The following is a 40,647-nucleotide window of genomic DNA, read 5'->3' on the forward strand; positions in this document are numbered from 1 at the left end:
ACAAGCTTTAATTTCAAAACGATGCTCTTGTGCCTTATAACTTTCTAAAGCGTCTTGAAAATTTAGGACTGTATCATTAGTATCTGCAGTAAGAAGGTTCTCTTTTTTTATACCATTGCAGGCTGTAAGAACAGATACCATTATTAGAATGCTAATTATTTTGCTCATTAATAAGGCTGTTGATAATTATACCTAACTTCTTTTATGGTGGTTACTTGGTAATCTTTTTCTAAATAGTTTTCATCATTGTAAAGTAAAGTAACATTTGTATAACCAATACTATTATATGCAGGTAGACAATAACTTTTTCCATAGGTTATTCCTTGGGAAATTGCCATACCTAACAATGGTGTATATAAGGGCAATTTATTATTTTTTCTATCTTTATTAAAGTCTTTAATTTTTGTATTGGCATTAATAAGTTGGCCGTCAATAAGCACATATCCTTCTAAGGTGGGTAAATTGATAAATGCAGCTTCTCTTTCTGACACCATAGATTCATAACCATCTGCTATATCCTTTAAAACCTCGGTATCATCAGATAATTTTATGGCGATGCTTGCCACCATTCTAGGCCTATTATCTATACCATTTGTTTCTTCGAGATTATGAATATCACCCAATCTTCTAGCTTTAAAACTTATTGGCTTATCATCGTAGAAATATGTGATTCTCCCTTTGAAACTATCTCCCATTACTTTTTCAAAGAGATGAAGACTATCTAAGACAACATGTTGTTCATTATAATATAATTTACAAGCTTTAATTTCAAAACGATGCTCTTGTGCCTTATAACTTTTTAAAGCGTCTTGAAAATTTAGGACTGTATCATTAGTATCTGCAGCAAGAAGGTTCTCTTTTTTTATACCATTGCAGGCCGTAAGAACAGATACCATTATTAGAATGCTAATTATTTTACTCATTTTAATAAAATTTATTAATCCATAAAAAGTTTAGCCTTTTTTAATTTTAAAATAGCTTCTGTATTTTGGTGTAACATACGGTTACTTTGTAAATACCTATTTAAATTAAATTCATCAAAATTTATTGCTTCCTTGTCCATACTACTAATATGCACACGACCAGAAGAATGTATAAACTGGTTATTACCAATCCACATACCAACATGTACAACTCTTTGCTTGGTAGAATCTGTTGCTTGTCTGCCAAAAAATAGTAAATCGCCAACAGCAAGCTTACTAAAATCTTTATCCTTGTCTATTATTGCACCTGCATGTACTTGTTGAGATGCATCTCTTGGTAACACCATACCATTTAAAAAATAAATGGTTTTTGTAAATCCACTACAATCTACCCCTTTACTAGAGGTACCACCCCATAAATAAGGCAAACCCATTAATTGTTTAGATGTTGCTACCAAAGATTCTTCTGTTGGGTTTAAGGCTGCTAACCAACTATTATAGGTTTGTGCTTCTTCCTTTTTTACAAAAGCAAGCCTACCATCTGGGTATTTTACTTGGTAAAATGACCCTTCATCTGCTACTAATTCTAAAATGCTACCAGCTACCAAATCGGATACAGTTTCTTGACGTGTTGTTGACGTGTAAGAAAAACCTGTAATATCAGTATATATAATTTTTTTAGCTGTTTTCCACGTTTTAAGATCATCATTCTTCAAAATTTCTATACCTCCTTTATCTACCCACGCTAAATAATTATCTGGTGTTTGTATTAAATACCAATCACCATCACTCTTAAAAACTTTTACAGGCGTGCCTAAGGTTGCTTGTGTAGCAAGTTCTTGTGAGTGTCCTGCTTTGCTTCTTAAATTAGCAACAGATATTTTTACAATAGCCCAATTGCTATTTTTAAATTCTGCTGTTGGTAGCAACTGTATACTGTCTATATATTCAATTTTAGCATCATTTAGCTTTGTTTTAAGCTCGTTTACAGCTTTTGGTAAGTTAGACTCACCTGTTAGGACATACTGTTTGTCTGTAGCTTTAGATTCAATATTAAAAAGAGCTACACGCTTATCTGGTGCATACTCTTGTTTTACCTTAGCTACATATTCTAAAACAGGATTATCCTTAATTACTACTTCATTTTTACAACTACCTAAAATTAGTACCGCTACAAGCGCAATAAAAGGGATTTTAGAATTGATATACTTCATCATTTTGTACATATTGAATTGGATGAGTGAAAATATGAAAATTTTGTTTTTAATGTAGATAAAATCAACATTGATATGTTAATAACTACGTTAAAGTACTGTTAATCAGTATATAAATTAGGAAATTAAAGTTTATTTTGTTATGTTGATAACTATGATTAAGACAGATAAACTAGAAAATACAGAGATTATATTAAAGTCTATTTCCTATTTAGAATCTAGAGGCTTTACTAACATTAAGGCAGATGCAACAGATTGCGAAATACCAAAGTCTTATATTAGAAAAAGTACTGGTGTTAAAATAACACCAGATATTGTTGCTATGAAAAATGGTAGAAAATACTTTTTTGAGATAAGTTTAAAATCGGACACACCAAAATTACTAAAATCTAAATGGCTGTTTTTAGACACTTTAAGTAGAATGAACTCTAATAGGTTTAGAATTATAACAACCAAAGGGCACTTTAAATTTACAGCAGATATGCTTGAAGATATAAACCTAAGTAATAAAACACCAATTAAAATTTAGTGCTTGTACATTATCATATGTGGTATACCATCTTCTAAATACACGTCTCCTTCTTCTTTAAAACCTAAATTAGTATAGAACTTTAGAAGGTATTTCTGAGCCGAGATTTTAATTGTTGTTTCTTGTAAATGTTCTTTTACTGCAGCTATAGATTCTTGCATAATTACGTAACCATACTTGTGTTTTCTTTCAGACTTTTTAACTACTACCCTACCAATACTGGCATCTTTAAAGTAATCTCCAGATTTAAAAAAACGAGTATAAGCAACTAAATTATTGTCCTTATATCCCAAAACATGAAATGCTTCAAAATCTTTACCATCTACATCCTGGTAAACGCAATCTTGTTCTACAACAAAGACCTCTGATCTTAATTGTAGAACTGCGTATAAATCTTTTGTAGTTAGCTCTTTAAAGCTTTTAACAGTTACCACCATAATAAGGTATGTTAATTACAAGCTATTTTTTCAACTCTGTTTTGGTGTCTTCCGCCTTCAAACTCAGTATCTAAAAATGTATTCACCATTTCTAGAGCTTGTGGTAAAGAAACAAAACGAGCTGGTATACTTAATATATTGGCATTATTATGCTGGCGAGCAAGAGAAACAATCTCTTTTGTCCAACATAAAGCAGCTCTTACTTTTTGGTATTTATTAGCAGTCATAGAAACACCATTACCACTACCACATATAAGGATACCAAAATCTACCTTTTTATTTTCTACATCTGCAGCTACAGGATGTACAAAATCTGGATAATCTACACTATCATTACTGTCTGTACCGTAATTGGTAACTTCTATACCTTTTTCTTTTAAAAGTTCTAGTACCGCAAATTTATAATCTGTACCAGCATGATCATTACCTATAGCTATATGCATTGTATTGTTTTTTGTAGTTTTACACTACAAAAGTACAAATACCTTTGTATTTACTATTCTAAAATTGTTAATAAATACAAACCCCCATTTTTACATACATTTTTGGTTGTGTCACATACAACTAACAAGTTGTTCACAACAGTTTAATAACTATACAAAACATAAATTTTGTTTATTCTAAAAATTGTTGCATTATAGCATAGATTATCCTCTACCAAATCTATTTTTAACTTTTTAAGAAAAAGATATTAAGACTAATGTTAATAATGTAAACAATTATTGAAGGTCTATTTATTAAAAAAATGTTGTTAATAGAAGTTGTTAATAACAGTTAATAAGTATTGTAATAGATTGATTTTTAAGAATAGAATAGAATATAAACGTCTCATAAGTTTACAATAAATTTACATTACTGTTGAGTACAAGAAATATTGCATAATTTTATTGTACATATTAACACACTATAATAACCACCTCTTTTTTTTAAAATTTAATAAAAGAATAATAGTATATTATATATATGTTTATAACAACGTTTTCTTTACTATAAAATTAAGAAATTGGTTTAAGTAGATTAGAGTAGATAATAATTTGTAATTTTCCACAAATAAATAAATGAATGACAAAGATTAAAAAAGGAACTAATAACAAAGACCGTAACTTTATTACTAAAGGTATATTCACGGTACTAGAAAAAGATCCTAGCGAAAGTTTTAACTACAAGCAGATCGCTGCTAAATTAGGAATAACAGATGCAAATACAAGAAACATACTAGTAAAGAGATTAGTACAGTTAAAAGAAAAAAAGAGAATACTAGAAGAAAGTATAGGTAAATATAAAGCAGTTGCTAGAAGTTCTAAAACATACCACACAGGTAAAGTAGATGTTACTAGTAAAGGAAATGCATATATAGTTATAGAAGGCTTAGATGATGATGTTTTTATCGCTAGTAATAAATTAAAGAAAGCTTTTCATAGAGATATTGTAGAAGTCTATATATTTCCAAGAAGAAAAGGTCGCAAGTTAGAAGGCGAAATAACTAGAATTATAGAAAGAGACAAAACTAACTTTGTTGGTATTGTGCAATTACAAAAGAATTACGCTTTTGTAACATCTACAGATTTTAGAATGTATACAGATTTTTTTATTCCAAAAGATAAAATTAATAATGCACAAGATGGTGATAAAGTTATAGTTAAACTAAGCGATTGGCCAGACGATGCAGACTCACCTTACGGAGAAATAACAGAAGTTCTTGGTAAACCAGGTGAACATAATACAGAAATACATTCAATTTTAGCAGAATATGGGTTACCCTATCAATTTCCGTTAGAAGTAGAAAGTTATGCTAATAAGATAGATACATCTATTAAGCCAGAAGAAATTGCAAAACGTAGAGATATGAGAGATACTCTTACGTTTACGATAGATCCTAAGGATGCAAAAGATTTTGATGATGCTTTATCTTTTGTAAAATTAGAAAATGGTAATTATGAAATAGGTATACACATTGCAGATGTATCTCATTACTTAGAACCAGATACTATTTTAGATGATGAGGCCTACCAAAGAGCAACATCTGTATATTTAGTAGACCGTGTTGTACCAATGTTACCAGAAGTGTTATCTAACAATGCTTGTTCTCTACGTCCTAATGAAGAAAAATATACTTTTTCTGCGGTTTTCGAGATTAATGAACAAGCACTATTAATAAACCAATGGTTTGGTAGAACTGTAACAAATTCTAACGAGCGTTTTGCTTATGAAGAAGCACAACATATTATAGAAACAGGAGAAAATACAATTCCTGAAGCTATATCTATTAGAGAAAGTGGAGCATATACAGTTGATGATGACATAGTAGAAGCTACATTAACATTAGATAAATTGGCTAAAATTATGCGTACGAAACGTATGAAAGCTGGTGCAATATCTTTTGATAAGGTAGAGGTTAGATTTAGTTTAGATGAAAACAGTAACCCAGAAGGAGTTTACTTTAAAGAATCTAAAGATGCTAACAAGCTAATTGAAGAATTTATGTTATTGGCTAACAGAAAAGTAGCCGAGTTTATTGGGAAACAAAAACCAGAAAAAACATTTATTTATAGAGTACATGACGAGCCAAACGAAGAAAAACTAGCCAATTTAAATGGTATAATTTCTAGATTTGGTCATAAACTAGATTTTAAAAGTAAAAAATCTATTAGTGAATCTTTAAACCAATTACTAGAAGATGTAAAAGGTAAAAAAGAACAAAATTTAGTAGATACTCTTGCTATACGTAGTATGAGTAAAGCTATTTATACTACAGATAATATTGGTCATTACGGTTTAGCTTTTGATTATTATTCTCACTTTACATCGCCAATACGTAGATATCCAGATGTAATGGTACACCGTTTATTACAACATTATTTAGATGGTGGTGCAAGTGCAAAACAAGAAGTTTACGAAGAAAAATGTAAGCATTCATCAGATATGGAAGGCCTTGCCTCTAGCGCAGAAAGAGATTCTATTAAATACATGCAAATTAAATTTATGGACGACCATAAAGATGCAGAATTTGTAGGTGTAATTTCTGGAGTTACGGAATGGGGTATCTATGTAGAAATTGTAGATAATAAATGCGAGGGTATGGTGCGTATAAGAGATATTAAAGACGATTACTATACTTATGACGAGAAAAGTTATTCTATCGTAGGAGAGCGTACTAAAAAGAGTTACCAGCTAGGAGAACAAGTTGTAGTAATGGTAAAAAGTACAGATTTAGTAAAAAGACATTTAGATTTTTCGTTACTTAGAAAAGCAGAGTAATATATTTGTGGAACGAATTTTGTAAATTATATTAGGAAATATACCTAAAAACAACAAAATGAATAAGTTAAACTTATTTACGTTTTTGCTATTTACTATTAGTTTAGTACATGCACAAAACGAAAAAATTACACAAAAATTAGAAAGCTTTACTGAGGTAAAAGCTTTTGACGGTTTGTCTGTAAATCTTATTAAGTCTACCAAAAATGAGGCAATTATAACTGGTGCTAACACACTAAAAGTTTCAATTGTTAATAACGATGGTGTGCTAAAACTACGTATGGAAATTGATAAAATTTTTAGTGGTTACAGAACATTTGTAGATGTTTATTATACAGATATATTAACTGTAATAGATGTAAATGAAGATGCAAGAATTAGCTCTAATGAAACTATTAAACAAGATTTATTAGAGTTAAAATCTCAAGAAGGCGGTGAACTAATTATAGATACTAATGTTACACAGTTATTAGTTAAATCTGTTACCGGTGGTGTAATTACAACAACAGGATCTGCAAAAAATCAAGATGTAAAAATAAATACTGGTGGAATTTATTATGGAAAAGGTTTTAAAACAGAACTTACTACAATTAGTGTAAATGCTGGTGGTAACGCAGAAATTTTTGCTACAAATTATGTACAAGCTTCGGTTAAAGCCGGTGGTGAGGTTTTAGTTTTTGGCAACCCAACAAAAATGGACGAGAAAACAGTTTTTGGCGGTAAAATAATAAGAAAATAGAAAAACTATTACATGTTAGATGATATACAGGCAGCAATACCATTAGGCTTTTTTTTAAGCTTTATGATTGGTCCTGTTTTTTTTGTGCTTTTAGAAACCAGTGCAGTTAAAGGTTTTAGAGCTGCGTTGATTTTTGATCTTGGCGTAATTTTAGCCGATATTTTATTTTTAACAGTCGCTTATTTTAGTAGTTATCAATTACTAGAAAATTTAAGTAACTTACCAGGATTGTATATTTTTGGGGGTGTTATACTTCTAGTTTATGGAGTAATTGTTATTATAAAAAAACCCACAAAAGAAAAACCAACTGCCCTTAAATCTAGTAAAAGTGCATATTTAAGTTTATTTATAAAAGGCTTTTTATTAAACTTTATAAATATTGGAGTATTAGTATTTTGGCTTGGTGTTATTCTAGTAGTTGGCCCCAGTTTAGATAACGATTCTAATAGAATTGTAGTTTTCTTTTCTGCTATGCTAGGTACTTATTTTGCAACTGATATTATTAAAATACTTTTAGCTAAACAGCTTAAAAGATATTTAACTCCTAGACGTATTTTTTTAACTAAAAAAGTACTAGGTATTATACTTGTTATTTGTGGATTGGTACTTATTACAAAAGGTTTTTTACCTAAAGACCAGTTAAATATTCAAGAGGGTTTGGAACTTTTAGAAAAATAGTACTTCTTCCGTTTACTTATATATTATTTAATACTTCTATTCTTTTGCACATTGAAGTTTACTTGACTAAATATATTAAAGGTTTACCTCTTGTAAACTATGGTATAAGACTAAAGTTTAGTATATAAATTGTAATAAACTGATTAGAAATAATATAATCAAAACTTTTAGAAACAAAAAAACCTCCACGTTAGTGAAGGTTTTTGAGGCATCGAGCATCCCGAAGCTTCGGGAGAACTGCTGTATTATTTATGATATAAAAGTATTTTAAAAATGTAATTATCTGATATTAAAATGGTTTGATTATTAGGATGTTTATAGAAACAAAAAAACCTCCACGTTAGTGAAGGTTTTTGAGGCATCGAGCAGATTCGAACTGCTGTAGGAGCTTTTGCAGAGCTCAGCCTAGCCACTCGGCCACGATGCCATTTTAGGACTGCAAACTTACAAAAATAAATTCATAAGAATATAAGTTTTTTAAAATCAATTTTGCATTTTTTTGAGGCATCGAGTGGATTCGAACCACTATGATAATCCTTGCGGGATTATGTCTATCCATTTCGACCACAATGCCATTTTTAATACGGGGGAAGGATCAAATGTACACATATTCCCAAGTATATGAAACTTCTTTTGTTGCAGTTTAACGAGTTAATTGTACCGTTATCGAAACCATTTCTACATCACCACCAATTGGAGGGTTTAATTTAGATACAGTAACTTCTGATTTATTTACAATACTCAATTCTGAAAAAATTCGGTCTATAATTCGCTTTGCAACGTGCTCTAATAATTTAGATCTTATTGCCATTTCTTGTTTTACAATATGGTTAATATGTACATAATTTACCGTATCTTCTAAATCATCGGATACAGATGCTTTTTTTAAATCTGCATGTACAGTAACATTTACTAGATAATCACTACCAATTAATGCTTCTTCTTGTAAGCAACCGTGGTATGCGTAAGTTTTAATATTACTTACTGTTATTTTTCCCATTTGTTTTTATTTAGATGTGCAAACTTAACTAATCATATTAATAATTAGTATGTACATCTACAATTACTTAATCCCTGGAATAAATCTACACCAATTGTTACAACATGTGTACCTGTACTGTAATTTAAAATATCGTTTAAAATTATTTGATACGAGTAACCAAAGTAATAATTATCTTTCTTTAAACCTGCAAAAGGTGCTAAATACAAGGGTTTACCAATTTGATCATTTAAAAATCTGTAGTTTACACCTGCATAGTAATAATCTTCAAAATCGTATTTTCTAAATTTTAAATTTAAATCTGTTTCAGATCTTCCATCACTTTCGAACATTTTATAAAGCACAGATGGCTCTATTTCCCAATCACTATTTCTACTCTTTTTATATCTGTAACCAGTATATAAGTAGTAATTTCTTAATGCATTAGGTTCAAAAGTTTCATTAAAATTAGAAATATCTTTATCTATTAAGTTAGACACATTTAAACTGGCATAAAATTTATTAATTCTATACATAAGACCAACATCAAAGTTATGGTTTGTTGTAGATCTATCGTCTGTTACTGCATTGTCTGGAGTAGCGACTAAGTTAAATTCTTGAATGTCTATTCTGAACTGATTAAAATTATAAGAGATACCAAAAGATAAAAACTCATCTTCATATTTATCTAAAGTTAAATGGTGCGCAAAGGAAATTCTTGCTCCCTGTTGTTTAGTGTATCCATTTTTATCATTATATAAAAATATACCTAAACCAGACTTGTTACCAATTCTGGCATCAGCCGCTAAGGATTGTGTTCTTGGTGCATCTTCTATACCTACCCATTGCGCAAGTCCATTCATCCTAATTTTTACATGATCACCAATACCTGCGTATGTTGGTGATAAAACAAATGGGTTGTCTGCCAAATATTGGGAGAGTTGTGGTGAATTTAGCTCCTGTGCATTTGAAAGCATTGTGCCGGCAAATAGGGATAAGATTGCTAATTTAAATCGCATAATTATAGGTTAAGTTCTTTTATTTTTTATCTGTACAATGTAAAGTGTCCAACAAATTCTCTGCTGTCTACTTCATCTTTAAGCTTAATAGTATACCAGTAATCTCCAGATGGTAGATCCTTATTATTATAAGTTCCATCCCATCCTTTATCATCGGCTCCCATTCTATATAACTCTCTACCGTATCTATCATATACAATAGTTAAGATATTTGGAAACCCTTCTGTGTTTTTAGGCTTCCATGTATTGTTTACATCGTCACCGTTTGGTGTAAAGAAATTTGGGATTTCTATATCGATGAACTCAATAAATATATCTTGAGTCGTTTCACAACCATTTTCGTCTACAACAACAACGGTATAAGTATCTGTCTTACGTATTCTGAACGTATTGTCTTCCCCATTATTGTTTCCTTCCAGATAGAAAGTATATTTAGGGTTACCACCTGCAGCAATTGCCGTTATTTCGTTAATATTTGTATTCTGTAATACAAGTGTTAATGGCTCAAAGGCATCTACAGTAAAGTCAATTGTTTCAGAACATCCATTTGCATGCAATAAGTATAAATAATGATTACCGGCAGACATATTTGTAAAGTCTGGAGTTAATTGCATTGCAGCAGGATCTGTAGTATCTAAACCGTATAATACGTCTGTTATTGTGTTGTCTTCTAAAACAACGTCTAAATAATTTGTAGGCGTATCTGTACTACACTCGTAAATAGGTGTTGCAGTAGCTTTTAAGTTAACACCTGGTGCTATATTTATAATAATATTAGCATCACATCCATTTGCATCTTTAACCAATATTACATGAGCTCCAGAAGATAATCCTGAAAAATCTACTCTGTCTAATACATAATCTGCAGGATCGTTAGAATCTAAACTAGTTCTGTAAGGAGCAGTACCACCAGTTATTGTAACTGTAGCCATACCATCTTCATTCCCCGTACAAGTTTCACCAGTTGTAGTTTCACCTAATTGTATTACAGTTGGTTCATTAATTGTAAAATCAAAAGCTATAAAACAACCGTTTTCATCTTGTGCAATTACATCATAAACTCCAGGAGCTAAATCTGTAAATACATTTTTAGTATCAAACTGATCTAAATTAGGTGTTATAGAATATTTAATTTCTCCTGTACCACCACTAACCTCAACAGTTATAGTACCATTTTCTTCACCAAAACAAGTTACATCTGTAAATTCTTCAGTATCTATAACCAAAGGAATAGGTTCTACTATTGTTATTGCTCTAGATACGGTTTCACAACCACCATCTGATGTTACTTTTATATAGTAAATACCAATTGGTAAGTTTCTAAAGTCGCCCGTAGTTTGTGGTCCCTGTAAAGGACTAGTACTTGTTGGGTTATCTAATAATTCATAAGAATAATTTCCTAAACCACCACTAGCTCTTGAGCTTATGGTTGCTGTAGATTCACCATTACAATTAATAATTGCAGCACTTTCGTCTAAAGCAATAGTTAAAGGAGGTACAGGATCTATTGTAACTAGATTACTAATAATGTTACCACAGTTAAAATCATCTCTTACATAGTACTGGTAAACACCTGCTGGTACTGTAAATGTGTGTGTATCTCCACCAGTCATTGGCGTAAAGTTTATACCATCTACACTAAACTCATAAGGAGCAGTACCACCAGTAGCTGTTAATCGTATTACAGCATCATCATCACACGTTAATTGTGAAACCTGTACCAAAGATCCAGTTATGTCTGTAGGCTCTGTTATAATAGCTTGTATAGTTTCTACATCACAGTTCCAACCATCAGATACTGTTATCGTATATATACCAGCACCTAAGTTATTGAACATTGGATTTGCCTGTGGACTACTAGAGTATAATAAAGTAGTACCAGCAGCATCATAAACATTTAATTGGTAGTTGTAAACGCCTTCACCATTTAATACATTTACTGCCATAACACTCCCGTTAGTATCACCATAACAAGTTAATAATTGTGTAAGTGGTGTAATATCTGCTGTAATTGGTATTGCAGGGTCTAATGTTATGGTATCTGTAAAATCACATCCACCATCATCTGTTACTGTTACAGTATACGTAGCAGCACTTAACCTTACAAAGCTAGCAGAAGAAACATCTGTAAAAGTAGTTTCTACACCAGTAGTATTGTTTCTTAAAACAATGTCATAAGGTGCATAACCACCAGTTGGTTGCACTACTATTTCACCAGCATTATCATCACAAGTTACAGCTGCAGTTTGTGATACCGTTGCTGTTAATGCCATATCTGGAGAAACTATAGTTATTACATTAGAATCTTCAGTACAAAAAGGAGCATTATCTTCTGTAACTGCAACATAATAATTACCACCAGATAAACCAGTTATAGTAAATGTGTTTGTTGTAGCATTACCATTAATACCTGTTAATGTACCATCAGCATTTAAAACTGTATATGTAAATGGCCCAGTAGCATCTGTAACTGTTACTTCAATTTCACCGTCTATACCTCCAAAACAAGTTACAGGAGAAGTTGCTCTAGCAGAAACTTTAATTAAATCGTATTGTGCAATGTTATACACTTCTGTATCTACATAACAACCAGTAGTTGTGTCTGTAACTCTAAATACATAACCACCAACAGCTCTTAATTCAAAAGTTGCAGTGTTATATGTTGGTGTTGTTATTTGCGTAGCATTTGTATTACCAATTGGTAACAACTCATACGTATATACATTTGTAGCATCACCATTATCTGTTACTGTAATAGTAACTTCTTCTGGACCATTACATGATATGGCAGTGTCTTGAGAAATTACAGCAGTAAATTTATTAATAGGCTCTATTGTTACTGTTGTTGTTTGCGGACAAGTATTATCATCCTTAACATAAACTGTAATAGTTTGTGCAACTCCTGTATCTATTACATTAAATGTATTAGTAGTTTGGAAGTTTACATTATCTATACTGTATAAATACGGACTAGAACCTGAAGGAGTTCCTGGTGTTGTAGCACCATCTTCTATAGTTACTGTAATTATTGCTGTATTTACCGTGTTGTTAGGAGCACAAGCAAAGTCTGTTGCAACTGCATTTATTAGCAACTGTGTTGGTTGCGTAACCTCAACAGTTTGTCGTATAGAGCATCCTTTAGCAGATACTACTTCTATTTGATAAAATGCTGCTGCTAATCCTGTAAAAGTAGGACTAGTTTGAGTTACTCCTATTTGAGTTACTCCTGTAGCATCATATAAATTATAGTTATAAATAGGATCTACATTTGTTGCAGGATCTAAATTAGCAGTAATACTACCATCAGATAAACCAAAACAACTTACGTTATCTATAGTTGCAGCTAATAAAATAGGATCTACTTTATCTACCAATTCTTGTGTAACTGTTTTTTCACATATTGGTGCACTTGTATCTAAATCACGAACCCTAAAGCTATACACACCAACTTCTGTTAAACCAGTAAACACACCTGTTGCATTTGTAATTGTTGTAGCACTTATTGGTAATGTAGCTACAAATTCTAAGTTTGTAGAACCACCAGTTACATTCACTGTTATTTGCCCGCCTGGATCTACAGTACAATCTATTGGTTTAGCAACAATAGTAGAAACATTCATTTCTTCATATAAAACCGTTGCAAGCGTTGTAAAATCGCAAGACCATTGATCGTTAATTAATACCGTATAAGAACCAGCACCTAAACCAGAGAATGTTGTTGTTGTTTGCGGAGAACCAACTGCCGTACCATCTTTAATAAGTTGGTATGTATAGTTACTTCCTTGTCCACCTGCAGTTCCAATAACCTCAATTTCACCTTCTAGGTTTGTACAATTTTCTTGATTTACTTGTAAAGTTGCAGTAATTTGAGTTGGTGTAACTAAATTAACATCAGCTAATTGAACAATACAACCATTTTTATCTGCAATCCAAACTTGGTAATCTGTACCTGCAGGAGCTGCAGCACCAGATAAACCAGTAAATTCAGGATTAGAAACATAATCTGTAGGATATACTGGAGCAGGGTTAGTTGCTATATCTACAAAATACACATAGTCTCCCCAACCGCCAGCAGCGTTAATAACTTCTATAACTCCGTCATTACCAACACAAGTTACAGGTGAAACCTCTGTAGCGGCAGTTATTGCAGCACTAGGACCAGTAATAGTAAATGCTTGTGTATATGTACATTTAGGATCTGGAGTTTGTTGTACTTCTATGTAGTACGTACCAGCTACTAAACCGTTAATTATAAAATTACCGTTTGGTGCACTACCTGGAGTTTGTGTATCATCTCCAGTATTTGCAGGAGTATTGTTTACATCTTGGTAAAGTATGTATGCTATTGCACCTGTGTAGGTAACATTAGCATCATCATGTAAATTAAATGTTGCACTACCATCAGTACCACCAAAACAAATTACATTGCTTGTTACAGTTGCATCTAATTCTAATACATCTGGACTAGTAATAGTTTCTGATGTTGTTATAATACAACCCGTATCTGCATGTCTAACTAAGAAATTGTGAGTACCAACACCTAAACCAGTAAATATTTCAGGATTGGTATGAGAAACAGTGGTTTGCCACGTTGTTCCGTTATCAATACTATACTCAAATTTAGAAGTATCATTAGCAGTAGAAGTTACACCAATAGTTATTTCACCATCTGTACCAGGATCACAAGTAATATCACCTGTAATAGTAGCAGTAGCTGTTAACAATTCATCATAAGGAGCAATATCTGCTTCTATTGTACCAACACAACCTTTATCGTCATATACATTAATGGTATAAGAACCACCAACAGTATTAGTTTCTATGTAAACAGTATTAGAACCAGATTGTACAATAATATCATCACCAGTTGCAGGTGTGTTGTTATCATTTATAAATTCATAAATAACATATGTATTGCTACCACCAGTAATATTAGCAGCAGTGTTATCTATAGTAATGCTAGCATTGCTATTAGTGTTACCACTTGTAGGCGTACAACCAAATTCTACAACATCTGCAGCTACAATTACAATAGGATCTGGTTGATCAATTATAATATCTGTTATAGTAGCAGTACAACCATTTGTACCTGTTGCAGTTACTGTATATGTATTAGGAGGTAAGTTAGAGAATGTGCTTGTAGCAGTATCAAAAGTACCAGCTAAAGGTGTTATTGTGTATGTTAATGGGTTAATTCCATTATCAGTTTGGTATAAAGTTATAGTACCATCATCTGCAGTATTACACGTAATAGCTGTAAATGTGTGCGTAAATATTGGGGTTACGGCATCTGCAACAACGACATTAAATACTGTTGGAGGACAAGATGGAGTATTATTATCATATACTGATACTATGTAAGTACCAGATACAGTAGCTCCATCCCAAACATCAGTATTGGCAGGTGATGGTAAATTAGTTCTTGGCAAGTCATTAGTACCAGGACCATCAATCGCATAAGCATATGAACCAGAACCATCAAAAGCAGTGATTGTAATTTCTGCATTTGGTGTAGCAGAACAGTCTAACAATTTAGTTACAGCTGCAGTAGCTTGAAATTTAGGATAAATTGTAAAGGTTTCTGTTTCTCCACAACCATTTAAATCTTTTATTTCTACTGTTTGTGCAGTACCAGAACTTAATCCTGTAATAGTATATTCGCCAGCAGTAAATGTAATATTTTGAAAAGCTGCTCCATTAACACTTATAGAATAAGGTGTTGTACTTGGTGTATCTAAAGTTACTAATACTTCATAATCACCTTCTGCAACACATTCATCAACTAATGATAAAGATATTTCTGGAGATACATCAGTTGGAACAAAAATAGATTCTGTTTGAATACATCCATATGCATCTTTAATATAAACGTCATAAGTACCACCTTCTACATTAAATACATTTACTGATGAACCAGCCCATGTAGTTAAAGTTGGAGCTGTAGCTCCTGTTGGTAATATTTGATATTCATAAGGACCTGTACCATATTGACCACTAGCAGTTATTACACCTGCATCTGTGTTACAATTATCATTTTTAGTTAGAGTTAAATCTATCTCTAATAAATTAAGAGACTCTCTTATGGTAAATTCACCACCATAAACAGTACAACCATTAAAGGGACCACCAACTTCAGATAATAATAAGTAATATTGACCTGGAGGTAATGTCGCAAAATTAGATACAGTTATTGCAGTTACTGGTCCAGAAACTGGAGTTGAGCCAGTAACGGGAGTAGGTGTTATTGGTGCGTTAGATTGCTTATAGAAAATTTCATAATCTACAGCTGTTGCTAAAGCATCATAATTGTCAAAAGTAAAAGATATATTACCATCGTTAGAACCTGTACAGGTTACATTAGCTACAGGATCTAAAGAAACAGTCATATTAGATGGACTATCTATAGGTGTTGCTGCAGTTTCAAAATAATAGCAATTATTAACTAAGTCATGTACTACAAAAGTATAAGTTATACCAGGAGTTAAGTATACACCATTTGCTGTTTGTGAGAATGTAATAATACTTCCGCCTACAGTATCTGGAGCATAATAAGTTGAGGTATAAGGAGAGTTAAAATCTTCTAAAATACCAAATTCATAATTACCACTACCAACCATTGCGGAAACTTCTACTATTGCAGTACCACCATCTGCACAATTTGCTGTAGATGTACTCACATCTATATCTAAATCGTCTGGTGGAGATGATATAACTTGTGTTGTAAAAGCAGAACAACCATTAGCATCAACAATATCTATTTCATAAATACCAAATGTTAAGATATCAAAAGTACGGTCTCTTGTAGTTGCTGTTGTTATGTGTGTTTGTGGCGTAATACCATTATTTGCAGTTAGTATATACGTATATTCTGCAGTACCACCACTAATATTTGTTATTGTAATAGATCCTGGATTGTTTATCGTACTACCTACATTACAAGTTATTGGTTGGCTATTTACTGTATAATTTATTACAGCAGGTTCGTTAATTGTTGTTGTCTCTGTTGTTACACAACCTTTAGAATCTGTAACAGTTACAGTATAATCACCAGCTGTTAAGCCAGATGTTTGTGTACCGTAATCTTGTGTTGTAGTTGTATTTGTAACGTTAATTGTATAAGGAGCTAAACCAACGCTAGTATCTATTACAATAGCTAAACTACCAGAATCGTCTCCGTTGCAATTTAAATCAGTTGGAGTTACAGTAGTAATTACAGGTAATTCCGCTGGCGATACAATTACAGAGTTTGTAATGTAAGTACAAGCAACAGGAGTTGTATTATCTGTTACTCTAAAAAAGTATGTACCATCTGTATCTGTAGTAAAATTATTTCCTGTAAAGTTTGTAACATTCCAAGGGCCAGAATTAGTAGTAGACCATTCATAAGTGTATGTACCAGAACCTCCAGTAACATTTACATCTATTGAAGCATCTACTAAACATGTTAAATCGTTATTTAAAACTGTTGTAGCTCTTAAGGTAGGATTTAAAATAACCGTTTCTTGTACGCCAACACAACCATAGCCATCTTTAACGTCTATTGTATATGTACCGTTTGCAAGACCTGTAAAAGTATATGTTGTAGCAGTTGCTGGAGTTGGTGTAATCCAAGCACCACCGTTAATACTAAACTGGAAGTTTTCATTTCCAGGAACAGAAGTAACATCTACTTGTATTTCACCATCATTTGCACCAGAGTAACACGCTGTTGGCGTTACTGTAAAAGTTGGTACTTCTGGGGCAGTAACTGTTACTGCAGGTGTAACAACATTAGTACATAATTTATCATCTTGTACTCTTACTATATAGTTTTCATCAGCTGCATTTGCAGGTACATCTGTAAATATTACAGAAGATTGGTATGCTCTAAAAACTGTAGAAGTAGTTGTTACCGTATTGTATATTTCTAATTGATAGTTATACGTTGGTGTACCACCATTTGCAACAGCTGTAATTGTAGCACCGGTATTGTTACATGTAAATTCATCTGTTATAGAAGCAGTTACTGTAATTTCTGTAGGCTGAGTTAATTCTTGAGATAAAGGTATACTACACGCATTATCATCAACATCTCTAACTTCAATAGTATAGTTTTGAGCAGTTAATGTGTTTACTGTTGTAGCTGTTGTAAAAGGACCAACATAATTAGTACCACCATCTATAGTATATTGAAATCCACCTGCACCAAAGTTTGATGCATTTATAACAAATTCACCGTCATTACCACCAAAACAAGAGATGTTTTTAGGGTTTGTAACTGTTGCTGCAAAAGCTTTACCAGCTTCAACCACAACATCAAAAGTTACAGATGAAGAACAAACTTCTGGTAACTGAAATGCTTGTATATCATCTATAGCAATGTCATTACCATTGGTTGCAACAGAATTTGTACGAATAACAATATCAAGGTTTGTATTAGCACCAGGATTTAATGTTACGGTATAATTGTGCCAATCGTCAGCGTTGTTATGTTTAGGAATTTCACCTGTAGCAGTACTAGCAATTACTGCACCACCACCATCTACCAATTCTATTACTATACTTGGATCTGCAAGTGCGCTAAAAGCAGGGCTTGAGCTTATTAAATTAAAGCCCCATGTAGATATCGTAATATCTCTGTTTGGTATAACTTCTATACCTCTTTTGGCATATACAATACCACCAACACCAGCTACACCACCAACGTTCATGGCTAAAAACCTTCCGTTAGCGTTACCTGTATGGTCATTTGGATTTATCCAACCAGAGAAAAGTAAACCTATATTTTGTGTTACTGAATATTCACCATCATTAATCCTTCCATTAGGAGAATTACAAACATCAGTTGTAAAATTTTGTGGCTCATAACAGTATACAGGATCTATTTGTGTTATTGATGTATTTGGTCCTGAACCAAAGTTTTCTGATAATAAATTACTAGGTGTAGGCGCTACATTGGATGTATAATCTACTTTAATAGTATGTGTACCAGCTGTTACATCTGTAAAAATATTACTTGTATTATCTGGCATGTTAAATCCACCATCTATAGAGTAGATATAATCAAAATCTGTACTATTTGGTGTAACTGTAATTTCACCAAGACCTTCACAATCATAAGAAATTGATGGAGCAAATGTAGGCGCAATAGGCGCAGGATCTACAGTTACTATCATTTCAAACGTACATAAATTAGCATCTCTAATATATAACGTATGTGTACCTGGTAATAAGTTGTTAATTGGGTTTGTACTATAATTAGCACCACCATCAAAACTATATTCGTAAGCAGGTGTACCACCTTGAGCATTTGTTATTCTAACCTCAGCACCAGTAGTTGGGTTACATTCATATAATGCTGTAACTGCAGCAGAAGCAGATAACGTAAATGGTTCTGTTATGGTATGTGTAGTTGTTACTGCACAATTATTAGCATCTCTAACACTAATATTATAGCTTCCCGCAGGTAAATTATTAAACACATTAGTTGTTTTATAGCCACCCCCAATACTATATGTGTATGGAGCTTCTCCACCACCGGCAGTAATTGTTATAGTAGATTGTGCTTCACCGCTACACTGTATATCAGTACTTACAGTAGAGATTGTTAATGCAGGATCTTGTACAATGTTTAAATCGTACATAGCCTCACAAAAAGTTCCTGTTCCGTTATTATCACGTACATAAACATCATAATCACCAGCACCTGTTGTTACAGTTCTAGGATTAGTAGTTGTAAAATCTGTTGCTGCAGGAGTTGCACCATTGGCAACTATTGCATAAACATAGTTTGTGCCACTACCTCCGGCAGGCGTAATGGTAACAATTGCGTTTGTACCACATGATGTAATGTTATCTGCTGTGGCTGTTACTGTTAATTCTGGATTTACTGTAATAGAAGCTGTTCCTTTACAGTTTTTACCATCTATAACATCTATAGTATACGTTCCTGGGTTTAAGCCAGAGAAGACGTTATTTGTGCTATAAGCACCGCCATTTATTCTATATTGATAAGTACCATCTCCGCCAGCTATAACATTTGCCGTAAGTTCTAGTCCTGCAGCTGCCGTAAAGCAATCGTTATTTGGAACAATTTCTAAAGTAGGAGCAACTGATGCATCTAAGTCAAAATTTGCTGTTATGATACAACCGTTAGCATCTTCTACGCTTACATTATAAGTTCCTGTTTGGTTTAAGTTATTAAAGGTACCAGAACCATTAGTAACTGTAGTTGTAGCATCTGGATATATAATTGTAAAGTCATTACCACCCCAACCGCCAGTAGCAGTTAAAGCAACACTACCGTCTGTAGTACAAGTTGGTTGTGATTCTAACACGTTTAATGCCAAAGCTGCTGTAGGAGCATCTATAATAACATCTGCCGTTGCAGTACAACTAGTTTCTGTATCTGTTACGGTTATTGTGTACGTACCATTATCTAAGTTGGTTAAAGAAATTACGGCATCATTTACTGCTGTACCTGCTGGTATAGCTGTTGGTCCTGTTATTACATAATTATATGTAGCGTTAAAACCAGATACTGCAAAATTTGCTTCACCATCTGTATCATCAAAACAAGATATATTACTAACTAGGTTTCCTAAAACATTTATAGGATCTACTGGTCTAATTGTAAAGCTTTCATCATATTCACAACCTTTAGCATCTGTAACCCTAAATGTATAGGTATCTGGAGCTAAACCATTAAATGTTGCTGTATTTCCTGTGGTGCTTGTAGCCGCTACTGCAGCTGGAGCAATAATTGTAAATACATAAGGAGCAGTACCATTTGCAACTGTTACAGTAACATCTGATGTTTGTGTAGGGCAGTTTGGAGCAGTTGATGTAAAATCTAAATCTGTTGGAGGGTTTAATGCATCTATAACAATTTCATTGGTTACAAACGTACATAAGTTGGCATCTCTAATTGTAATACTATATGTTCCGTTTGTTAAGTTAGAAAAAGTATCTGCACCAACTCCTGTATTAAAGTTAACACCATCTATACTATAAGAATAAGGAGTTGCACCACCAGTTACATTTTGTGCCTGTATTGTAGCTTCTTGTAAACATGTATAATCTAGAGTTAAAACAGCATCTCCTGTTACACCATCAACAGGGCCACCAATTGTAAAAGGTTCATCTACATCACAAGATGTACCACCATTGGTTTGTGTAATTGTTAATATGTAATCTCCTTGAGGTAAAGAAGTAAAAGAACCTGAGTTATTTACTGCCGTAGTTGTACCATCTGGATACAATAAGCTATAAGCTAGCGTATATCCGTTACTATTTGTAACGTTTATATTGTACGTACCATCTTCAGCGCCAAAACATTTTTCATCTTCTATAATTGGCGTGTAAACTATTGCTGGTGCAATAGCCACAGTAGCTTCATTTGTTATAATGTAGCAATTGTTACTACCTACTACAATAAACTCATACGTACCAGCATCAATATCACTAAAATAAAAGTCAGCTGTAGTTTGGTATGCACTTGCAGGAATAGCACTCAAAGAAAAAGGAGCTGGGTATAAGTCTACACCATCTTTACTCCATATTGCATACGTATATGTTGGACTTGCAACACCACCAGTAGCCGTTACAGATATTATACCATCTGTACAGTCTATAGATTTTGTTGTTAAAGCTGTACCAGCTAAATCAGATACATCATTTATAGTTATTTCTCTTGTTAATGTACAACCATCATCAGTTCTTACAGTAACGTCATAAACACCATCGTTTAAACCTGAGAACGTATGATCATTATCATTTGTAGGTCCAAAAGTATCTACCTCTACTCCTCCTTGAGAGATAGAAAAATAGTACTGTGGTTCTACATCTTCAGCTGAAATTCTAATTTCTCCTAAACCATTACAGTCTGTATCTTTTGTTGTAATATTAACTTTGTAATCTCTTCTTATGATCCCAAGATCTTCTAACCTAAAAACACAACCATCTACAACACCTTGCTGACGCATTTCTACTGTGTAGGCTCCGTTAGTAGCTATAGGGAAAACAGGACCGTTATTTGCGCTGTAAGGAACAAGAATGTTACCTGTTGCTGCATCTAATAATTGAAAATCATAATTTGCAGGTACGTTAGTAACACTTATGCTACCATCTGTAGTACAAATAATATCTTTTAGGGTTGCTCTAGGGTCTAAATTATTTTTAAATACGTTAAAATAGAATCTTGTAAAACAACCATTTCGGTAGTTAATTACGACTCTATATTGTCCTTCATCTTCAGCATTAAAAGTTTGTCCGGTTGCTACCTGTGTCCAAGTACAAGTACCGTTTTTATTAGCACAGTCTTCTACAGAAGCCGTACAACTACCCTCGTCTAACTTTTCCCATTGTATGCTTATTGCATCAGGGATATTAATGTTTATTGGTTCTACATCATTTAAACCACATAAAAATACTTTTGGTAAAAGGTCTCCGTCAATCGGACAAATTGTAACCTCACCATCAACCGTATTTGTAGTATCGTTTATTAATGCTGTTATTGGGTTTGTTTGTGTAGTACCAAAACGTGTTACAGTTATAATTTCTTGAAAACCTTTACAAGGATCTGCAATAATTTTATCAACTATATAAACACCTATATCATCGACAATAAGTGTACTTAAATCACCATCAGGATTACCGTCATTTTGTACAGTATCACCAGCGTCAATAACACCGTTTCCGTTTTCATCTTTGTACCAAACATAATCGTCAAAACCATCACCAGAATCTAGAATAGCATCTGCACCACAGATTTCTACATTTCTACTATAGTCACAGCTTTCTAAATCGTCTAATAAAAAGTTAGTTGCACCTGGAGTTGTAAATCCACAAGTATCAAAATCTGTAACACTTGGATCATCTGTAATTTCACTGTCATTTATAACGCCTCTATAGGTAGAGTATGCTAAATTTTGAATAAGATCTGAACAGGCGTCTATAAAGTCGAAACAATTTTCTGCAACACGTACACGCATACGTATGCTCTCTAAAGGCCCTCCTTGTTCTACTAAGTCATTTGGAATAGAAAAAATTACCTCCCTAGTAGCTGGGTCATATGTATAAGTTACGCCAGTTGGCATTGTAATGTTAGTCTCATCTAAGGTTACGTTTACAGGTAAAACATCTTTAATAGTATACCTATCACCATCATCATTACCAACATTTTGGAATGATAGTACATAATCTAAAACTTGACCTAAGTTTACACCTTGACCAGTAATGTCTGTACCACCAATGTCCTCTACCCTTTTGGCCAAGTGCATTTGTGGTTCTATAATTTCTACATCAAAAGATGTAAAGAAAATATCGTATTTATCTTGTGTAGATGTTGCTCTTAATATAGCGCTAGTTTCATCATTAGGGATGGTAGACCAACCTGTGTTAGGTATTGTAAAAAGGTCTGCATCCCAGCCTAATGTATTTCTACTATTGGGGTTACGAGTAGTTACGATATTATTTTCTAAAGTGATATTACTATCAAAAAAGTTATTTGTTTTATTAGGGTTGGCACCAAACCTATTTGTACCTAAAGGAGTATAAGTTGGTCTACCACTTGCTTTAATAGATAAACCGTCACCAGTTATACCATTATCACCTTCTAAAGTACTTACACCTAACCTCGCATTTACAGGAAAAGGAGCTGGTAATGTTGTAAATCCTGAAACAGGAATATCTACAGATTCTCCAGATTTAATACCGGCATACCCATCAAAAGTGGTAATGTATTTACCAGGGTATGTTGGGTTTTCGTAAACCACAACCATTGTCCACCCACCAGATACACCACCAGATGGACTTTGTCCAACACTAGCTCTAATGTTTGCAACAGTATATTCTCCATTAGGATCTGCTAAGCCAGTAACTAATGATGTAATGTCTTTATAACATGCATATGGACTATAATAACCAAAATCTGCATCACCAAAACCGTCAAAAAGTACTTCATCAGCAGAAATATCTACGTATGAACCACTCGGTGTTTTAAATTTAATATTTCCAATATTACTGCGGTCTGTTTCGTTTGCATAGACAGCTGACCAGTATAAACCAACGTACCTAACTCTAGAACAACTAGCATCTGGTACCGTTAAAGTAGAACTACTAGAACTAAATGTAGAGGCATCACCATCTATATCTATGTATTGCATATCCCAACTATCATTGGCAGTTGAGCCACTTCCTGTTTGGTTATAAGGGTTATTAGGAGTTCTAGATCTAGATTCACGGTTAACAATGTTGTTAGCGATAATAGTTAAATCCCCTCTAATACTATTATCGTATCGGGGTTCAAAATTATTTTTAACTTGACTAAATCCTAAGTGGGACATAGCCAAGACAAGAATGATTAAAAGTGATTTTAAAAACTTATTCATTAGATAGAATGTTTTTAGTGTTTGTTGGTGAGTAATTAAGTTGAGTTGAGTTGTCAGTTGTTATACTGTCATTGAATTCTACAGTATACTTATCGGTATTTTTTGTATTAGCTAATGCTATGCAAGTAAGCAACAGCGCACAAAAAAGTATTATTTTTGAAAATGTTTTATCCATTACGCAACTAGATTAGGAGTAACTCTCATGATCCACATACGGTCTTGGTAAGAGCTATTTATATTAGAATAATATGATAGTAGAGCATTGTTCCATGAACCGTGCTTTTTTAAATAAACATACCTATAATTGTTTTCTGGATTTATAAAGTAACTAGCGTGTAAACCTTGTTTGTTAAGCAGTCTAACAAAACTGTTTGCATTTTTAGCACTTGCAAAAACATTTGCAATAATGTAATATCCAGAATCTACACCATTAAATTTTACAACCTTTGGTGTAGGGAAAGCACCAGCAACATTGTCTTTCTGTACTGGATTTCTAAATTTGGAATTTTGGTAATCTTCTTTAGCTTGTATAGCTGTATTATCTTGCGTTTGGTTATTACTAGCATATGCTGTATTAGAATATCTAGCATCTGTAGATGTATTATTATCTACATTCATTATCCACATGGTATCTGTATAGGCACCATTCATTTTAGAATTGTGTGCATCTGCAGCTTCTTGCCAAGTATCATATTTTTCTAAATACACATACTTTAATCCGCTTTTTGGATCTTTTATATAATCTGCAGAAATCCCTTTATTTTCTAAGTCAGACATAAACTTGTTAAGGTAACCTTGCCCCTTATAAACATTTGCTATTACATAGTAACCCTGTTCTACACCATCTAAGTTTTTAAATTTTCTACTCTTTATTGATGAAGTAGTTTTTGTTACGCTATTGGAAGATGTATTGTTTGCAACTGCTTGGTTCGTTGTTGTAGCATCTTTAGTTATCGTGTTTTTTGGAGTATTATTTTGTGTTGAGCTTTGGTACCCAGAGTTTGTGGTTGGTGTTTTAGTGTTTGAAAAATCATTAACTACATCTTCACCAATTGTATTATTAGGGTTAGAAGTTGTGTTATCTGCTACTGCATTATCATCATTATTAATGAAATACATTTTCTTAGCTCTTTCTTCTAAATCTGGTCTATTACCTTGAGTTTCGCTACGTACCATACGTAATACTCTCTCAAATCTTGTTTCTAAGTCTTTTTGTCTATTAATTTCTAAAGAGTCTTGTCTGTACATTAGCTCTGCCAATACTTGGTCGTTTTCTGCTAATCGTTGTTTTAATTCTTCAAATTTTTCAGATTTTGACTCATCGTCTTTATTTACTTCTTCCTCGTTTAAGGCTAATTCCTCATCACTATCATCCTCTAACATTACACGATCTTCTGTTAAGTTTGGTGTAAATGAATATGCTAATGATATTTCATGCGTAAGTCCAAAATTATCAAGGTTTCCAGAGATTCCTTTTTCCATTGTATACCCTAGAGATAAACGTTTGTTAAGGTTAAAACCTAAACCAGCTGCTGCACCATAGTGGTCATCATAACCTACTTGTGCCCAACCTATTTTTGGCAAATCTAAAATAAGACTACCACCTAAAACTATATCCTCTTCACCCACCATACGAACTCTAGCTAAGGGCATTAATCTACCTTGTTCTAGAATACCAGATGTTTTATCAAACTGATGAGTATATTGTAAGTGTCCAGAAAATGTTTTTTCAGCAAATTCTGTTATAGATTCATTAGATTTTAGGTTATAGTCAAATAAATTTTCTGCGTATAAACCAATATCAAACTTATCGTAAGACAAGTTTACACCTGGCTGAAATTGTAATAAATTATCTGTTTGTCCATTTAAAAATGGATCGTCAGGATCTGCAGCATTTACCCTACTCTTATCTAAACCACTTGCGTAGTAAGAGAAGTTTGCACCAAAAGTAAAGTTACTTTTATCGCTTAACTTAACGCCATAAGCGTAGTTAGCTAACACGCCATAGTTGGTTAATGTTCCTGCAGTTTGTTGGTAAATACTTACCCCTAAACCTACACGGTCATTAACACGACCACTATAACTTAAAAAGTAGTTTTGGTTGTTATCTGAAAATTCTACCGATTGGTTTCTATGTAATAAGTTTACGTACGACTTGTCTTCCCTTACCGTAGAAAAGGTAGGGTTTATTAAGAACCTATTGTACTTTAAGAGGTTCTGTGAAGGAACATCGTACGATAGATAAGGATTAACCTCTTGGGCGCTAACATTGGTTAGCACCGTTAATAATAATAGAAAGTATATGTACTTAAACTTAAACATTTTAAATTATCTTATGATTGTTATAGTCCCTTGTTTTTGACCATTTTTGCCATCAATAATCTTGTAATAAAACACCATGTTTTGCTTTGGGAAACTCATAGATGAACTAGGCCAGTTGTTTTTGTAGCTCTTTTCATTTAGGATTTCCTCACCATTACTATTAAAAATAATAACAGTTGCATCTGGGTTATTAGAATAAGAATTTGGCAATACCCATAGATCGTTTTTACCGTCTCCATTAGGTGTTACTACGTTAGGAACATTAAAAGTATCTTTATATGAAACCGTGAATTGTTTTACTACTTCACAGTCGTCTATCTTAGCAATAAGCGTGTAACTACCTTCTGCTGTTAAATTAACAGATGCAGTTGTGCTTAGTTCTACATTAGCTGCATCTAGCCATTGGTAACTTGTACCACCGCTTGCAGTTATTGTTTTAGTTTGTCCTTCTACAAGGATAACTGGGTCAGAGCTGTCTAATGTTATTAAATCCTCGTCTAAAGGAGAAATAACAATTTCGTTAGAGCGTAACGGACAACCATTTTTTAGTACTTCTAAAACAAAAGTTCCTGTTTCAGTACTATTTAAAGTTTCATCTGTTGTGTTATAGCTAACACCATCTTTATACCAAGTAAAAGTTTCACCTGCTAGTGTTGTTGTTGTGCTTATAACTACTGGGTTACTTGGGTTACAAAAGGTTGCAGTACTAGCTGCAATTGTAACAGTTTCAGATGTTAATAGGTTTGCATTTAATGTATTAGAGTCTAGTGCACTATAACCAGCAATGCTAGCATTTAGTGTATAATCACCATTTGCAGTTATATCTGTTAAGGCAATAGAATTGCTTGTTTGTCCAGATACAGCCACGCTGTTCTTTTTCCACTGATATGTAAATTCGTTTTTTAAATCAGCAGTAACATCTGTTTTTGTGCCATCTGCTGCAACAGCTTCTATTGTTTTTGCATCTAAAGTAGTAGAAGTGCTTACGCAAGAAGTATACGGTGCTGTATAGTCTATAACTATATTAAATGATACCGGCGATACCACTGTTGTTTTCTCAGAGTCAATTGTAAAAGGACAACTACCTCCGTTATCTGTAATTCGTGCAAAATATTCGCCTGCACTGTTTATTGTTATGGTGTTAGATGTTTCACCTGTAATAACAGTTCCATCTTTATACCAAGAATAGGTAACGGCAGCACTACTGCTAGTTACTTGTAATGTTTTTGTTTTACTAGGTAAAAGAACAAGATTTGCTTCATTATCTCTAGTAAGTGTAACGTTAGATGCTGTAGTTATAGAAATTGCAGCAGAGCGCTCTAAACAAGCTCCTGCACCATTAATTTCTACCGAATACTCACCTTCAAAACCAGCAGTTGCTCCATTTACGGTATACGTATGGTCATCTACTGTTGGTGTTGTAATAGCAACATTATCTTTATACCAAACATATGTTAATCCTTGGCCAGATATGTTGGCTGTTAGTGTTTCTGTGTCTGTAGAACATAAACTAGTTTTAGACGGAGCATTTAGTGCAACACCTAAACTTGTACCTGTTGTTACTTCTATAATGTTAGAGTCTGTACTTGCAGAACCAGAACAAATTGTTCCATAATCTATTTGCACAGAGTACATACCTGGTTGTGTCGTAGTTAAAGAAGGTCCTTTTTCGGATAATAAAGTACCGCTCTTATACCAATTGTATTGGTAAGTTTCTGGATTTGGTACATTATGTGGAGCCATTGTAATTGCAGTACCATCACAAACTTCTATTATACCACCAGAAGGAATGTTACCATTACCATCTTGACTCATTAAAATAGGAGAATTGTAATCTACATAATACATAGAGTAAGGGCCTGCAGTTGGGCCTACTTTCTCTGGACTTGTGCTTTTTACTCTAATTTTATAGTTCTCACCTCTTGTATCTGTAGGTAGAGCAAACTGTATATTAAAATCAGATGTTGAGTTTTTGTCGTCTAAAGTAGCTAATGCTACTGGGCTACCAAAGTTACCATTGGCATCAGACAGTTCAAGAATAAATTTGTTGTCGCTGTTTACAGCTGGAGCGTTGATCCAGGTAAAATTAACCCAGTAAGAGTTAAAACTTGCCGATCCACAAGCAGCTGTCCAGCCGCTAGTACCTGTGCCACTAGGGTTGGCAATGGGTTCTGGAGCATTTAGGATTTGGGCTGTTGCTGTAAAAGAGCAGGTAATTAACAATAATAGTACCAAAAGAGTTGTAGTAGGTGTTGTTCTCATGAGATGTTTGTTTTTGTAACTATTTTATTGTCTGGGGACATAGTTGATTAAGATTAAACGTTTAAAATTCTGCAAACATTTTAACGCGGGTGCGAAATTTGCTTAAACAAATATGGTTGTTTATAACTTGTTCATAAATTTATTGTTGTAGTAGTATTTAAATATGTTGTGAAAATGGGGTTATTGTATGGTGACCGAATTTTTAAGCACTAGAATTAATCTTATTTTGTACCTTTACAGCTTAATTTTATCCTATGAGTGAAGGCGAAAAATCATTAAATTTTATAGAGCACATTATCGAGGAAGACCTGAAAAATGGTTTCTCAAAAGAGGATTTACGTTTTCGTTTTCCGCCAGAACCTAATGGCTATTTACATATAGGACACGCTAGTTCTATTTGCTTAAATTTTGGTCTTGGTTTGCGTTATAACGCACCTGTAAATCTGCGTTTTGACGATACAAATCCTGCTAAGGAGGAACAAGAATATGTAGATGCAATTAAGAAGGATGTAGCCTGGTTGGGTTATAAATGGGACCACGAGTGCTTTGCTTCAGATTATTTTCAGAAGTTGTACGATTGGGCAATTTTTCTTATAAGAGAAGGTAAGGCATATGTAGATAGTCAATCTTCTGATCTAATGGCAGAACAAAAAGGTACGCCAACAACGGTAGGTGTTGCTAGTCCGTTTAGAGATAGATCTGTAGAGGAAAACCTTGATCTTTTTAACCGTATGAAAAATGGCGAATTTAAAGAAGGTGAACACGTTTTACGTGCTAAAATAGATATGGCTTCTTCTAATATGCTAATGCGTGACCCTCTTATGTACCGTATTTTACACAAAGCACACCATAGAACAAATACCGATTGGTGTATTTATCCTATGTACGATTGGACACATGGAGAAAGCGATTACCTAGAACAAGTTTCTCACTCTTTTTGTACATTAGAGTTTGCTATGCATAGAGAATTGTATGATTGGTTTTTAGACCAAGTTTACGATACTAAGAAGACGCGACCAAAACAAAGAGAATTTGCCAGACGTAACCTTAGTCATACTATTGTTAGTAAAAGAAAACTACTAAAATTAGTTCAAGAAGGTGTTGTAACATCTTGGGACGATCCAAGAATGCCAACTATTTCTGGTATGCGAAGAAGAGGATTTACACCTGAATCTATTCGTAATTTTGCGGATACCATTGGTATAGCAAAAAGGGATAATTTAATAGATGTTTCTTTATTAGAGTTTCACGTTCGTGAGCATTTAAATAAAATTACTACGCGTGTTATGGGTGTCTTAGACCCTGTAAAAGTGGTAATTACGAACTATCCAGAAGGCCAAGAAGAGTGGTTAGAGATAGAAAATAATCCTGAAGATACAGAATCTGGTAGTAGAGAAATTCCTTTTTCTAGAGAAATTTATATCGAAAAAGCCGATTTTAAGGAAGAGGCTAATAAAAAATTCTTTAGATTAAAATTAGGAGGAGAGGTACGTTTAAAAGGTGGTTACATTATTAAGGCGGAATCTTGTACAAAAGATACCGATGGGAATATTACTGAAATTCAATGTACGTATGATACAAAAAGTAAGAGTGGAAGTGGTACAGAAGAAAGCTTGCGTAAAGTAAAAGGTACTTTACATTGGGTATCTGTTACACATGCTATTGAATCTGAAATTAGATTATACGATAGATTATTTACAGATGAAAGTCCGGATACACATAAAGACAAAGATTTTATGGAATTTATAAATCCAGATTCTTTAGAAGTGATAAAAGGTTTTGTTGAGCCAAGTTTAAAAGAAGCAAAAGTGGGAGATGGTTTTCAGTTCCAGAGAATGGGTTATTTTAATATTGATACTGATAGTACTCCTGAAAACTTAGTTTTTAATAAAACGGTTGGTTTAAGAGATTCTTGGGCAAAAATTGCTGAAAAAAAGTAGTATAAGGTTTATTGATGTTAATTGAAAAACAATTGGTATTTTCTATTAAAAACGGCTTTTTTTAAGGCTTTTTAATGGGGTTTTAAAAAACAGAAGGGTGATTATAAGAGTCGTGTTTATATTATTAAATGCTTGCCTTTAAAATAGATTTTGCCCTTTTTAGTGCCTAATTTTTTGTCTTGTTGAACTATTAACTTTAGAAAACTGTAAAGCATAAAAAAATCCGATAGAAAACTTAATTTCTATCGGATTTTTTGATTTTAAAACTCGTACTTAAAAATTAGTCATTTTTTGGTTTGTCTAACTTTTTAGTTTTACCTGTGTTGTTGGCTTTTTTCATATTTTCACCAATCATATTACTTGCTGTAAAGGAAGCAACCATATCATTTAACATTTGGCTACCAGCTTGTGGCGAGTTTGGTAATAAAATTAAATTACTATTTGTTTCTTGTCCAATAGATTGTAAAGTATCATAATGCTGAGTAACTACAATTAGGGCAGAAGCTTCTTGAGAATTTATACCAACTTTATTTAGTACTTCTACAGATTCTTCTAAACCACGAGCAATTTCTCTACGTTGATCGGCAATACCTTGACCTTGTAAACGCTTACTTTCTGCTTCAGCTTTTGCTTTTTCTACAATTAAAATACGTGCAGCATCACCTTCATATTGTGCAGCAGTTTTTTCTCTATCGGCAGCATTAATACGGTTCATTGCAATTTTTACTTGTGGATCTGGATCAATATCAGTTACTAAAGTTCTAATAATATCAAAACCATAATCCATCATAGCATCATTTAATTCAGCTTTTACAGCCAAAGCAATATCATCTTTTTTTACAAAAACATCATCTAATTTCATTTTAGGAACTTCTGCACGTACAACATCAAATACATAAGATGTTATTTGGTCATGCGGATAGTCTAATTTGTAAAATGCATCGTAAACTTTATCTTTTATTACTTTGTATTGTACAGAAACTTTCAATTTTACAAAAACGTCATCTAGTGTTTTTGTTTCAATAATTACATCTAACTGCTGAATTTTTAAACTTAATCTTCCTGAAATTCTTTGTACAAATGGTATTTTAAAATGTAGACCAGATTGTCTAATACTACTAAATTTACCAAAGGTTTCTACAATAGCCGCAGTTTGTTGTTTTACAGAGAAAGCTGCAGAAAAAATAACAAATACCAAAAATACTAGTAGTGGTATAAATAAATAATCTCCCATAATTTTTTTTCGTTTTTAGGTTTATGTTTTAAATGTACAAATACTGTACATATATATGTAGCTAAAATAGGGGATATGTTACATTTTTATAAAAAAAAAGCTACAAGCGTAATTAAACGTTTTTAGCTTTTAATAAACTGGTGTGTAGACTAGCCTAATTTTTCAATAGCTGTCTTTATTCTTGTTATTGTTTCTTCTTTTCCAAGTATTTCTGTAATGTCAAATACATGTGGTCCTTTCATATCACCAACTAATAGGAGCCTTAAAGGTGGCATAACTTTTCCAAAGGATAATTCTTTATCTGTAATCCATTGTTTTACAATAGTTTCTGTGTTTTCAGAACTAAAGTCTGTTATTGGTTCTAGAACGGATAGCAACTGGTTTAAAATGTCAGAGGTTCCTTCTTTCCATTGTTTTTTAACTCCTTTTTCTGCATATTCTGTCGGAGCAATGTAAAAGTAATCTGCTAAATCCCATATGTCTTTTACAAAAGTTGCTCTCTCTTTTAGTAGCGCAACCAAGCGTTCTACAGTTTTTGTAGTTGCTAATTTGTGACTTTCTTTAACGTTACTTAGAACTACAGGCATAAATAGGCTTGCTATTTCAGCATCAGATTTAGCTTGTAAATATTGTGTATTATACCATTTGGTTTTATCTGGATCAAAACGTGCGCCAGATTTGTTTACTCGTTCTAAAGAAAATTCCTTTATAAGCTCTTCTAAGCTAAATAATTCTTGTTCAGTTCCTGGATTCCAACCTAGTAAGGCTAAAAAGTTAACAACAGCTTCAGGAAAATAACCTTCTTCTTTATATCCTACAGACTCGTTCCATGATAGCGGAAACACTGGGAAACCAAGTTTTTCACCATCACGCTTACTTAATTTTCCTTTACCTACAGGCTTCATAATTAGTGGTAAATGTGCAAATTCTGGTGCTTGCCAACCAAAAGCATCATACAATTGCTTGTGTAATGCTAAAGATGGTAACCATTCTTCGCCACGTATAACGTGTGTAATTTCCATTAAATGATCATCGACAATATTTGCCAAGTGATAGGTAGGCATACCATCACTCTTAAAAAGAACTTTATCATCTAACACATTAGTATCTATATGAATAGTACCACGTATACTATCTTTTAACTCTAATTTTTGATTTTCTGGACTTTTAAAACGAATTACAAATGCCTCATTGGCAGCTAATTTAGCTTCAACTTCTTCTTTTGTAAGAGAAAGAGAGTTGCTTAGTTTTAAACGGTTGTGCCAGTTGTAAATAAAGGTTTTACCCTCTGCCTCATGGTTTTTTCTATGCTCATCTAAATTTTCTGCCGAATCAAAAGCATAATATGCATTACCACTTTCTATTAAATCGTCGGCATATTTTTTATACAAATGTTTACGCTCGCTCTGTCTGTAAGGACCAAACTTTCCTTCTTTACCAGGACCTTCGTCAAATCCAATTCCGCACCAGTTTAAACTGTCAATTATATATTGCTCAGCACCTTCTACATAACGGTTTTGATCTGTGTCTTCTATCCTTAAAATAAATTCACCACCATTTTTTTTGGCAAAAAGGTAGTTAAATAGGGCAGTACGGACACCACCAATATGTAGTGGTCCGGTAGGACTAGGAGCAAAACGTACTCTTACTTTAGAACTCATAAATTTGTTATTAAAAGGGCAAAGATACAGTTACTTATTTGTCCTATTAAAGTGTTATAGTCACTTTTTAACAATTTTTTTCTAAATTTTTCTTAAACTGTAGGTATCTTGGTATTAAATATTATCCATTTTGAATAGTTTAGACCATATTTTAATAAAATTAAGGGCCTTTACTAAGCGGTATTATGCCAAGACTTTACTTAAAGGATTTCTTCTTTTTTTAAGCTTTGGTTTACTTACTTTCTTAGTAATATTAGGCTTAGAATACTTGCTATGGTTTAATTCTACAGGTAGATTAATACTTTTTTTATGTTTAATTCTAGTTACAGTATACCTATTGTATACCTATATAGTAACACCTATTTTTTATTTATTTCAGCTTAGAAAAGGTATTACTAATAAAGAAGCTTCATTATTAATAGGTAAACATTTTCCGGAGGTAGGCGATAAATTGTATAATTTATTAGATTTAGCGGACGATCCTAATAAGTCAGAACTTCTTTTGGCTAGTATAGTACAGCGGTCTAATGCAATGGATACCATTCCTTTTGTTAAAGCTATCAATTTAAAGGACAATTTTAAATATTTAAAATACTTAGCTATACCTGTTTTGTTAATGGTATTTATTTGGCTGTCAGGTAACTTAAGTTCTTTTTTTGGTTCTTATGATAGGGTAGTTAACTATCAAATGGCCTTTGAGCAACCCGCACCTTTTTCTTTTTTCTTAAACAATTCCGAACTAACGGTTTTAAAAGGAGAAAGTATTACGTTACAATTAAGTACTAAAGGAGAAGTTAAACCAGAAAACGTTGCTATTATTATAGATGATAAGGAACTTTTTTTACAAGAAAATAATGGATTTTTTGAATACACCGTTACTGCGCCAAGTAAAAATGTTTCTTTTTACTTTAAAGCGAACAATGTAACGTCTAAAGAATACAATTTAGAAGTATTGGCTGTTCCATTATTAGAAGATTTTAGTCTTAAATTAACTTACCCAAACTATTTAAATCGTAAGCCTGAAGTCTTAAAAAGTACGGGTAATGCTACGTTTCCTGAGGGTACAAATGTTAGTTGGACTATTAAGGGAGAGCATATTAGCACTATATCATTAGAAACAAAAGACACAACTGTTTTATTTTCTAAGGCTGATGGAAGTTATCAATTATCTAAAAAAGTTTATAATAATCTAGATTATACAATAGGCACATCTAACCGGAATGTTACTAATTTTGAAAAACTTGCATACCGTTTCACTGTTTTAAAAGACGCAAACCCAACTATTAATGTTACACAGGTTAAGGACTCTCTTAATCCAAATGTTTTATATTATGCCGGTAATGCGTCTGATGATAATAAACTAATAAGTATAAAATTGGTTTGTTATCCAGAAAACAACTCTAATAATAAACAAAGTATTACATTAAATGTTCCTAAAAGTAACGTTGCTCAGTTCTACTATACCTTTCCTTCTGGACTAAATTTAGAATCAAATACCAACTATAATTTCTACTTTGTAGCAACAGATAATGATGCTATTCATAATGGCAAAAGTATTAAAAGTCAAGTGTTTAGCACTGTTTTGCTAGATGATAATGCCCTTAAAAACAACGATTTAAAGCAACAACAACAGCTGTTGGACAACTTGGATAATTCCTTAGAGAAGTTTAAGGAACAGAAAGAGAAATTAGATGATTTAAACACCAAGCAAAAAGAGAAATCTGTTTTAAATTATACCGAACAGTCTGAAGTTAAAGACTATCTACAAAAGCAAGTTCAGCAAGAACAGATGATGGAGAAGTTTAGCAAGCAGCTAAAAGAGAATTTAGATAAGAATAATACAGACGATAAACAGAATAAATTATTACAAGAAAGGCTAGAGCGTCAGGAGAAAGAAGCAAAAAAGAATCAGAAACTGCTTGAAGAATTGAATAAAGTAGCTGATAAAATTAATAAATCTGAATTAACAAAGCGTTTGGAAGAGCTGGCTAAGAGCCAGAAAAACAGTGAACGTAACTTAGAACAGTTGCTTGAACTTACTAAAAAGTACTATGTAACTGAAAAATTGGCTCAACTAAGCCAAGATTTAGAGAAATTAGCTAAGGAGCAGGAAGTGTTAGCGGACAAAAAACAGGACAAAACAAAGGAAAGAGAGGAGCAAGAAAAACTTAATAAGGACTTTGATGCGTTTACTAAGGAGCTTGAAGAGCTAAAGAAAGACAATAAAAAATTACAGAAACCACTTGACATTAATTCTGATAAGACCAAAGAAGATGACGTTAAACAAGACCAGAATGATGCTTTAGATGAGTTAAATAAGGAAAAGGGTAGTGATAATTCTTCTAAGTCTGATAGTAAACCTGGCAATAAAGCTGCTAAAAAACAGAAGTCCGCTGCTGAGAAGATGAAACAGATGAGTGAAAAAATGCAACAATCTGCAGCTGGGGGTGGTGGAGACTCTATTACTGAAGACGCTGAAATGTTGCGTCAGATTCTAGAAAATTTGGTTATTTTTTCTTTTAAGCAGGAGCAGTTGTACCAGGATATTAGCTCTAGAGACGAAGAAGTTTCTAAGTTTTCAACCACAATTAAACGCCAAAAGGAGTTAAGAACAATGTTTGAGCACGTGGATGATAGTATTTTTGCATTGTCTTTACGTCAGGCAGAGATATCAGAAAAGGTAAATAAAGATATAACAGAAGTGTATTATAATCTTGATAAATCTCTTGAGCAACTTGCAGAAAACAGGTCTTTCTTGGCTACAGCTAACCAAAAGTATGTGCTTAATGCGTCTAATAGTTTAGCCGACTTCTTGGCTAATTTGCTTGATAATATGAATCAGAGTATGAAATCTGGTGCGGGGAAAGGACAAGGAAAGGGTCAAGGTTTTCAATTGCCGGATATAATTAAAGCTCAAAACAGTCTTAAAAAGAAGATGGGTGAACCGAAGTCTTCTGAAGGAAAAAAACCAGGTGAAGGTAAAAAAGGAAGCGAGGGTAAACCGGGTGCTAAGGGTGAAAAAGGTAAATCTGGCGAGCAAGGAAAAGAGGGTGAAGGTGGTAAAAAGGGTGAATCTGGAGAAAATGGAGAAGGGGGCAAAGCTGGTTCTAAAGGTTCTACTGGTGAAAATGGAGAAGGTAAAGGTGGTCAACCCGGTGGACAATCTGAGGAGGAATTACAAGAAATATTTGAAATATACAAGCAACAACAAACCATTAGACAGGAATTAGAGAAGCAATTAAATGATATGATTGCTAAAGAAGACCAAGATTTAGCTAAGAAATTGTTACAACAAATGGAAGATTTTGAGAACGATTTACTAGAAAATGGCATAACAAATAGGACTCAAGACAAGGCTAATAACATACAACACCAGCTCTTAAAGTTAGAAAATGCTTCTTTAAAGCAAGGAGAAAAGAGTACAAGAGAAGCGAATAGGGCTAAAAATAAGTTTAAGAATCCTATTACGACTAAGCCTGAAGCATTGGAGAATTATCGTAATGAAATAGAAATTTTAAATAGACAAGCACTACCTTTGCAGCAAATTTTCCAAAATAAAGTGCAACGTTATTTTAAAGCAAATGATTGATTTTCATTATGAAACAGAATTTAGTCTAGAAGATAATACCAGGTATATCGATTGGATTAATAGGATTATAGCTTCTGAGGAGCATTTAGTAGGTGATATTAATTACATTTTTTGTGACGATGCATACCTATTAAGTATTAATCAGCAGTACTTAGATCACGATACCTATACAGATATCATCACGTTTGACTATACGGATGGTAAGCTAATTGGGTCAGATATCTACATTTCAGTAGACAGAGTTAAAGAGAATGCAGTGGATTTTAAGGTAGATTTTAGTCAAGAATTGCTTAGGGTTATGGCTCATGGTATACTACATTTATGTGGTTATAAAGATAAATCTACGGAAGAAGCTGCTCTAATGAGGAGTAAAGAAGAAGAAAAAATTAAATTGTTCCACGTGGAACATTAAAGTTATGTTTGATAAAGAATACGATGTTATTGTAGTAGGTGCCGGTCACGCTGGTTCTGAAGCAGCAGCGGCTGCAGCTAATTTGGGTTCTAAAACCCTGTTGGTTACTATGAACCTGCAAACTATTGGGCAAATGTCCTGCAACCCTGCTATGGGAGGTATTGCTAAAGGCCAAATAGTAAGAGAAATTGATGCTTTGGGTGGGTATAGTGGAATTATTTCTGATAAATCTGCCATACAATTTAAGATGCTTAATAAGTCCAAAGGTCCTGCAATGTGGAGCCCAAGAACGCAAAACGACCGTATGCGTTTTGCAGAGGAATGGCGTTTAGCATTGGAAAGAACACCCAATTGTGACTTTTATCAAGAGATGGTTTCCAGTCTAATTATAGAAGGAGATAAGGTATGTGGGGTAAGGACTTCCTTAGGAATTGAGATAAGATCTAAGTCGGTTGTGTTAACAAATGGTACGTTTTTAAATGGGTTAATTCACATTGGAGAACGCCAATTAGGTGGTGGTAGAGCAGGTGAAAAAGCAGCTACAGGTATCACAGAACAACTAGTAGATTTAGGTTTTGAAAGTGGTAGAATGAAGACCGGAACACCTCCTAGAGTAGACGGTAGATCCTTAGATTATTCTAAAATGATAGTGCAACCTGGGGATGATATTCCAGAGAAATTTAGCTATACAAATACCAAAGCTTTAGCGCATCAGAGAGATTGCCATATGACGCATACGAGTACTTTGGTACACGATTTATTGCGAGAAGGTTTTGATAGATCTCCGATGTTTAATGGTAGAATTAAAAGTTTAGGACCACGATATTGTCCATCAATTGAGGATAAAATTAACAGATTTGCAGACAAGGATAAGCATCAATTATTTGTAGAACCGGAGGGATGGGACACAGTAGAAGTGTATGTAAATGGCTTCTCTACATCGCTACCAGAAGACGTTCAATTTAAGGCTTTGCGTTCTGTAGTTGGGTTCGAAAATGTTAAGTTTTTTAGACCAGGTTATGCTATAGAATACGACTATTTTCCGCCCACACAATTAAAACATACCTTGGAAACTAAGCTTATAAATAACCTATATTTTGCTGGTCAAATTAATGGTACAACGGGGTATGAGGAAGCAGCAAGTCAAGGTTTAATGGCAGGTATAAATGCACACTTAAAAGTGAAAGAAGAAAGCCCATTAATACTAAATAGAGATGAGGCTTATATAGGTGTTTTAATAGATGATTTGATTACTAAAGGTACAGAAGAACCATACAGAATGTTTACTTCTAGAGCAGAATATAGAACATTGTTACGACAAGATAATGCTGATATTAGGCTTACTCCAATGGGTCATAAAATTGGTTTAGCTTCTGATTCTCGCTTAAAACGAATGGAAGAAAAGCTTAAGAAATCTGATGCTTTTGTAAACTTTTTTAGAGAAACTAGTGTAGTTCCAGAAGATATAAATCCTATTTTAGAATCTGTAAATTCGGCTCCAGTTAAACAATCTCACAAGATGTTTAAGAGCTTTTCTAGGCCAAACGTAACTATGGATCATATGCGTAATTTAAAATCTGTAGCCGACTTTATTAAGGAGGAAGATATAGATAGAGAGGTGATGGAACAGACGGAAATTCAGGTTAAATATGCTGGTTACATTGCTAAAGAAAAGAACAATGCGGATAAGCTACAGCGCTTAGAGAATATTAAAATTCCAGATAATTTTGACTATAGATTATTAAAGTCATTATCTTATGAAGCACGTGAAAAGCTAGAGGCTATAAGGCCTGTAACTATTTCACAAGCATCTAGGATTAGTGGAGTTTCGCCAAGTGATATTAGTGTATTACTTGTCTTTATGGGTAGGTAGTTTAAGTATATATAATAAAGAATTTACCCAATTGTTCCACGTGGAACAATTGGGTTTTTTGCTTTTGGTATGTCTTGGTTTCACTATTTTTTCATAGCTATAAAACGGCTATGTAGTTCTTTTTATTGTCTCCTTAATATAAGTTTTATCTTTTGTGTTTTTGCTTTAAAGTCGGAATTATGACTGTCGCCTAAGTCTGTTTTTTTACTCTTTTTATTTTGAATTTTTTTCTCTTTGTAGCGCTTGTAGTTTTTCTTTTCGGAATCTTATTTTTAAAATCCAGATATCGCATTTTTATTTTTTTTACTGGATAGTTTATGCCTTTGTAATTTTTTAATTTTAATCTGAAATCTAATTTTGGTTTTAAATTGTAGAGTTCCTTTTTTGCGTTTTTTTCGGATTTCTGTTTTTAATTTAAAAGTGAAAGAGAGAGTTTTTAAGTTTCATTTTTTGGGTCCTTTTTTGAGTCCAATATTTTAAAATTATGGACTAAAAATGGTGTTTTAGTTTTTCTTATTTTTTAACTTGATTTGAATTTTAAAAGAGGAATTATTTTCATTTTTTTGAGCCTTATTTTTTAATTAATTTTTGAGTCTAGGTGCTTTTTAAATTTTCATTTTTATTGAAAAATTTATTTTTTTTAATTCATAAAATTTATCATTTTTCTAAATCCGTTTTTGTCTACAATTTTTCATTTTTAATGTTTTTTTTAACTGAATTTATTCTTCAGTTTCTATTCTTTTTTGATTTTTAAAATCTCATTTTTTTAATACTTTTTTCATTTCATTTTTCTTGAAAATTAATTTCTGAAACAAAATTGTGTATCTGTTTTGCGACTCATTTTTTTAAGCTTTTCATTTTTGTTTTGTAAACTTTAATTCAAGGTTTTGTTTCAGTTTTATATTTAAATTTTACTTCATTTAATTTTCTAAATTCGATTTTAAAATTCACTTTTTATCTAACTTTTAATTTTCTGTTACCGTCTTTTTTTGTGGCGCTAAAAAATATAAAAGAGGTATTATTTTTAAATTTGAATGAGTAGGGTAGTGTCTAAAAAAGTTCAATTATTTATGTTTATTTTTTCGATTTAATTTTGGTTCTTATTTCTGATAATTTAATTTTTCTACTTTCTACTTTCTACTTTCTACTTTCTACTTTCTACTTTCTACTTTCTACTTTCTACTTTCTACTTTCTACTTTCTACTTTCT

At 33.0% G+C, this 40,647-nt stretch carries 19 protein-coding genes and 1 tRNA gene; 8 read left to right on the plus strand and 12 right to left on the minus strand.

Annotated features, from left to right (window positions below):
- Positions 1-167: 167 nt before the first annotated feature.
- Together M4I21_RS15705 and M4I21_RS15710 are read right to left on the minus strand one after the other, a co-directional pair.
- Complete coding sequence (locus M4I21_RS15705) at positions 168-923, minus strand: hypothetical protein (RefSeq protein WP_249560179.1); 756 nt, start codon at positions 921-923, stop codon at positions 168-170.
- A 14-nt stretch (positions 924-937) separates the two neighbouring features.
- On the minus strand, positions 938-2,140 hold the full coding sequence (locus M4I21_RS15710; RefSeq protein ID WP_249560180.1) for a C40 family peptidase: 1,203 nt from the start codon (positions 2,138-2,140) through the stop codon (positions 938-940).
- A 151-nt stretch (positions 2,141-2,291) separates the two neighbouring features.
- Between M4I21_RS15710 and M4I21_RS15715 the strand changes: the two genes are divergently transcribed.
- Positions 2,292-2,666, plus strand: coding sequence for a hypothetical protein (locus M4I21_RS15715; protein ID WP_249560181.1), 375 nt, complete (start codon positions 2,292-2,294; stop codon positions 2,664-2,666).
- On the opposite strand, the gene M4I21_RS15720 is transcribed toward M4I21_RS15715, so the two are convergent.
- Positions 2,663-3,103 carry a GNAT family N-acetyltransferase gene (locus M4I21_RS15720; protein ID WP_249560182.1) on the minus strand — a complete coding sequence of 147 codons (441 nt, stop codon included), beginning with the start codon at positions 3,101-3,103 and terminating at the stop codon, positions 2,663-2,665. The two genes, M4I21_RS15715 and M4I21_RS15720, sit on opposite strands and share 4 nt — an antisense overlap.
- An 11-nt stretch (positions 3,104-3,114) precedes the next feature.
- Entirely contained in the window at positions 3,115-3,546 is a 432-nt protein-coding gene (gene rpiB / locus M4I21_RS15725) for a ribose 5-phosphate isomerase B (RefSeq protein WP_249560183.1), read from the minus strand.
- Positions 3,547-4,165: 619 nt separating this feature from the next.
- Here rpiB and rnr point away from each other — a divergent pair.
- Genes rnr through M4I21_RS15740 form a run of 3 tightly spaced genes read left to right on the plus strand, consistent with a single transcriptional unit; the run spans position 4,166 to position 7,778 of the window.
- Positions 4,166-6,361, plus strand: a complete 2,196-nt coding sequence (gene rnr / locus M4I21_RS15730; protein WP_249560184.1) for a ribonuclease R — start codon at positions 4,166-4,168, stop codon at positions 6,359-6,361.
- Positions 6,362-6,419: 58 nt separating this feature from the next.
- Positions 6,420-7,100: a head GIN domain-containing protein gene (locus tag M4I21_RS15735; protein WP_249560185.1), complete on the plus strand. Its 681-nt coding sequence runs from the start codon at positions 6,420-6,422 to the stop codon at positions 7,098-7,100.
- Between the two features lie 12 nt (positions 7,101-7,112).
- A complete protein-coding gene (locus M4I21_RS15740) occupies positions 7,113-7,778 on the plus strand; it encodes a LysE family translocator (protein ID WP_249560186.1) in 666 nt (221 codons plus the stop codon).
- 356 nt (positions 7,779-8,134) lie between these two features.
- On the opposite strand, the gene M4I21_RS15745 is transcribed toward M4I21_RS15740, so the two are convergent.
- From M4I21_RS15745 to M4I21_RS15770, 6 genes are all read right to left on the minus strand, one after another.
- A tRNA-Cys gene (locus M4I21_RS15745) sits at positions 8,135-8,205 on the minus strand.
- A 216-nt stretch (positions 8,206-8,421) separates the two neighbouring features.
- Positions 8,422-8,778, minus strand: a complete 357-nt coding sequence (folB, locus tag M4I21_RS15750) for a dihydroneopterin aldolase (protein ID WP_249560187.1) — start codon at positions 8,776-8,778, stop codon at positions 8,422-8,424.
- Positions 8,779-8,822: 44 nt separating this feature from the next.
- Complete coding sequence (locus M4I21_RS15755; protein WP_249560188.1) at positions 8,823-9,776, minus strand: PorP/SprF family type IX secretion system membrane protein; 954 nt, start codon at positions 9,774-9,776, stop codon at positions 8,823-8,825.
- 26 nt (positions 9,777-9,802) lie between these two features.
- Positions 9,803-24,145 carry a T9SS type B sorting domain-containing protein gene (locus M4I21_RS15760; RefSeq protein ID WP_249560189.1) on the minus strand — a complete coding sequence of 4,781 codons (14,343 nt, stop codon included), beginning with the start codon at positions 24,143-24,145 and terminating at the stop codon, positions 9,803-9,805.
- Positions 24,146-24,319: 174 nt separating this feature from the next.
- A complete protein-coding gene (locus M4I21_RS15765; RefSeq protein WP_249560190.1) occupies positions 24,320-26,467 on the minus strand; it encodes a PorP/SprF family type IX secretion system membrane protein in 2,148 nt (715 codons plus the stop codon).
- Between the two features lie 6 nt (positions 26,468-26,473).
- Positions 26,474-28,729, minus strand: coding sequence for a T9SS type B sorting domain-containing protein (locus M4I21_RS15770; RefSeq protein ID WP_249560191.1), 2,256 nt, complete (start codon positions 28,727-28,729; stop codon positions 26,474-26,476).
- 254 nt (positions 28,730-28,983) lie between these two features.
- On the opposite strand from M4I21_RS15770, the gene M4I21_RS15775 reads away from it, so the two are divergent.
- Positions 28,984-30,669, plus strand: coding sequence for a glutamine--tRNA ligase/YqeY domain fusion protein (locus tag M4I21_RS15775; protein WP_249560192.1), 1,686 nt, complete (start codon positions 28,984-28,986; stop codon positions 30,667-30,669).
- 280 nt (positions 30,670-30,949) lie between these two features.
- On the opposite strand, the gene M4I21_RS15780 is transcribed toward M4I21_RS15775, so the two are convergent.
- Both M4I21_RS15780 and gltX read right to left on the minus strand, forming a co-directional pair.
- Positions 30,950-31,903, minus strand: a complete 954-nt coding sequence (locus M4I21_RS15780) for an SPFH domain-containing protein (RefSeq protein WP_249560193.1) — start codon at positions 31,901-31,903, stop codon at positions 30,950-30,952.
- Between the two features lie 149 nt (positions 31,904-32,052).
- The gene (gene gltX / locus M4I21_RS15785; RefSeq protein ID WP_249560194.1) at positions 32,053-33,564 is read right to left on the minus strand and encodes a glutamate--tRNA ligase; all 1,512 of its coding nucleotides are present in this window, start codon (positions 33,562-33,564) and stop codon (positions 32,053-32,055) included.
- A 130-nt stretch (positions 33,565-33,694) separates the two neighbouring features.
- On the opposite strand from gltX, the gene M4I21_RS15790 reads away from it, so the two are divergent.
- From M4I21_RS15790 to mnmG, 3 genes are read left to right on the plus strand one after another with little or no spacing between them, the layout of a single operon-like run.
- A complete protein-coding gene (locus M4I21_RS15790; protein ID WP_249560195.1) occupies positions 33,695-37,153 on the plus strand; it encodes a hypothetical protein in 3,459 nt (1,152 codons plus the stop codon).
- On the plus strand, positions 37,146-37,565 hold the full coding sequence (gene ybeY, locus M4I21_RS15795) for an rRNA maturation RNase YbeY (protein ID WP_249560196.1): 420 nt from the start codon (positions 37,146-37,148) through the stop codon (positions 37,563-37,565). The genes M4I21_RS15790 and ybeY overlap by 8 nt, the downstream gene beginning before the upstream one ends.
- A gap of 4 nt (positions 37,566-37,569) precedes the next feature.
- The gene (gene mnmG, locus M4I21_RS15800; RefSeq protein WP_249560197.1) at positions 37,570-39,438 is read left to right on the plus strand and encodes a tRNA uridine-5-carboxymethylaminomethyl(34) synthesis enzyme MnmG; all 1,869 of its coding nucleotides are present in this window, start codon (positions 37,570-37,572) and stop codon (positions 39,436-39,438) included.
- Positions 39,439-40,647 lie beyond the last annotated feature (1,209 nt).

The sequence above is a fragment of the Cellulophaga sp. 20_2_10 genome (assembly GCF_023476645.1).
Taxonomy (GTDB): domain Bacteria; phylum Bacteroidota; class Bacteroidia; order Flavobacteriales; family Flavobacteriaceae; genus Cellulophaga.

Excerpts from the sequence above, each read along its gene's own strand:
- M4I21_RS15720 (WP_249560182.1), bottom strand. The coding sequence starts at position 3,103 with ATGGTGGTAACTGTTAAAAGCTTTAAAGAGCTAACTACAAAAGATTTA.
- mnmG (WP_249560197.1), top strand. The coding sequence starts at position 37,570 with ATGTTTGATAAAGAATACGATGTTATTGTAGTAGGTGCCGGTCACGCT.
- rpiB (WP_249560183.1), bottom strand. The coding sequence starts at position 3,546 with ATGCATATAGCTATAGGTAATGATCATGCTGGTACAGATTATAAATTT.
- M4I21_RS15715 (WP_249560181.1), top strand. The coding sequence starts at position 2,292 with ATGATTAAGACAGATAAACTAGAAAATACAGAGATTATATTAAAGTCT.
- folB (WP_249560187.1), bottom strand. The coding sequence starts at position 8,778 with ATGGGAAAAATAACAGTAAGTAATATTAAAACTTACGCATACCACGGT.
- M4I21_RS15710 (WP_249560180.1), bottom strand. The coding sequence starts at position 2,140 with ATGATGAAGTATATCAATTCTAAAATCCCTTTTATTGCGCTTGTAGCG.
- rnr (WP_249560184.1), top strand. The coding sequence starts at position 4,166 with ATGACAAAGATTAAAAAAGGAACTAATAACAAAGACCGTAACTTTATT.
- M4I21_RS15705 (WP_249560179.1), bottom strand. The coding sequence starts at position 923 with ATGAGTAAAATAATTAGCATTCTAATAATGGTATCTGTTCTTACGGCC.
- M4I21_RS15780 (WP_249560193.1), bottom strand. The coding sequence starts at position 31,903 with ATGGGAGATTATTTATTTATACCACTACTAGTATTTTTGGTATTTGTT.
- gltX (WP_249560194.1), bottom strand. The coding sequence starts at position 33,564 with ATGAGTTCTAAAGTAAGAGTACGTTTTGCTCCTAGTCCTACCGGACCA.
- M4I21_RS15765 (WP_249560190.1), bottom strand. The coding sequence starts at position 26,467 with ATGTTTAAGTTTAAGTACATATACTTTCTATTATTATTAACGGTGCTA.
- M4I21_RS15755 (WP_249560188.1), bottom strand. The coding sequence starts at position 9,776 with ATGCGATTTAAATTAGCAATCTTATCCCTATTTGCCGGCACAATGCTT.
- M4I21_RS15775 (WP_249560192.1), top strand. The coding sequence starts at position 28,984 with ATGAGTGAAGGCGAAAAATCATTAAATTTTATAGAGCACATTATCGAG.
- M4I21_RS15740 (WP_249560186.1), top strand. The coding sequence starts at position 7,113 with ATGTTAGATGATATACAGGCAGCAATACCATTAGGCTTTTTTTTAAGC.
- M4I21_RS15760 (WP_249560189.1), bottom strand. The coding sequence starts at position 24,145 with ATGAATAAGTTTTTAAAATCACTTTTAATCATTCTTGTCTTGGCTATG.
- ybeY (WP_249560196.1), top strand. The coding sequence starts at position 37,146 with ATGATTGATTTTCATTATGAAACAGAATTTAGTCTAGAAGATAATACC.
- M4I21_RS15735 (WP_249560185.1), top strand. The coding sequence starts at position 6,420 with ATGAATAAGTTAAACTTATTTACGTTTTTGCTATTTACTATTAGTTTA.
- M4I21_RS15770 (WP_249560191.1), bottom strand. The coding sequence starts at position 28,729 with ATGAGAACAACACCTACTACAACTCTTTTGGTACTATTATTGTTAATT.